Annotated in this window: 52 protein-coding genes (2 of these 52 running past the window's edge); 30 read left to right on the top strand and 22 right to left on the bottom strand. The window is 55.0% G+C overall.

Features of this window, described 5'->3' with window-relative positions:
* Both Pla52nx_RS18335 and Pla52nx_RS18340 read right to left on the bottom strand, forming a co-directional pair.
* Positions 1–841 carry the 5' portion of a glycoside hydrolase family 18 protein gene (locus Pla52nx_RS18335; protein WP_146520241.1) on the bottom strand. It extends 83 nt beyond the left edge of the window, so only the first 841 of its 924 coding nucleotides appear in the window; its start codon is at positions 839–841; the stop codon falls past the left edge of the window.
* A gap of 514 nt (positions 842–1,355) precedes the next feature.
* Positions 1,356–2,237 carry a GIY-YIG nuclease family protein gene (locus Pla52nx_RS18340; protein ID WP_146520242.1) on the bottom strand — a complete coding sequence of 294 codons (882 nt, stop codon included), beginning with the start codon at positions 2,235–2,237 and terminating at the stop codon, positions 1,356–1,358.
* Positions 2,238–2,343: 106 nt separating this feature from the next.
* On the opposite strand from Pla52nx_RS18340, the gene Pla52nx_RS18345 reads away from it, so the two are divergent.
* From Pla52nx_RS18345 to Pla52nx_RS18385, 9 genes are read left to right on the top strand one after another with little or no spacing between them, the layout of a single operon-like run.
* Positions 2,344–2,565, top strand: a complete 222-nt coding sequence (locus Pla52nx_RS18345; protein ID WP_146520243.1) for a helix-turn-helix domain-containing protein — start codon at positions 2,344–2,346, stop codon at positions 2,563–2,565.
* Positions 2,566–2,583: 18 nt separating this feature from the next.
* The gene (gene hsdR, locus Pla52nx_RS18350; protein WP_146520244.1) at positions 2,584–5,016 is read left to right on the top strand and encodes an EcoAI/FtnUII family type I restriction enzme subunit R; all 2,433 of its coding nucleotides are present in this window, start codon (positions 2,584–2,586) and stop codon (positions 5,014–5,016) included.
* Between the two features lie 3 nt (positions 5,017–5,019).
* Complete coding sequence (locus Pla52nx_RS18355) at positions 5,020–6,495, top strand: type I restriction-modification system subunit M (protein ID WP_146520245.1); 1,476 nt, start codon at positions 5,020–5,022, stop codon at positions 6,493–6,495.
* A 3-nt stretch (positions 6,496–6,498) separates the two neighbouring features.
* Entirely contained in the window at positions 6,499–7,746 is a 1,248-nt protein-coding gene (locus Pla52nx_RS18360) for a PDDEXK nuclease domain-containing protein (RefSeq protein WP_146520246.1), read from the top strand.
* Complete coding sequence (locus Pla52nx_RS18365; RefSeq protein WP_146520247.1) at positions 7,743–8,162, top strand: endonuclease domain-containing protein; 420 nt, start codon at positions 7,743–7,745, stop codon at positions 8,160–8,162. Before Pla52nx_RS18360 ends, Pla52nx_RS18365 begins: the two co-directional genes overlap by 4 nt.
* A gap of 3 nt (positions 8,163–8,165) precedes the next feature.
* Positions 8,166–9,752, top strand: coding sequence for a restriction endonuclease subunit S (locus tag Pla52nx_RS18370; protein WP_146520248.1), 1,587 nt, complete (start codon positions 8,166–8,168; stop codon positions 9,750–9,752).
* Positions 9,753–9,777: 25 nt separating this feature from the next.
* The gene (locus Pla52nx_RS18375; protein WP_146520249.1) at positions 9,778–10,377 is read left to right on the top strand and encodes a GNAT family N-acetyltransferase; all 600 of its coding nucleotides are present in this window, start codon (positions 9,778–9,780) and stop codon (positions 10,375–10,377) included.
* Entirely contained in the window at positions 10,364–10,630 is a 267-nt protein-coding gene (locus Pla52nx_RS18380) for a hypothetical protein (RefSeq protein ID WP_146520250.1), read from the top strand. Before Pla52nx_RS18375 ends, Pla52nx_RS18380 begins: the two co-directional genes overlap by 14 nt.
* Positions 10,627–11,574 (top strand): ImmA/IrrE family metallo-endopeptidase, encoded by a 948-nt coding sequence (locus tag Pla52nx_RS18385; RefSeq protein ID WP_146520251.1) that lies wholly within the window; start codon positions 10,627–10,629, stop codon positions 11,572–11,574. Before Pla52nx_RS18380 ends, Pla52nx_RS18385 begins: the two co-directional genes overlap by 4 nt.
* Positions 11,575–11,798: 224 nt before the next feature.
* Here the strand turns inward: Pla52nx_RS18385 and Pla52nx_RS18390 are convergent, their stop codons facing one another.
* Genes Pla52nx_RS18390 through Pla52nx_RS18405 form a run of 4 tightly spaced genes read right to left on the bottom strand, consistent with a single transcriptional unit; the run spans position 11,799 to position 13,283 of the window.
* The gene (locus tag Pla52nx_RS18390) at positions 11,799–12,365 is read right to left on the bottom strand and encodes a hypothetical protein (RefSeq protein WP_146520252.1); all 567 of its coding nucleotides are present in this window, start codon (positions 12,363–12,365) and stop codon (positions 11,799–11,801) included.
* A complete protein-coding gene (locus Pla52nx_RS18395; RefSeq protein ID WP_146520253.1) occupies positions 12,355–12,582 on the bottom strand; it encodes a hypothetical protein in 228 nt (75 codons plus the stop codon). The genes Pla52nx_RS18390 and Pla52nx_RS18395 overlap by 11 nt, the downstream gene beginning before the upstream one ends.
* Positions 12,575–13,081 (bottom strand): AAA family ATPase, encoded by a 507-nt coding sequence (locus tag Pla52nx_RS18400; protein ID WP_146520254.1) that lies wholly within the window; start codon positions 13,079–13,081, stop codon positions 12,575–12,577. The genes Pla52nx_RS18395 and Pla52nx_RS18400 overlap by 8 nt, the downstream gene beginning before the upstream one ends.
* Positions 13,068–13,283 carry a hypothetical protein gene (locus Pla52nx_RS18405; protein WP_146520255.1) on the bottom strand — a complete coding sequence of 72 codons (216 nt, stop codon included), beginning with the start codon at positions 13,281–13,283 and terminating at the stop codon, positions 13,068–13,070. The genes Pla52nx_RS18400 and Pla52nx_RS18405 overlap by 14 nt, the downstream gene beginning before the upstream one ends.
* A 434-nt stretch (positions 13,284–13,717) precedes the next feature.
* Here Pla52nx_RS18405 and Pla52nx_RS18410 point away from each other — a divergent pair, with 434 nt between their 5' ends.
* Complete coding sequence (locus tag Pla52nx_RS18410) at positions 13,718–14,803, top strand: YaaC family protein (RefSeq protein WP_197454613.1); 1,086 nt, start codon at positions 13,718–13,720, stop codon at positions 14,801–14,803.
* A gap of 67 nt (positions 14,804–14,870) precedes the next feature.
* Here Pla52nx_RS18410 and Pla52nx_RS18415 read toward each other — a convergent pair whose 3' ends face one another.
* Entirely contained in the window at positions 14,871–15,101 is a 231-nt protein-coding gene (locus tag Pla52nx_RS18415) for a hypothetical protein (RefSeq protein WP_146520257.1), read from the bottom strand.
* Positions 15,085–15,489, bottom strand: coding sequence for an arabinan endo-1,5-alpha-L-arabinosidase (locus tag Pla52nx_RS18420; RefSeq protein WP_146520258.1), 405 nt, complete (start codon positions 15,487–15,489; stop codon positions 15,085–15,087). Before Pla52nx_RS18420 ends, Pla52nx_RS18415 begins: the two co-directional genes overlap by 17 nt.
* 174 nt (positions 15,490–15,663) lie before the next feature.
* Here Pla52nx_RS18420 and Pla52nx_RS18425 point away from each other — a divergent pair, with 174 nt between their 5' ends.
* The 6 genes from Pla52nx_RS18425 to Pla52nx_RS18450 all read left to right on the top strand — a co-directional run bounded on the left by Pla52nx_RS18425 (position 15,664) and on the right by Pla52nx_RS18450 (position 23,053).
* Positions 15,664–15,891, top strand: a complete 228-nt coding sequence (locus tag Pla52nx_RS18425; protein WP_146520259.1) for a hypothetical protein — start codon at positions 15,664–15,666, stop codon at positions 15,889–15,891.
* A gap of 11 nt (positions 15,892–15,902) precedes the next feature.
* Positions 15,903–17,666 carry an alpha/beta hydrolase fold domain-containing protein gene (locus Pla52nx_RS18430; protein ID WP_231742004.1) on the top strand — a complete coding sequence of 588 codons (1,764 nt, stop codon included), beginning with the start codon at positions 15,903–15,905 and terminating at the stop codon, positions 17,664–17,666.
* A gap of 35 nt (positions 17,667–17,701) precedes the next feature.
* On the top strand, positions 17,702–20,248 hold the full coding sequence (locus tag Pla52nx_RS18435) for a DUF1592 domain-containing protein (RefSeq protein ID WP_197454614.1): 2,547 nt from the start codon (positions 17,702–17,704) through the stop codon (positions 20,246–20,248).
* 86 nt (positions 20,249–20,334) lie between these two features.
* Positions 20,335–21,744: a DUF1552 domain-containing protein gene (locus Pla52nx_RS18440; RefSeq protein WP_146520261.1), complete on the top strand. Its 1,410-nt coding sequence runs from the start codon at positions 20,335–20,337 to the stop codon at positions 21,742–21,744.
* A gap of 57 nt (positions 21,745–21,801) precedes the next feature.
* Complete coding sequence (locus Pla52nx_RS18445) at positions 21,802–22,194, top strand: hypothetical protein (protein ID WP_146520262.1); 393 nt, start codon at positions 21,802–21,804, stop codon at positions 22,192–22,194.
* Positions 22,195–22,606: 412 nt separating this feature from the next.
* On the top strand, positions 22,607–23,053 hold the full coding sequence (locus tag Pla52nx_RS18450; protein WP_146520263.1) for a CBS domain-containing protein: 447 nt from the start codon (positions 22,607–22,609) through the stop codon (positions 23,051–23,053).
* A 101-nt stretch (positions 23,054–23,154) separates the two neighbouring features.
* Here the strand turns inward: Pla52nx_RS18450 and Pla52nx_RS18455 are convergent, their stop codons facing one another.
* Positions 23,155–23,361 (bottom strand): dodecin, encoded by a 207-nt coding sequence (locus tag Pla52nx_RS18455; protein ID WP_146520264.1) that lies wholly within the window; start codon positions 23,359–23,361, stop codon positions 23,155–23,157.
* 164 nt (positions 23,362–23,525) lie between these two features.
* On the opposite strand from Pla52nx_RS18455, the gene Pla52nx_RS18460 reads away from it, so the two are divergent.
* From Pla52nx_RS18460 to Pla52nx_RS18495, 8 genes are all read left to right on the top strand, one after another.
* On the top strand, positions 23,526–24,143 hold the full coding sequence (locus Pla52nx_RS18460) for a DedA family protein (RefSeq protein ID WP_146520265.1): 618 nt from the start codon (positions 23,526–23,528) through the stop codon (positions 24,141–24,143).
* Complete coding sequence (gene coxB / locus Pla52nx_RS18465) at positions 24,140–25,063, top strand: cytochrome c oxidase subunit II (protein ID WP_146520266.1); 924 nt, start codon at positions 24,140–24,142, stop codon at positions 25,061–25,063. The genes Pla52nx_RS18460 and coxB overlap by 4 nt, the downstream gene beginning before the upstream one ends.
* A gap of 114 nt (positions 25,064–25,177) precedes the next feature.
* Positions 25,178–27,739: a cytochrome c oxidase subunit I gene (ctaD, locus tag Pla52nx_RS18470; RefSeq protein ID WP_146520267.1), complete on the top strand. Its 2,562-nt coding sequence runs from the start codon at positions 25,178–25,180 to the stop codon at positions 27,737–27,739.
* Positions 27,739–28,143, top strand: coding sequence for a transmembrane prediction (locus Pla52nx_RS18475; protein WP_197454649.1), 405 nt, complete (start codon positions 27,739–27,741; stop codon positions 28,141–28,143). Before ctaD ends, Pla52nx_RS18475 begins: the two co-directional genes overlap by 1 nt.
* The gene (locus tag Pla52nx_RS18480) at positions 28,143–28,829 is read left to right on the top strand and encodes a cytochrome c oxidase assembly protein (RefSeq protein WP_146520268.1); all 687 of its coding nucleotides are present in this window, start codon (positions 28,143–28,145) and stop codon (positions 28,827–28,829) included. The genes Pla52nx_RS18475 and Pla52nx_RS18480 overlap by 1 nt, the downstream gene beginning before the upstream one ends.
* Positions 28,826–29,944, top strand: coding sequence for a c-type cytochrome (locus tag Pla52nx_RS18485; RefSeq protein WP_146520269.1), 1,119 nt, complete (start codon positions 28,826–28,828; stop codon positions 29,942–29,944). Before Pla52nx_RS18480 ends, Pla52nx_RS18485 begins: the two co-directional genes overlap by 4 nt.
* Complete coding sequence (locus Pla52nx_RS18490) at positions 29,941–31,101, top strand: efflux RND transporter periplasmic adaptor subunit (protein ID WP_146520270.1); 1,161 nt, start codon at positions 29,941–29,943, stop codon at positions 31,099–31,101. Before Pla52nx_RS18485 ends, Pla52nx_RS18490 begins: the two co-directional genes overlap by 4 nt.
* Positions 31,098–34,220, top strand: coding sequence for an efflux RND transporter permease subunit (locus Pla52nx_RS18495; RefSeq protein WP_146520271.1), 3,123 nt, complete (start codon positions 31,098–31,100; stop codon positions 34,218–34,220). Before Pla52nx_RS18490 ends, Pla52nx_RS18495 begins: the two co-directional genes overlap by 4 nt.
* Before the next feature lie 39 nt (positions 34,221–34,259).
* On the opposite strand, the gene Pla52nx_RS18500 is transcribed toward Pla52nx_RS18495, so the two are convergent.
* Positions 34,260–34,409, bottom strand: a complete 150-nt coding sequence (locus tag Pla52nx_RS18500) for a hypothetical protein (protein WP_231742005.1) — start codon at positions 34,407–34,409, stop codon at positions 34,260–34,262.
* Between the two features lie 151 nt (positions 34,410–34,560).
* Here Pla52nx_RS18500 and Pla52nx_RS18505 point away from each other — a divergent pair, with 151 nt between their 5' ends.
* The 4 genes from Pla52nx_RS18505 to Pla52nx_RS18520 all read left to right on the top strand — a co-directional run bounded on the left by Pla52nx_RS18505 (position 34,561) and on the right by Pla52nx_RS18520 (position 39,433).
* Positions 34,561–34,752 (top strand): hypothetical protein, encoded by a 192-nt coding sequence (locus tag Pla52nx_RS18505; protein ID WP_146520272.1) that lies wholly within the window; start codon positions 34,561–34,563, stop codon positions 34,750–34,752.
* A 700-nt stretch (positions 34,753–35,452) separates the two neighbouring features.
* On the top strand, positions 35,453–36,418 hold the full coding sequence (locus Pla52nx_RS18510; protein ID WP_146520273.1) for a PepSY domain-containing protein: 966 nt from the start codon (positions 35,453–35,455) through the stop codon (positions 36,416–36,418).
* A gap of 301 nt (positions 36,419–36,719) precedes the next feature.
* Positions 36,720–38,162: an arylsulfatase gene (locus tag Pla52nx_RS18515; protein ID WP_146520274.1), complete on the top strand. Its 1,443-nt coding sequence runs from the start codon at positions 36,720–36,722 to the stop codon at positions 38,160–38,162.
* 20 nt (positions 38,163–38,182) lie between these two features.
* Positions 38,183–39,433, top strand: coding sequence for a hypothetical protein (locus Pla52nx_RS18520; RefSeq protein WP_146520275.1), 1,251 nt, complete (start codon positions 38,183–38,185; stop codon positions 39,431–39,433).
* A gap of 1 nt (position 39,434) precedes the next feature.
* On the opposite strand, the gene Pla52nx_RS18525 is transcribed toward Pla52nx_RS18520, so the two are convergent.
* On the bottom strand, positions 39,435–40,925 hold the full coding sequence (locus tag Pla52nx_RS18525; protein WP_342190427.1) for a sulfatase family protein: 1,491 nt from the start codon (positions 40,923–40,925) through the stop codon (positions 39,435–39,437).
* Between the two features lie 31 nt (positions 40,926–40,956).
* A complete protein-coding gene (gene der, locus Pla52nx_RS18530) occupies positions 40,957–42,303 on the bottom strand; it encodes a ribosome biogenesis GTPase Der (RefSeq protein ID WP_146520277.1) in 1,347 nt (448 codons plus the stop codon).
* A gap of 256 nt (positions 42,304–42,559) precedes the next feature.
* Between der and Pla52nx_RS18535 the strand changes: the two genes are divergently transcribed.
* A complete protein-coding gene (locus Pla52nx_RS18535; RefSeq protein ID WP_146520278.1) occupies positions 42,560–43,477 on the top strand; it encodes a uracil-DNA glycosylase in 918 nt (305 codons plus the stop codon).
* 851 nt (positions 43,478–44,328) lie between these two features.
* On the opposite strand, the gene Pla52nx_RS18540 is transcribed toward Pla52nx_RS18535, so the two are convergent.
* Positions 44,329–44,748: a GNAT family N-acetyltransferase gene (locus tag Pla52nx_RS18540; RefSeq protein WP_146520279.1), complete on the bottom strand. Its 420-nt coding sequence runs from the start codon at positions 44,746–44,748 to the stop codon at positions 44,329–44,331.
* 428 nt (positions 44,749–45,176) lie between these two features.
* Here Pla52nx_RS18540 and Pla52nx_RS18545 point away from each other — a divergent pair, with 428 nt between their 5' ends.
* Positions 45,177–46,781 (top strand): Mur ligase family protein, encoded by a 1,605-nt coding sequence (locus Pla52nx_RS18545; RefSeq protein ID WP_197454616.1) that lies wholly within the window; start codon positions 45,177–45,179, stop codon positions 46,779–46,781.
* A gap of 466 nt (positions 46,782–47,247) precedes the next feature.
* Here Pla52nx_RS18545 and Pla52nx_RS18550 read toward each other — a convergent pair whose 3' ends face one another.
* The 9 genes from Pla52nx_RS18550 to nrfD form a co-directional block, all read right to left on the bottom strand.
* Positions 47,248–47,634 carry a cytochrome C oxidase subunit IV family protein gene (locus Pla52nx_RS18550; RefSeq protein WP_146520281.1) on the bottom strand — a complete coding sequence of 129 codons (387 nt, stop codon included), beginning with the start codon at positions 47,632–47,634 and terminating at the stop codon, positions 47,248–47,250.
* Between the two features lie 52 nt (positions 47,635–47,686).
* Positions 47,687–48,880: a cytochrome c oxidase subunit 3 gene (locus tag Pla52nx_RS18555; RefSeq protein WP_146520282.1), complete on the bottom strand. Its 1,194-nt coding sequence runs from the start codon at positions 48,878–48,880 to the stop codon at positions 47,687–47,689.
* A gap of 137 nt (positions 48,881–49,017) precedes the next feature.
* A complete protein-coding gene (locus tag Pla52nx_RS18560; RefSeq protein ID WP_146520283.1) occupies positions 49,018–50,775 on the bottom strand; it encodes a cytochrome c oxidase subunit I in 1,758 nt (585 codons plus the stop codon).
* Between the two features lie 153 nt (positions 50,776–50,928).
* Positions 50,929–52,074 carry a cytochrome c oxidase subunit II gene (locus Pla52nx_RS18565; RefSeq protein WP_197454617.1) on the bottom strand — a complete coding sequence of 382 codons (1,146 nt, stop codon included), beginning with the start codon at positions 52,072–52,074 and terminating at the stop codon, positions 50,929–50,931.
* Between the two features lie 80 nt (positions 52,075–52,154).
* Positions 52,155–53,105 carry an SCO family protein gene (locus tag Pla52nx_RS18570; protein WP_146520284.1) on the bottom strand — a complete coding sequence of 317 codons (951 nt, stop codon included), beginning with the start codon at positions 53,103–53,105 and terminating at the stop codon, positions 52,155–52,157.
* Complete coding sequence (locus Pla52nx_RS18575; protein ID WP_146520285.1) at positions 53,080–53,418, bottom strand: hypothetical protein; 339 nt, start codon at positions 53,416–53,418, stop codon at positions 53,080–53,082. Before Pla52nx_RS18575 ends, Pla52nx_RS18570 begins: the two co-directional genes overlap by 26 nt.
* A gap of 89 nt (positions 53,419–53,507) precedes the next feature.
* Positions 53,508–54,800, bottom strand: coding sequence for a hypothetical protein (locus tag Pla52nx_RS18580; protein ID WP_146520286.1), 1,293 nt, complete (start codon positions 54,798–54,800; stop codon positions 53,508–53,510).
* A gap of 125 nt (positions 54,801–54,925) precedes the next feature.
* Complete coding sequence (locus Pla52nx_RS18585) at positions 54,926–56,899, bottom strand: quinol:electron acceptor oxidoreductase subunit ActD (protein ID WP_146520287.1); 1,974 nt, start codon at positions 56,897–56,899, stop codon at positions 54,926–54,928.
* Positions 56,900–56,934: 35 nt separating this feature from the next.
* On the bottom strand, positions 56,935–57,671 hold the 3' portion of the coding sequence (nrfD, locus tag Pla52nx_RS18590) for an NrfD/PsrC family molybdoenzyme membrane anchor subunit (protein WP_146520288.1). It continues 673 nt past the right edge of the window; only the last 737 of its 1,410 coding nucleotides appear in the window; its start codon lies beyond the right edge, outside the window; it ends in the stop codon at positions 56,935–56,937.

Here is a 57,671-nt window from a genome sequence, read left to right on the forward strand (position 1 = left end):
TCACACCGGCAAGCTGTTTGTCCGCGGCCCATTTGACCTTGTTTGTCACGGTCGATTCGCTATTGAAAGCGAATCCGTTCACGGTGTCCGAACCACTCTTCGCCGATGGGAGAATGACGAGTTCCTGGTATGTTTTTGCAGCGCCCTCTCGGTTGCGTCCATAGAATGGCAAACCCATTGCAATCTTTTCTGCCGGACAGCCCCACTGGATCAAGCGTTCGACATCCTCTGTTGCTTTCGCGAGGGTCGCTTGCGGAAAATCGTGGTCGTACGACATCAAGTGAACACGATCGAGCGCTGCATAGGTCGCTTTGCCGAGGTCTTGCCACCCGGCTTGAGCGACAGTGACCGAGTATCCTGGCTGACGAAAGGCCTCCTTCGTATCGGCGATCAATTGTGAGTAGGCGGCACGCTCCCCATCGTCGCGCGGATGCTCCCAGTCATAGTCCACGCCATCGAAATCATTCCGCTGGCAAAACAGACGTAGCTCTGCCACAAATCGTCTGCGTGCCTCATCTGATTTCGCCATCTCCGCAAACCCATCGCTGCGTTCCCAGCCACCGACGCAAATCAAGAGTCTGCACTTGGCAATCCGTTTGATTTCATGAAGTGTCTTGAGCGTAGCGGGTGGTATGTTTTGACCATCAAGTCCACCGTCCGCTGTCGGCCGGAGGCTGAAATACACCAAATCGGTCAACGGTTTGAGACGCTCGGGATCAATGCTCGCTACCCGATAATCCGGCAGATAGCCGACAATGACAAAGTCAGTGTCGTCGCCGCGTGCTGCTGACGACAAGAACCATCCCACGGCCAGCGAAAGGAAAGTGAGAAGAGGACGCATTTTGCTACCCGAGTATCCAGTGAATCTTTCCAAGCGAACTGAGTGTAACGTGCAGTGTACTTACGTTGTGGTGAGAATCCTCGTGAGCTGTTCGGTGCAATCTTATTGCAAAGTTTCTTCTCGTAGAACTAGCCAGTAGGCGCAAACTGCTACCGAGGCGGATTGTGCCGCGTTGGAAACGCCATTTGCGTGGGCCACCGTCGGTCCAATAGAGCGTGATCTGGTAGATCATCCGGTCTTCTTGGTAGCCATGTTTGTGTTCCCGTTGTTGGGCGTTTCGTTGTTCCGCGTTGGCTACCGTGGCCAACGGGACCGCACAGTTACCTAAGGTTCGGAAACACATCCAGCGCTGTCTCGCCACAATTCCAGAAACTTTTTCACGCGCGAAAACGCCGCAAAAAACGCTGGCCAACCGTCGATAGAGATTGCCGCGAAACGCCCGTACTTCGGCGACGTCGCGGGCACATTGGCTGGTTGGATAGATGGCTCGTTTCTTTAAACGACTCCAGCGTCGCTACGCCTCGTCGGCCAGTTCTTCGCCGTCGTCCGTATCGCGATGAACCTCGCTTAGCGTCGCGCCCGCCTTGTCTTTCCATTCAACCCAGCCATTCGCGGTTCGGCCGAGAACAACGGCCGCAGCGGTGCTAGGCGAAGTGAAGAGGTAGTCTTGCGTGAAAACGAATTCGCCATTTCGTTCTTCGATCACGCCAGCAGCAAGCAACTTCTCGCGTTGGGGTGTCACGGAATTTATGGCTGACGTCACGACCTCCATGCGTGCTTTGCTTCCTTCGTGAACAACGAAACCATCTTCGACGAGCTCGCCTTTGCCTTCGCTACCTCCACCACGGCAGTAGAAGCTGATCGTACTCGCGCTCGATTTCGCTAACGGTTCAAACACCGGATACCCAAGCGTTGAAACCAACGTGCTCACGGTTTCAAAGACATCCAGTAACTCGGCTTCCATTGGCTCGGGAACGTAGGTCGAATTCTCAGGCACTTGACCGTTGTCGAGCGTATAGCGGGCCACCTCCTTCGCTCGCTGCATGCAGTACCACTCCAAGTATCGAATGTGGGCCTGCGTGAAGTTCTGCGTCTTCGAAACACAGAAGATGGCGGTCTTCCAAAACGTCTTCGTCTTGTTGTGGCTATCGAGTCGCTTGCGAGCATCTTCGGTCTGGCCGATGTAAACGATCGGCTTCGCACCGTCCTCATCTTCGCCGAACAGAAAATAGATGCCTGGCAGGTCGAGTTCTTTGCGAAGCTTGCCTTGGGGTAAATCGCTCCGAGGAATCAGAACTGCTTTGACGATCCGCGTCGTGATCTCGGCGATACGAATGCCGCGTGGTTCGCCGTTCGGCAGGAAGATCTGAATCGTCTTGGCTGTTGGTGCAGTCACTGCGTACCCTCTGGCTTGTTGCGAACCACGGGAGCATATCGCAGGCGTGCAGAGTTTGATAGGATAGAGAGGGTACTATCGAACACGGGGCGGAGGCATTCGACCGATGACCAAACTTACCGATTACGTGAAAACAGCAGAGGCTGCAGAAATCCTTGGCGTGGCTCAGAACACGCTCCGCAAATGGGCAGCGAGAGGCGAGATCCGAATGCATCGCAATCCAGCCAACGGCTATCGTTTGTTTCGGCGATGTGATCTGGAAGCGTTCTTGAATCAAACAGCCAAGCCAGTGAACGACAAGACGACGACCCGCAGGAAAGCAAAGTGACATCCTAAGACGCAGCGCGTGGACAAAAAGAAGCTTACCGAAACGGACATACGGACCAAATTCATCACGCCCGCGATCGTCGGAGCGAACGGTGAAAAATGGGACGTGATGACTCAGATTCGCGAAGAATACCACTTCACTCGCGGTCGGGTCATCGTGCGCGGAAAGACCGTCCAGCGCGGAGAGTCCAAAAAAGCGGATTACCTACTTTTCTACAAACCCAACATACCGATCGCGGTTGTCGAAGCCAAAGACAACAATCACGGCGTCGGCGATGGGATGCAGCAAGCGTTGGAATACGCCGAGATGCTGGACGTTCCATTCGCTTACAGTTCAAACGGCGATGCGTTCTTGGAGCACGACCGAACGGCGACCAGCGGAGTGGTAACTCGTGAGATCCCGCTCGATCAGTTTCCATCTCCGGAGGAGTTATGGCAGCGTTATTGCGCTGCAAAGGGCTATTCCTCTGAACAGGAATCGATTGCCACTGAACCGTACTACGATGACGGCAGCGACAAGGCACCGCGTTATTACCAACTCAACGCAATCAACCGAACCGTCGAAGCGATCGCGCGTGGCGACGATCGCATCCTGCTCGTCATGGCCACGGGTACTGGAAAGACCTACACGGCGTTTCAAATCATCTGGCGACTCTGGAAGTCCGGAACCAAGAAACGGATTCTCTTCCTCGTCGATCGCAATATCCTGGCTAACCAGACAATGATCGGCGACTTCAAGCCGTTTAAGTCTGCAATGTGCAAATTAAGTGCTCGAAATAACACGATCGAAGCCAACGATGGCAAGAAGATCATCTTGCCCAGCGGCGTGTCACATGACCGCAAAATCGACAAGTCTTACGAGATTTACCTTTCGTTATATCAAGCAGTGACAGGTGTTGAAGAAGAATCTCATTTATACAAGCAGTTCTCTCCCGACTTTTTCGATCTGGTCATCATCGACGAATGCCACCGAGGAAGTGCGGCAGACGATTCGGCGTGGCGACAAATTCTGGAATACTTTTCAGCGGCGACGCAAATCGGCCTCACCGCGACGCCCAAGGAAACGAAAGACGTTTCCAACATCGAATACTTCGGTGACCCGATTTACACCTACTCGCTGCGTCAAGGCATCTCGGACGGTTTCCTCGCGCCGTACAAAGTCGTGCGAATCGGGCTCGATAAGGATCTTGATGGCTGGCGTCCAACAGTGGGCCAAGCAGACAAGTACGGGAACCTCATCGAGGACCGCGAATACAACGAACGTGACTACGACCGCAACCTGATTCTGGAAAAGCGAACGGAGCAGGTCGCAGCAAAAATTACCGAGTTTCTGCAAGCCAACGATCGCTACGCAAAGACCATCGTATTCTGCGAAAACATCGATCACGCAGAACGCATGCGGCAAGCCCTCGTCAACGCAAATCCGGATCTGGCCGCGGCGAACAATAAGTACGTGATGCGGATCACTGGAGACAACGACGAGGGTAAAGCTCAACTCGACAATTTTATCGATCCCGAATCGACCTATCCGGTGATTGCGACCACTTCTCGACTGATGACAACGGGTGTCGACGCACAGACCTGCCAGCTGATCGTCCTCGATCGTCGCATCAATTCGATGACGGAATTCAAACAGATCATCGGACGCGGAACGCGTATCAACGAGGACTTTGGAAAACTGTATTTCACGATCATGGATTTCAAGCGGGCCACGGCCCTGTTCGCAGACCCCGACTTCGATGGCGATCCCGTTCAGATCTACGAACCCGATGAGGGCGACAGCGTCGTGCCACCTGACGATGCAGACGATAGCGACGAAGTCAATGAAGACGGCGGCGACTACATCATCGACGGTGATGGCAACGGAAGCGGCAGTAGCCAGCCTGCGGTCAAGTACTACGTCGACAACGTGGAGGTTCTGGTCGCCACCGAGCGAGTTCAATACCTCGATTCCAGCGGTCGCTTGATCACCGAGTCCCTCAAAGACTACTCACGAAAGACGGTTCTATCCGAGTACCAGTCTCTCGATGGATTCCTTTCTGCATGGACCACTGCCGACCGTAAACAAGTCGTTCTCGAAGAACTCGCATCCAAAGGTGTTTTCCTCGATGAGCTGGCCGATCAGGTGGGTCGCGACTATGACGCATTCGATCTGATCTGCCATATCGCCTTCGACAAGCCGCCGCTTACCAGAAAAGAGCGGGCGGACAACGTCAAGAAACGCGACGTGTTCACCAAGTACGGAGACAAGGCCAAGTCGGTCCTGGAAGCGCTGCTTGAAAAGTATTCCGACGGCGGACTTCGAAGCGTTGAATCGATGGACATCCTCAAGGTCGAACCGATCAGCGGGCTCGGAACGCCGGTCGAGATCATCAAACTATTCGGTGGCAAAGATGCCTACCTCGCGGCAATCCGCGAATTGGAAAACGCGTTGTATTCGGAAGCTGCATAACCCATGTCAAACATCTCAGGAATCGTCAAATCCATCCAAGACATCATGCGCAAGGACGCGGGCACCTACGGTGACGCGCAGCGACTGGAGCAACTCGGCTGGATGTTCTTTCTGAAAATCTTCGATGACCGCGAGCAGGAAATGGAACTCCTGCAAGACAATTACCGCTCGCCGCTCGCCAAACATCTTCGCTGGTCCAACTGGGCCAAAGACGACGAAGGCATCACCGGCGACGCGTTGCTTGACTTCATCAACAACACCCTGCTCTCCAAACTTAAATCGCTATCGGGCAGCGCCGACAAGATCTCCGGTCTGATCCGCATGGTCTTCGAGGACGCCAACAACTACATGAAGAACGGCACGTTGATGCGGCAAGTCATCAACAAAATCAACACCATCGACTTCAATGCCTCCGACGATCGCCACATGTTCGGCGACATCTACGAACAACTGCTCCGCGATCTGCAATCAGCCGGCAACGCAGGCGAGTTCTACACGCCCCGAGCCGTCACGCAGTTCATCGTCGATCAAGTCAATCCGCAACTCGGCGAAACCGTCATGGACCCCGCCTGCGGCACTGGCGGCTTTCTCACTTGTGCCATCGAACACCTTCGCAAGCAAGCCAAGAATGAACAGGACGAAAAAACCATCCAGGAATGCTTTTCGGGCATCGAGAAGAAACACCTGCCGCACATCCTGTGCATGACCAACCTGCTGCTGCACGGCATCGACGTTCCCAGCAACGTTCGTCACGACAACACGCTCGCCCGCCCCTTGCGAGACTGGGGACCCAAGGAACGCGTCGATTGCATCGTGACCAACCCGCCATTCGGTGGCATGGAAGAGGACGGCATCGAAGCCAACTTTCCCGCCGAGTTCCGGACGCGGGAAACGGCCGATCTCTTTCTGGTCCTGCTGATGAAAGTGCTCAAGCCCGGTGGTCGAGCCGGTTTGGTTCTCCCCGATGGCACGTTGTTCGGCGAAGGCGTGAAGACGCGGATCAAAGAGTCACTGCTGGCCGACTGCAATCTGCACACGATTCTTCGTCTGCCCAATGGCGTGTTCGCTCCCTACACCAGCATTCGGACCAATCTGCTGTTCTTCACCAAGGGCCAACTGACGACCGAAGTTTGGTATTACGAGCATCCGTATCCCGAGGGCGCCAAGAGCTACAACAAGACCAAGCCGATTCGCATCGAAGAGTTTGCACCCGAAAAGAAATGGTGGGGCAAGCCCGACAAGAAGGGCCGCTACAGCAAGCGAAAGGAAAACGAGTTCGCGTGGCGAGTCTCAATCGACGACATCAAGGCGGGCAACTTCAATCTCGACTTGAAAAACCCGCACAACAGCGACGAAGGCCCCGGCGACGTCGACACGTTGTTGCCCGAGTACGAAAGCCTGCTCCAGCAGATCGCCGACACTCGCGGCCAGCTGAAAGCACAACTTGAAGCTGCGCTATTGGGAAAGGATGAAGGTTGAATGATGAATGATAAAACGAAGAAAAGAGCGGTGGTGAAGAAAGACACCAACTCCAAGTCTTCACCATTCAACATTCATCATTCAACTTTCTCCTACCCCGAGCTGCTCGGTGAGATCAAAGCCAGAGTCCGGTCGGGCCAGCAGCGAGCCGCGATGGCGGCTCACGCGGAAATGCTCACTACCTATTGGGACATCGGTCGGATGATCGCTGCCCGACAGGAGGCTGCGGGGTGGGGAGCGGGCGTGTTGCAAAAACTCGCTACGGACCTAAAAAACGAATTGCCCGAGGAAAAGGGGTTTTCCGCCCGAAATCTCAAACTGATGGTTCAGTTCTTCCATACGTATCCCCTTCTGGTCCTATTTGGGCAACGGTCCGTTGCCCCAGCGCAGAGCATGCCGGAGCAGACTTCAATTGGGCAACGGGCCGTTGCCCAATTGACCAACGAGCCGAAAACGCCCTCTGTCGCACTATCCCAGGCCGACGTGGTCGTGTTGAGTGCCGTGACGAAACTAAGTTGGGCGCACAACGTCATCTTGATGCAAAAAATCAAGCATCTTCCCACGCGGGTCTGGTACGCACGTCAAACGCTGCAGCAGGGCTGGAGCCGCGACACGCTGATACAGCAGATCAGGCAGGAAGCTCACCTGCGGCAGGGGACCGCGATCACGAATTTCGCCAATACTTTACCGGAAGCCCACGCGAGTCTGGCGCAGGGACTGCTAAAGGATCCGTATCTGTTCGATTTCCTGACGATCGAAGAGCCGTTCCACGAGCGAGAGTTGGAAACCGGACTACTGGATCACGTCCAAAAGTTTCTGCTGGAACTCGGCCGAGGCTTTGCGTTTGTCGGTCGTCAATACGAACTGACGCTCAGCGATCAGGACTACTACTTGGATCTGCTGTTTTATCATCTGCACCTACGATGCTTTGTGGTGGTCGATTTGAAGGTCGGCAACTTCAAGCCGGAGTACGCGGGCAAGATGAATTTCTATTGTTCTGTCGTCGACGACGTACTGCGTCACCCGCACGACGCACCCACCATCGGTTTGATTCTGTGCCAGACCAAGAATGAAGTGATCGCCGAGTATTCGTTGCGAGACATCCAAAAGCCGATCGGCGTCGCCGATTACGAGCTCACCCGCGCGCTCCCACAAAATCTCGCATCAAGTCTCCCCAGCATCGACGAGATCGAAACCGAGATGAATCAACTGTTGAAGGATGAAGAAGGAGTAGGGGGAATTGAGCCATGAATAAAAAACTCAACCCAATCGATTTCGCTCGCGAGCAACGCAAATCGGGCAACACGTACGAGCACGATCTCTGGCAACTCCTCCGCAACCGCCAGCGTCTTGGATTCAAATTTCGACGCCAGCAACCGCTCGGAATCTATACAGCAGATTTCTTTTGCCCCGACGCGCGACTGGTGATCGAGATTGATGGTAAGGACCATTTCACGAACGAAGGCAAACTATACGATGCGGCCCGGGATCGTTGGATGCAATCGCAAGGCATTCACGTATTGCGATTCACGGGCAAACAAGTTGACTTGGACATGCGTGGGGTGCTTGATGCGATCGACGCGTATTTGCGAGCGCTCACCCCCTCACCCCCAGCCCCTCTCCCGCAAGGGGAGAGGGGAGCCAGAAACGATGGAGGCGAGAGCTAGTCGATGAGCACTCCATCCGTGAAGGAATCACGCCGCGGTAAACGCGCGGACGCTGCCGAAGAACTTGTTGCCTCTGAGTCGGAATCGTCGTTTGATGCAGCGACGTTCTTTGAGAAGTTTGAGGTTCTGGCTGATACGCCGAATTCAATCGAATCTCTCCGAGGGGTAATTCGCAATCTTGCTGTTGACGGGCGGCTTGAGCCATCATCGTCGGATGCCAAAGCAATCAAGCTCGAACAATTGGCCATCAAGATCAACAGTGGTGCAACACCCAAAGGCGGACGCAACGCATACGTTGAATCAGGGATACCTCTAATTCGCTCGATGAACGTGCATTTCCACGGGTTCGTTAAGGATGGCCTGGTTTTTCTGACCGACCAGCAAGCCGATTCGTTGTCCAACGCAGTAGTTGAAACGGATGACGTGCTGCTAAATATCACTGGGGCGTCAATCGGACGGGTATCAGTTGCGCCCACTGAGATGAACGGCGCTCGCGTAAATCAACACGTAACAATCATTCGCCCGAAGAAGGTTCTTTTCCCGGCATACCTAGCGTTATTCCTTGCTTCACCGAAGACACAGCAGTTCATCGACAGCATCCAAGTCGGCGCGACTCGACAGGCATTGACGAAAGGAATGATTCAAAACTTCAAGATTCCTGTTCCCCCCTTAGCCGAGCAGAAGCGGATTGTGGGGAAGGTGGATGAGTTGATGGGGTTGTGTGATCGGCTGGAGGCGTTGGAAGCGGAGCGGAAGGAGCGTCACGCGTCCCTCTCCCGCGCCGCCCTCGCCCGCTTCGCCGACTCCCCCACACCCACCAACCTCCAACTCCTCTTCCACAACTCGTTCGATGTCGAACCAAGCGAGTTGCGACAAACAATTCTCTCGGCAGCAGTTCGTGGAATGGTTGTCTCACAGACTGGCATAGACGATCCACTATACGCCACGTCGGATGAGGGGACTTTAGGCTTTTCAATTCCTCAAAATTGGCGATGGAAGACCATAAGTTCAATTGTTGTAGATGGACCAACAAACGGTTTTTCTCCCAAGGCCGTTGATTACGAGACACCGTTCAAGACACTGACCCTCGCGGCTACGACTTCAGGGCAATTTCGCGGCGAACATTTCAAATATATATCAAACGAGATTGATCACGAGTCGAATCTCTGGTTGCGTGATGGTGACATGCTTGTGCAGCGTGGTAATTCTATCGAGTATGTTGGCGTTCCCGCCGTCTACCGCGGTGGCTCTCATGTATTCATTTATCCAGACTTGATGATGCGGATGCGATTCGGACCGGAACTAGATGTTGACTTTCTACACATCGCAATGAGTGAACGAACTGCAAGAGATTACTTGCGAAATCGGGCATCCGGAACTTCTGGAAGCATGCCCAAAATCAATCAAACCAGTCTCAAGAGTTTGCCGCTACCGATTCCACCCCTTGTCGAACAAAAACGGATTGTGGCGAAAGTGGACGAACTGATGGCGTTGGTGGACCAGCTCGAACAGCAACTCGCCAACTCCCGCACGCTCGGCCAGCAACTCCTCGAAGCCGTCGTCGCCAACCTCACGGCTAATCACGGATGAAACAGGACGAGGCAAACAGAACGCAATGCTAGTGCTACCGGAAGCCGTCTCGATTTTGAACGTGGAGCGAGACAGTCGCGTTCGCGCGCAGTTGGTGCGACTTGATCGGAAATTGGCCGCTCAACAAATCGATGGAACCTGGTGGGAGATCGCCGTGTCAAAGCGCCAACGAAGCGAGGAGGGCGACCACCATTGGACTTGGCGAAAGCTGGTCGGCGAACTTCGGCTCGATCTCGCTTGGGATGCCCTCGCCATCAAGTCGGCTAGCGGAAATGTCGAGGGAGCCATGACCTACCGAATCGACGCGAAAAGTCAGCTAGAAACGGGCGAGGGCGTCGTCTACGTCGACCGACTGGCCACTGCTCCTCGAAACCGTCCGTGGCTTGTCCAGCCCCCAAAATACAAGGGAATTGGAACGGTTTTGCTGCTCGCCGCAGTCAGGGAAAGCTACGCATTGGGTCTGGGCGGCCGCGTCTGGCTCACTTCGTTGCCATCGGAGCGGACGCGTCAGTTCTATCGCAAGCGGGGTTTCCGGCAGATTTTCGAAGACGAAGATGGTATGAGTTGCCGACAAAGAGAGCTGAACAATGGCTCCAAGAGGCAGGATACCTATGAGCAATTTTGACGACGACGACTTCGCACCGGTGACCGGCGGAAACGATCTGCATCGCAGTTACGTTCGCGGTGACACCTGCGCGTTACAAGACCTGACAGTCAAGTCAGATGTCGACCGCCACCTCGTGCGTTTACTTACTTTGCATCCGGATGTGCAAGTTGCTTTTCGCTGCCAAGATCTTGCAACACTTGACGACAGCACGAAGCAAGATCTTTTGCAGGACATCAATCACCTATTGGGTATCAAGCCGTTTCGGAAATGATCACGCCTGAGGAAGCAAGGAATTTCGCTCTCGAACATTTTCCGAAGGCACCCGAGGATCTGATTTCAGAACTCGGCATCACGCTCCGTGAATCTGAGATGTCTGGTTGCGATGGTTGGTGCCTACGTCGTGGCGATGAAGCAATCATCCGTATCAACAGAAATCTCGGGGCTGGGCGGAAACGGTTTACGTTAGCTCACGAATTGGGACATCTAATTCTTGGGATACCCGGGATCGTTGGTGAGTCGTACGAGGAGATGTTGTCTTCCGATCTCGCCGAAGAACGGGAAGTGAACCAGCTTGCGTCGGAGTTGCTTATGCCGAAGGAAATTGTCACGCAGGTGCTTCCTGACCTGCCAGTGGTCTGTGATGGTTTAAGACGGCTTGCAAGGAAATCGAAAGTTTCCGAGTTAGCCGCAGCAATTCGCGTTTGCAATCTTGCCGAGGAAATCGGTTTGAATAACGCGCTGGTTGTTCTCTTTGACGACGATGATTCGGTCCGATGGCAATGGTCGCAAACACTGACCATGCCGGAAGATCTTGCATGCAAGTTGCTTAAGCGGGCACGAAAAGCCAGCCCAGAAGTATTTCGAGTTGAACGGGAAGACGGGGACGTAATTGTCGCGTCGATTATTGAGAACCATAGCTTTGGGTCTGCCACGATGTTCGTACAACTCTTGCCCAACGATATTGGACATAATGTCTCGCACCACGAACGCCGCAAACAACTTGAACGCGACCTCTTCGAGGGTGAAGTCAAGCTTCAGCAAAGCATGTCTGGTTACTTCGGAGCATTGAAGAGCAGAGTCAAGCAGAAGGGATGGTCGAAAGCCCAGGCCCAAGCGGACTTCTGGCGAAGATACGAGGAGACCCTGGCCGGCACCACAGTCGATTCAGACGAAGGACGTGCTTACGTCGACCTTCGAATTGATGAGTGGTTCTGAAGTTGCCTCTACGGAACCAACAACCGCGATTCAACGTCGGCCAGAGTAGCGTGAAGTTCGGCAGCGCGCTCGGAGAGCGTTTCAAGTTGTTCTTAAAAGCAGGCGATATTGGCTGCATATTCGTCGGCGTGGTGGTCAACCAGTCTACGGTTCAAGCTAGCGTTCCTCGATTTAGGACAGTCGCTCCTGTAACGCGTTAACAGCATTTTCTGCTGGCTCAAACTTCACCTGAAGGTCAGCCAGGATGCGTTCGTGTTCCTCGACTTGAGACGTGTAGCGGCTCGCTTCCTGGCGGAACGGTGTCGCTTTGGCTTTCTCTCGGTCCTGGCTTGCCCAGCTTTTGCGTTTGGTGATCTCCTCGTCCACGGTGGCGTCGTCCCGTCGCCCTCCTCGTCGCGAGAAACGGCCTCGGCAATTCGGATCGCTTCGACGCGGATCAGATGGTGGTGGTACGGGCGCGGTTGAAACAGCGAGGGGCGTTCAAGGATGTGGGCCAGTTCATGCAGTGTGGTCCCGAGCATCTTGTTGTACGTTCGCACGGGGAAGTCCCGCTCGATGTTCAAATTGCCCAGCACGATCACTGGCCCACGGATACCCTGCCAATCGGCGAAGGTGTGATGCAAATGCATGTCGAGGCTGGGCGACGTGTAGCCGTAGCAAACCGTGTTGCCTCCAAGCATCGGTGGCAGATTGGATTGCGGCACGACCCAAAGCGGCGAACCGGATAGTTCTGCAGGCGCGACGGCGTAGCACAGGTCTTTGGCGTCGGCGATCAGGTTTTCAATGTCCATGGGGTTCTTCCTTGGGGATGACGGGTTCGCCGGCGCGAACTTTGGCTTCAACTTGTTTGAGCCATTGCCATTCCCAAAGCGGGACCATGACGACGGATTGGTCGCGATATCGCTGAATCACGAGCGGCCGGTCGGTTTCGGCGACGTGCTGGTAAAAGAATCCCAGCGAATCGCGAAGATGCGTGATCGGGATCGGCGGGCTCTCGCCTTCATCCATGAGTTGCCCCAGAATTCGGACTTGTACAACTGAGCAACTGTGCTGATATCCCCCGCTGTTCCCCCTTGAGATCGGTCACCAACCAGCTTTTGCCGACCTCCGGGCTAGCGATAACGTTCATCGTTTCGCCCGCCCTCAATAGCCCATGAATCACTGGCCGACGAAGTTCGGGATGATTGGCCACTAAATCCGCGATCGGTAACAACGCCAGCGGTTGGGCTGGCAACCGGCCGCCGCGCTGGACCTTCGCCTCAGCGTCTCGCAATCGCCGACGCACGGAATCGTCGTCGAGCATCAAACCGAACGAACGGCGATGGTTGTACTTGCCCAGGCACCGCAGAGATTTGGTTTCGTCCAGGTCCCATTCGACGCAACGACAACACGCCGCAAACAATCGTTGAGATTTGCTCTGGTGGCCTTCCAAGTCGAGTGCCATCAGATCCGCGAAGCAGTCTTCAAAGGCTGGCGATTCGCTGTCTGCGTCTTTATTGTTGGTCACTCAATCCCTCCTTGATGGCTTCTTGGGCTTCGGACAATTGTGCTTGCTTGTGTTTTTCGTAAATGTCAATCAGCACGCCCGCCCAAGCTTCGGCAGCCTGATCAGCTAATTCCACCGGCCCACCATCGGCAGCTCTCACCTCAGCATCGCCCGCCGGCTCGATATCGATGTTGTCCGTCAACGCATCCGTCGCGTTCGTCATGTCGTTTGATTCCATTCGCGAAAAACGATCGCCCTCCCTTAATTACCTATGCCGTTTGGAGAGCCGACGGCGCGCACAAATAGCAGTTCTGGAGAACTTTTCTCGAGACACGTCGATGAAACGAATGTCCCTCCCCGGTTACCTATGCCGCGTTTCGAGAACTGTGCCCAAAAACTTTGGCGACGGAAGTCAGCTCCCTGCCTGTAGACCTACCGGAAAAAGAGGTCGGATCACGAAAGCCGCGACGAAATTCTTGAAAAAAACATCTCGGATCTCGTGCTTGCCACCCTCGCGCCCACGTTGATCGTTAACTTCCTAGCCAACATCAATCTGCAAAAAACGCTAAATTGGGACCCTTCTGCTCGGAGATGCCGATCCAGTCCTCAAACTTAGTCGTGACTTACCTTTCCGGCTTCAACACGAGAAACCCACTAATGAGCCGATCGCCCCAGCCTGGGAAACAAGCCACATACAACCATGCGAAAGTGGTGTATTCACCATTTGAAGCCGCTCCGGGTGCGCAATTTCTTCTTACTGCTGATCCATGGTCATTCCTCACGGCGTGGATAAATCAGAAGCTTGCTGCGGGACCAAGAGGTCCCAATCGAACCCGACTGGAACGAGCGTTATACTACGCGAACCTCGCAGAGTCTTTCTACGCCGCAAGCCGTCGCAGCTCGCTTCCTGCACAAGGTACGCTCGCGTATTACGGCATTCTGAATCTCGTGAAATGCTTTTTATCGATTCGCGGTGTCGACCTAGAAACCAAGATGGAACACCATGGGTTGTCCCTGCCATTAGGGTCGAAACAGCAGGTGCAAATCGCTGCACCAGGTGGCAACGCGTTAAATATTTTTCACGAGTTCTCGCGATTGCTCGGAAAGCCGGTGTCAGGTAGGGAAACCGTAACGATCAAAGAAATCGCAGGCCACTTGCCCGAGATACACGAAATGGCTTTTACGCTTGGGCACGTTACCGGAAACAAACGAGGTTTCCTCCCAATCGATATTCAGTTTCTGTTAACCGAATCGGACTCACACCTTTTTACGGAAGTGGTTTACGAGAAGAAGCAGATTTCTCGCGTTGACATCAACAGGTTCCACAGGGGAGAACGCAAGTCCTACTTCAGCGAAGGAGTTGATCGTGATGGATGTGTCGTGCACCGTTCGGCAAAACGAAAGAAATGCAATTGGGACAGTTTTCCTCGGATATATCGAAACGCATGTGCAGAGTATGCGAAATTTGACGTGTGTTCACTTCTCACTCCCAAAGGATACGTTTACTACTGTGACTTGCGTTCGCCGAAGCTGCATCATCTGTCGTATTCCCTTCTAATGATGTTTTATATTGGAACGGCGGCAAGATATCGTCCTTCTGAGATGCGTGAATTACTGGAAACGGATGTGCGTCCGCTAATTTCAGAAGCCCTTGCTGTGATTCCAGGGCAAATGCTTTATCACTTGGTCAGCTACTGCACATCAAGCAACTGCGTGGTTCCACATGCGACAATCGCCCGCTAAGACAACGCTGCCCAACCTCGCCATTCGCTGAAACGAAGATCCTTTGAACCTAGTCCACCGTTGAAGTTTACGGTAAGAGCCAACCTCGACGCGGCACCTGAACCAGCAGCCCAAGCTTGCCTGCTCGATGCAAGTTCGTTTTCACCGTCCCATAGTTACGCCCCAAACGCTCCGCTACATCCATCGTTCGAACCTGCTTCTTGCCGTCAAACATGGCCCGCACCGTTTCGGCCATCTTCTCCGGTTCGGTCAACGGACGGTCCAGATCCGCTTCGGTGAACTCAAGCAGATACGGCATAGTTGTGCTCGGAGTAGTAGAGCAAATAGCGATCGCCGAGTTGGATCACGTCGGGCGCCCAAAAGTGGCCGCGTTGATCTGGAACCACCTCCGTTACCCAGTCTGGAATATCCGCAAAGACGCGAGGGCCACGCTGGCTCAGTAGCTTGGGCGCCTCGGCATCGGAGAGTCGTGGTTCTGGTTTCGCGATCGGACGGTCGAGCACTTCGGATGCCCCATTTGGCAAGTCAAGTTTTGCTGAGCCGATGTCGGTCAGGTCAACCGTGGTCTGCCGCCAAACGTCTCGGATTTGAGCGTCATCGAGGAGCTTACCCTCGACCCGCACCACATACCTGGTCAGCGAGCCATCCTCCATTGAGAAGCGAACAGTACCCTTTGCATCACGCACGGCGCCGGTCGCTTCTTTCTCATCCCAGGACTCTCTTGTGAAGTGCGGTTGGACCTCAAGCCGCCCTTAGCTTACCATAATGCGTATACGCACTACTTTGTCCAGGAGACATGTTTTGGGTTCGCAGGAAGAAATCCCCATGGCGCTCCGCGCCGCCTGGAAGAGCGTGGTTTGGTGCGTCGCGATCCCCATCCGACCGACGGCAGAGCTCGGTCGGCGGCGTTGACTGCGGCTGGGCGACGAAAGTTTCGCCAGCTCTGGGAGGCCGGCGAATCGATCCGAACTCAGGCGGTCAGTGAAATGAGTTCTGATGACGCCCGTACCCTGGTCAGACTGTTGAACCAATTTGCAGAATCACTTGATCCGAACGCGATTGTCGTTAAGTCCGTCACCGAAGGCTAAGATAACAAATCATGAGAAAGCATCCCATTGTCGCGTTCCATCTTTCGCTGATTGTCGGGGTCGCGTTGTTCGGCGTAGGCCGCTCATCGCAGGCTCAATCAGACAGCGAGTTGCCACAGGCAGTCTATCTCTATGAAGGAGACGCGCCGGGCTCGGAGGGCATGTCGGATATTCCAAAACAGGTTCGTCCGGGCAGCGATCGTGTTGTCACATCGGTGCATCGTCCGTTGCTCTATCCCTATTTGCCCGCTGAGGGAACAGAATCAGGGATGGCGGTGATCGTCGCTCCCGGCGGCGGACACAATTCGCTGTGGTCGACTCACGAAGGACATACGCCTGCCAAGTACTTTGCCGAACATGGCATCGCAGCGTTTGTTTTGGAGTATCGACTCGCAGAAGAGAAAGACTCGAAGTACACGGTCGACGAACATGCCCTGGGTGACTTGCATCGCGCGATCCGTTTGATTCGAGCCCGCGCGAAGGACTGGCAGATTGACCCGCGTCGTATCGGCGTGATGGGATTCTCGGCGGGCGGCGAGATCGCGGCGCTTTCAGGCATGCGGTTTGACGCGGGCGATGAGAATGCAAAGGATTCGATTGCCAAGCAGTCATCTCGTCCAGACTTCGTTGCCTTGATCTACCCGGGCCGCTCACACCGTTTTGAACCTAAAAAAGATTCACCGCCGACATTCATCGCGGCCGGTTTCGGAGATCGCCGAGACATTGCCGAAGGCATGGCGGAGGTTTATCTGAAATACAAACGTGCGGGCGTGCCGACCGAACTGCACATCTATTCCAACGCCGGGCACGGATTCGGGTTGCGAGAGGGGAAGTCAGGATCGGTGATGAAGTGGGTTGATCGTTTCATCGACTGGGCGGGCGACCGAAAACTCTTGCCGGCTGAACCGATGGCGGGCGTCGGAAACCGCGTCAGGAACAAGGAAGTCATCATCGAAGAGGGTGGCACCGGACCCTACTCGGCCATCGCGACCGAAGATGCGTCACTGCCCGGCATGACGATCTTTCGTCCGCGGGACTTGTCGCCGTTTGGTGACAACCAGATTCAAAAACTTCCGATCCTGTTGTGGGGCAATGGTGCGTGCGCGAATACCACGCAAGAACACAAGAACTTTCTAAACGAAATTGCGTCGCATGGCTACGTCGTGCTGGGGATCGGACTGCTCGATCAGATCGAGAAACGTGATGAGACTTCACGTCAAAAGACTCAGACCAGCCAACTGCTCTCGGCACTCGATTGGATCATCGTCGAGAGCGGACGCGCCGAAAGCCTTTTCTCAGGCAAGGTCGACACGACAAAGGTGGCCGCGATGGGAATGTCCTGCGGCGGATTGCAGGCGATCGAGATATCGCCCGATCCCCGGATCTCCACGACCGTGGTGTGCAACAGTGGCGTGCTGCCCAATCCATCACCTTTGCCCGGCATGCCTGCCCTCAAGAAGGAAATTCTGGAAAAGCTGCACGCCCCAGTGCTCTATATCATGGGTGGACCGTCAGACATCGCCTACAACAATGCGATGGATGATTTTTCTCGCGTTAGCCACGTGCCGATCGTGATGACAAATTTGGATGTGGGGCACGGCGGCACGTACGGCCGACCTCACGGCGGTAAATTCACTCCAGTCGCACTCGCATGGCTTGATTGGCAACTCAAAGGCGAAAGCGAGAATTCCAAAATGTTTCTCGGTAGCAACAGCATGCTTGCGAAGGATCCTGACTGGTCCGTCGAGGCGAAGAATTTCAAGTCGCAGGAATAGGAAGGCTTCGGATGACACGTAGGTTTCACGCTTCCATGATTCGATTTCTGATTCTCTGCTCTGGCGCGTTTTTGCTGCATTCGTCGACCTTCTCGGCCGACGACGTGACGTTTGAAAATGACGTCAAGTTGTTTCTCCGCACGTATTGCTTTGACTGTCATGCCGAGGGCGCCAACGAAGGCAACGTGGACATCGGCGCGTTTCTGCAGCGTAACGATTTTCAACAGGACACTCTGTTCTGGGACAAACTACTGCGAAACATACGCGCCGATGTGATGCCGCCGGCCGACGCCGACAAACCAACTCGGCACGAAGTGACTCGGATGGCGGAGTGGGTGAAGTCGGATGTGTTTCGAATCGACCACGCGAACCCCGATCCCGGGCCGGCGTTGGTTCGCAGAATCAATCGGAATGAATATCGCAACACGATCCATGATCTGTTGGACTACGATTACCAAACCGATCTGCTGTTCCCCGCAGATGACACCGGTTACGGATTTGACAACAATGCCGCGGCGCTAAACATCTCACAAATCCTGGTTGAAAAGTACCTGAAAGCAGCCGAAGAAATCGTGGCGGCCAATGTGCCAATGGTTTCTCGTGAGGTCAAGAGAATCAAGGTTGCAGGCAACGAGCTGTCGCATCTGCCCTTGGAACCGGAAACGGTCGACAACGATGCGGAGAAATCAGAGTCAATACGCTCGGCTGATCGAGGCAGGACAGAGCGACTGGAGTTCAAGAATCCCGCCCGTGTTGGCACGACGTTCCAAGTCGCCAAAGCGGGGAAGTTCAAGCTCGATCTTTCGCTTTGGGTTCGCGGCCACTTCACTTATGATCCCGGCCGGACTGAGATGGTGATCCGATTCAACGGCAAAGAGATTCATCGCCAGCAGTTTGTCTGGGAAGAGCGAGTCTGGTATCCGATGGAGTTTGACTACGAGCTGGAACCAGGCGACCATGACTTTGAAATCCAACTGACGCCTCTGCCGGACGCGGGCGATGCGCCCGCGCGACGAGATAGTACCGAACTGTACATTCAAATTGACCACGCGATGCTGGTCGGTCCCGAAGCAGTCTCAGACTGGGTGGAGCCGAACAACTACGAGCGTTTTTTTCATCGCGACTTGCCGCCATCCGATCCGCAAGAGCAGCGAGTCTACGCCGGCGAGATCCTGGAACGCTTCGCCAGCAAAGCGTTTCGTCGGCCGACCGATCAGCGGACGATTGACGGCCTGGTCGCGATCGCGGAGGACAGTTATTCCAAACCGGGAAACACATTCGAAGAAGGAATCAGTCGCGCGATCGTGGCCGTGCTCGCTTCCCCTCGCTTTCTGTACCTGACCGAGGACGTTCAGATTCCCAATGCGACAAGCGATGAATCTAATTTGGAAAAGTCGGGTGCCCCGCCCGTCTCGGCTTTGGTAGACGAGTATTCTTTGGCATCTCGGCTGTCGTATTTCCTCTGGTCGACGATGCCCGACGACGAATTGATGACGCTCGCGTCGGCCGGTCAGTTGCGGGCAAACTTGGACGCCCAAGTCAAACGGATGCTCCGCGACGAACGTTCGAGAAACTTTCTGCCCAGCTTTGTCGGACAGTGGTTGCGGTCACGCGAAATCGCAAACTTGATGCTCGATCCGAATGCGATCGCCGACGGTGACAAGTCGGCTGAGGAGTTGGCCGAGGAACAGCGACAGCGTGAAGAACGAGCGGGTCGATTCCGCGGCTTCCGAGGATTCCGACGCCCTCAACTCCGCTTTGACGCGGAGATCCAGAGAGCGATGCAACAGGAAACCGAGATGTGTTTCGGCTACATCATGGAAAATGATCGCAGCGTCCTGGAATTGATCGATGCCGACTATACGTTCCTCAACGAAGACTTGGCCGAGCACTATGGAATCGAAGGTGTCGATGGCGATCAAATGCGAAAGGTCGATCTGCCCGAGGACAGTCCGCGGGGTGGCGTGTTGACTCAAGGAACCTTGCTGACGGTCACCTCCAATCCCAATCGCACTTCGCCGGTGAAACGTGGGCTATACGTCCTGGAAAACATCCTCGGCACTCCGCCGTCGGCTCCACCGCCGGACGTGCCGGAACTGGACGAGTCAAAGGACCGTTTTGACGGACGGACGCCGACACTGCGGGAGGTCTTGGCAGCTCACCGCGAGAACGCGATTTGCATGTCGTGCCACGGACGAATGGATCCGCTCGGCTTCGCCCTGGAAAACTTCAATGCCCTAGGCATGTGGCGGCAGCGCGATGCCGGTCAGCCGATCGATGCCTCCGGCGAATTGCTCTCAGGCGAGACGTTCAACGACATCCGCGATTTGAAGCGAATACTTCGCGAAACGAAGCAAGCCGACTTTTATCGTTGCTTGACCGAGAAATTACTGATCTATTCGCTGGGGCGTGGGGTTGATGTAAAGGACACGGCGACGATCGATCATTTGGTAGATGAGCTGTTGGCCTCGGAGGGGCGATTCTCCGTTCTGCTAAGCGGCATCATCCATTCGCCCCAATTTCAGCGACGGCGATTGACGCCCGCTCAGTCAGAATTGCTGTCCGGAGTGCAAAGACGTTGACGGACAAGTTTTATTGTTGCTGAAATCTGCACGTAGGTTCTCGGCATCGTAATCAACCACAATCACGGCAATCTTGGAAAACGGCAATGCACCCCAAATACAATCAGTCAAAGCAAGCCGAACGTAACGCCTCATTGCAGCGTCGGCGGTTCCTCCGCGGATTGGGTGCGGCCATCGCGGTCCCGATGCTTCCGTCCATCGCACACGCGGCGGGAGATGCTGCCGGAATCAATTCGACCTCAGGTGCAACAAGCCGGGGAGGCGATGGTTCGGCACCGCTGCGGATGGCCTACTTCATTCATCCCAATGGCGTCGTGCAGGACTACTGGTTCCCCAAAGTCAACGGCAACGACTTTGAATTCAATCGCACGATGAAACCGCTGGAGGAGGTGAAGGAGCACGTGCAAGTCATCACGGGGCTCGACCAACTCAACGCCACCCCCGGCAACGATGGCGGGGGCGACCATGCCCGCGCCGGTGCAACGTACTTGACCGGTATGCGTGCGAAGAAGACCGGTGGAAAAGACATTCGCTGCGGAATCTCGATCGATCAAGTTGCCGCCCAGCAACTCGGCCACTTGACCCGTTTTGCGTCGTTGGAACTGACCTGTGACGCGATCCGAAACACGGGTAGCTGCGATACCGGTTACGCCTGCGCCTACCAGTACAACATGTCCTGGAGTTCGCCAACCACACCGGTCACCCCCGAACCGAATCCGCGTCTGGTGTTTGAACGACTGTTCGGGACCGGTGACCACGGCGAGCGAAAACGATCCTTTGAAATTCGCCGTGAACGTCAAAAGTCGATTCTCGATTTTGTCATGGAGGACACCCGCTCGCTGACGCGCGACATGGGATACGAGGATCAGGTTAAATTGGACGAGTACCTGTCCAACGTACGAGAGCTGGAACGTCGCATCTCCGACACGGAGCAGATCGCAAAAATTCCCGATCCAAACATGCCGACGCCGGCCGGAATTCCTGGCAACATCGGCGACCACATGGACTTGATGTACGACTTGCTCATCTTAGCATTCCAGACCGACCAAACTCGAATCGCCACGTTACTGCTGGCATACGATGGCAGCAATCTGCCGTATCCAGAGCTCGGGATTTCAGAGGGCCACCACTGGTTGACGCACAATCTGCGCGTGCCGGAGTACAAAGAGAAGGTTGGCCAAATCGAAGTCTATTGGATGCAGCGTTTTGCAAAATTCATCCGCAAGATGCGTGACACTCCAGACATCGACGGCAGCCGACTGATCGACAACGTGATGATGCTATACGGTAGCGCCATCTCGGATGGCAACATGCACAAGCACGACAATTGTCCGGCGATTTTGGTCGGCGGCGGCGGAGGCACGCTGCAACCCGGACGCGTGACCGATGCCGCTGGGATACCGATGTCCAACATGTACGTCAGCATGCTGGAAAAATTCGGAGTCCAGGGCGTAACGCAATTCGGCGACTCCAACGGTCGTTATGACGACATCTGAAATTCGCTAGCCACATCCCAGTCACCGCTGCTCAACGACTCGACTAAAAACGCATGGATGTACGGAGCCGCGATCGACCTGGGGCAGCTTGCCGATCACGAGATTGCGATGCCGGCGCTGTCGCAGCACGAGCGAATCACGTGGTCGTTCGGTCAAAGTGATGGGCAAATCTACGAGCAAGCCGATCTTGTCGCCCAAAGCGAAGACATGGCAAAGAAAACGCACCGAATCCTCGATGGCATCATCGCCTACGAAGAACTTTGGTCCGAAGGTAGCGAACCGATGAAACAGATCATGCGAGGCGTCGAGTTGACTCACGACGGCAACACGACCGGCTTTCATTGGCAAGGCGACGAATCAACGGTTCTGACGGGACTCGATGACGCGCTTCAGCGGCTGGATACTTGGAAACCGATATGGAAGAAACAGCACAGAGCAGCTCATCAGTGATTCTTGCACGGACGCATTGACGACAGAATGCTGCGCGAAGTTCGCATCAAATCTCAGCAATCTTGATTTGCCGGATCGCCATCCTCGTCCTCCGAGTGCGATCCGATCGCGATGGCAGGCTTTCGACCATCGGATGGTCGGAAAAGCACCGAATGCGTGCTGGTGAGCGATCTTGATCGTATCGGCTCTCCAGCTTTTGCACGGTGGAAATTTCCCGTGAAAGAACTCCCTTTCTCGTCAATTAAGGAATGCGAATTGCCGCAGAGCTGGAGCAAAGAGTCGACAAAGATAACGTCGACTTTGATTTCGGTGTTCTGTGCTACCGAGGCTCAGGGAGCAAGCCTCTCTGTTCCGTGGCGATCAGATTCACTGCCGTTGAGTTTCCGAGTCATTGAAACGGAGGAGATCGAAGATGAAATTGAAAGATGTGATGACCACGCACGTCCGCGGGATTTCGGCAGACGAGAGTGTCCGCAACGCAGCGGAGGCAATGAGCCAAATGCAAGTCGGATCGCTACCGGTGTTTCGCGATGGAAAACCAATTGGAATCATCACTGATCGCGATATCGTCGTTCGCTGCGTTGCTGCCGGCTTGGATTGTTCTCAAACGCCGTGCAGACAAGCAATGACGGGAGAGCTGATCACGTTGCCCGAGACGACGGACATCGAGGCTGCGGCGAGCGCCATGGAGGAACGTCAAATTCGTCGGTTGTTGGTGACGGGCGAAAACTACGACATCGTGGGAATTGTCTCGGTCGGCGATATCGCCGCCAATTCGGGATCACAAAAAGTGTGCGCGGAATTGATCGAGAGAATGTCGGTCCCCGCCGAACCGGTGCGTTTCGAAGCGGTGCAATAGCGGTTGCACCGCTGTTCATCGAAACAAAGAAATTTCAACACGGGTGATGTCGGGAAGATCATCACCCGTCGGACGAGTCGCCGTCCAGGAACCTCATCATTTTATTTGTCGAGCGTGAAGCCGATCTTCACGGTGACTTGCCAGTGGTCAACCTTGCCATCGGTGATGTCACCTCGGGATTCAGTCACTTCAAACCATCGCATCCCTCGGACGGTTTTTGAAGCATGAGTGATCGCGTTCTCGACGGCGTCTTCGATCGACGTCTTTGACGATCCGGTAATCTCGATTACTTCTAAAACGAGCACCATTCGCGGTACCAACGCGTCCAACTGCTCCGCTCGCCGGCGGCGAAGCTCACCAAGAATTCCCTAGGTGAGCGCGACAACACCGAAAGTCGTGGCGTCATTGCTACTTGGCATGGTGATTGCATCGCTACGTAATAAGCAAACAATCAATTGGAGGATTTCAACCGATGGAAGCATGGGTTCGCAATTTTTTAGAAGAGTTTGGAGCACTCGGCGTCGGACTATTGATGCTGGTCGAAAACATCTTTCCACCGATTCCATCGGAGATTGTGATGCCTTGGTCTGGCTACTCCGTCAGCCAGGGTGACAACTCGTTCATCGCAGTGGTTGCTGCCGGCAGTATCGGCTCATTTGCTGGTGCCATGTTTTGGTACTACCTTGCTCGCTGGATCGGCAAGGATCGGTTGTCGCGTTGGATTCGCGGTCACGGCGCCTGGCTGACGATAACGCCGAATGATCTCGATCGCGTGGAATCTTGGTTTGAACGCTGGGGATCGGTTGCCGTATTGGTGTGTCGTCTGGTTCCTGGTGTACGAACACTGATCAGCGTCCCCGCAGGATTCTCGACGATGTCAACACTCCGTTTCTCGCTGATGACCGCGATCGGGGTGGTGATTTGGACAACGTTACTGGCGGTGATCGGCTGGTGGTTGGGCGACAACTATGCCGACCTAGCCGGGCCGCTAAGTTGGGTCAGCACCTTGGTAATTGTGGGCTTGGTCGGCTGGTGGTTGTGGCGACTGTTGCAACAGCGAAAGATTCGCTTGCAAGAGGCCAATTCATGAACGTTGCTCTCTCCCAATCAACTCTTGATCCCGCCGGTCGAGGCGCGGAAGTGATCGCGGATCTGTTCTGGGTGATGGCTATCGGTGGTGTCTGTATCTGGTTGTTGGTGATCGGTCTAGCAGTTTACGCAATCTTGCGTCCCGGTAAACATCAGGCAAAGACGACGCGAGTGTTGGTGATCGGTGGTGGTGCGGTATTCCCGACACTCGTCTTAACAGGCTTGCTGACATACGGCTTGTCAATCTTGCCGGACTTACAAAGCCCCGCTCCGCAAGGCAGCCAAGTTGTCGAAGTGGTTGGTGTGCGTTGGTGGTGGCGAGTCCGATATCGCTTGCCTAGTGGAAAAACGGTCGAAACGGCCAACGAGATACATTTGCCTGTTGGCGAAGCGGTCGAGTTCAAGCTCACCAGCGAGGATGTCATCCATTCGTTTTGGATTCCCGCGTTGGGCGGCAAGATGGACATGATTCCGGGACGTGAGAATCGCTTGAAGTTGTTTCCGACCAAGACGGGTGTTTTCCGTGGTGTGTGCGCGGAGTTCTGCGGTGCCGCTCATGCTCAGATGTCGTTTGACGTCGTGGTCCAGTCCAGGGACGAATTTGATCGATGGCTGGTTGAACTGCAGCAGTCGGCTGGTGAATCAGACCACGCCGGCCAAGCCGTCTTTCGATCACGCGGCTGTGGTGCGTGTCACACGATTCGCGGAACAGAGTTTGACGGCGTGGTCGGCCCTGATCTGACTCATTTTGGCTCACGGCGAAGTATCGGAGCATCGGTCTTGGCAAACACACCAGAGAATCTGACTCGCTGGATCAGTCATACGCATCAGGTCAAACCCGGCGTCGAGATGCCCGCGTTTGATTCGATCGACGCGGAGAAGTTGGCGGAGTTGGTCGACTATTTGATGGAACTCCGATGATCGAGTCAAACCATAGCAGAAGTCGCAAAGGCATTTGGCGATACCGGACGACGCAGATACTCTTGCTAAGTTTCTCGACAGACAAACGAGTTGAGATCCGGCAGGAGGCGCACGATGGATGAACGCGCAGAACGGCTGCTAAAAGCATGGGAGACGCCGAAGGGTTGGCGGTACTGGTCGGCGGTCAACAACTCAGAGGTGGGACTTTGGTACACACTGGCCGCGTTCGCATTCTTTTTGTTCGGCGGCGTGCTGGCGTTGATCATGAGGATTCAGCTTGCCATTCCCGACAACGACTGGTTAACCCCTGAACAATACAATCAGGTCTTCACGATGCACGGCAGCGTGATGATGTTTCTGTTTGCCGTGCCGATTTTGGAAGCGATTTCGATCATGTTGTTGCCCGAAATGCTGGGCGCGCGTGACCTTCCATTTCCACGTCTGTCGGCATACGGTTTTTGGTGCTTTTTGATCGGCGGCGTCTTCGTCTGCGGATCACTTTTCTTCGGCGTCGGGCCACGTGGCGGATGGTTCATGTATCCGCCGATGACGACGCAGTACCAAACCGATGTGGGACCTGACATATGGCTGTTGGGGCTGTCGTTCATCGAGATCGCTTCCATCGCGGCGGCTGTGGAGTTGATTGTCGGGACATTGAAATGTCGACCGCCGGGGATGCGATTGAATCTGATTCCACTGTATGCGTGGTACATCTTGGTCGTCGCGGTGATGATCCTGTTCGCATTTCCACCATTGATCGCCGGTGACCTGTTGATGGAACTGGAACGCGCACTTGACTGGCCATTCTTTGATGCCGAGCGTGGCGGTGACCCGATGCTTTGGCAACACCTGTTTTGGATTTTCGGGCACCCGGAGGTCTACATCGTGTTCTTGCCGTCGATCGCGTTGGTCGCGATGATCGTGCCGACCTTCGCGCGGACGCCGATCGCCGGCTACGGCTGGATCGTGTTGGCAGCGGTGGGAACCGGTTTTCTGAGTTTTGGGCTTTGGGTTCACCACATGTTCACGACAGGATTGCCCGGAATCTCAATCGGAATCTTTTCGGCAGCGTCGGAGGCGGTCGCTATTCCGACCGGCGTGCAAATCTTTTGCTTCATCGCAACACTGTTGATCGGTCGGGTCAGACGCAACGTCGCGTTGATGTTTGTGCTGGCCGGGCTGGCCACGTTCATCATCGGCGGACTGACCGGAGTGATGATCGCGATTGCACCGTTTGACTATCAAGTTCATGACACCTACTTCATCGTCGGCCATTTGCACTACGTGTTGGTCGGCGGAACGATCTTCCCAATTGTGGCAGGGTTTTACTATTACTACCCGTTCGTGACAGGCAAGCAACTCAGTGAACGACTGGGAACGATTGCATTCTGGGTCATGCTGATTGGATTCAACGTCGCTTTCTTTCCGATGCATATCAGCGGTTTGATCGGGATGCCTCGCCGCGTCTACACGTACCCTGGCGGTATGGGGTTTGAGTTGCCCAACCTGATCTCATCCATCGGTGCTTTCACGCTAGGTATCGGATTCTTGATCCTGTTGTACGACGTGTTTCGCCCCAAAGGTAAACAGCCACTGGTCAAACGCAACCTGTGGAATGCGGGAACACTGGAATGGAGCGGCCAAGTTCCCGATCAACCGTGGGGCATCCGCAGCATTCCAATCGTGACGACACGTTACCCGCTTTGGGAGCAAGAGAACTTTCTAAAGGACGTCGACGAGGGCAACTTCTACCTCCCGGATGCAGAAGAGGGATTAAGAGAAACGATGGTCACGAGCACGGTCGATGCCGAACCGATGCAGTGTTTGCGTGTCCCGGGGCCGACATTTCTGACTCTGTTTGCGGCAATGTTCACCGGGGCAGTGTTCATTTTCTCAACCTTTCACTGGTATTGGGCGGCAGGTGTTAGCTGTGTACTGTCGTTTGCGACCATCCTCATCTGGCTGTGGACCGGGACGGCGATCATTCCTGAAAAAGACACAAAGGACGTCGGGCTGGATTTGACGTTGCCGACGTATGTTTCGGGTCCCGCAGCGGTCGGATGGTGGGCGATGTTCATCACCATGTTGGGCGACATGACCGCATTTGTATCGCTTGTATTCGGATACTTTTTTTACTGGACCGTACATGAAGACTTTCCTCCGACGCAGTTTGACGGGCGAATCGTTATGGGGCCGGGCATGGTCTGGCCTCTTTGCTCGGTCGCGCTGGCGATCTTGGCTTGGTTGTCTGTTTTGTTGTCGCGCCGCTGGAATCGTACTGGAACGAACGTAGCGACAGTCAACGCGACGATCGATCAGAAATCTAAACGCCGAGACACATGGCGAGCTTCGATTCGGTTCTATTTCGGCATCGCCATCGCAATACTGCTTGGGCTTGCTTCCGCATGGGCACTTTTTTGGGGACCGTATTCAAACGGCGTTGATCCGACGCAGCATGTCTATTGCGCCAGCGTCTCCGTCTTGGTGTTGTGGACGATATTACACTTGCTCGTGGGGGTGGTGATGTTGGTTTACACCGCTGCACGACGCGTATGCGGGCTTATGGATGCCGTCCACGATGCAGACATTGTCAACGTCACTCTGTACTGGCACTTTTTGGCGTTGACCGCCACGATCACCGGAACTGTCATCGCTCTGTTTCCGGAGGTAGCATGATGCCCGGCGTCGAATCACCAACCAAACACGCCGAATCGAAACCGAAAACAATTCGGGATCACCTTTGGTGGATTGTGATCTCGCCCTGCACGTGGGCGATTCATTTCTTGGCGTGCTACATCACTGTCGCGATCTGGTATGAGAAACTCGCGGAAACACACGATTTGAAGACGCTCTGGACTCTGATATCGCTCTATTCAGTGCCGGCGATTCTCGTCATTGTCTTGGTTGCTGGGATGAGTTATCAGAATTTTCGGCGGGGCGATCCGCCCATTCCCTACGACTTTGATGACCCCGACGAACGCACTCACTTTCTGGGGTTCACCGCATTCCTGCTGTCACTGCTCAGCCTCATCGCGACGCTGTACACCGTGTTGGTTTTTGTCATGGTGGGAGGACACTGATGAAGTTGACTGCTTGGAACGTCGGCTGGTTGGTGCTGCTGATTGCTTGGATGGGGCCACTGCCCCATCTCGCCCAATCCTCCTTCGCCGCGCACATGACGCTACACATGGCAGTTGTCGCGGTGGCAGCACCATTGTTGTCGATTGGGATGTCGGGGCTGCATTACGATCCCGTCCGCCGTGTGCCATCGTTGTTCTCGCCCATCCCCGCATCGATAGGCGAGCTGGTGATTGTCTGGGCTTGGCATGCGCCGGGACTGCATCATTTTGCGAGACACTCGTCGATCGGATTTCTTATCGAACAGACGATGTTCTTGTGCGCCGGCGTCTGGGTTTGGTTGTCGGCCTTTGGAGGCGAGATTCCTCGATCGCCGCGGCGCAGCGGCGCTGGAGTGATTGGTTTGTTGTTGACGTCGATGCACATGACGTTGCTCGGTGCGTTGTTGGTGATGTCGCCACGGTTGTTGTATTCGCATCATCACGGTGGCGGCGGACTGTCACCAATCACGGACCAACACCTGGGAGGCGCGGTGATGTTGATCGTCGGCGGCGCAGCATTCCTGGCGGGCGGTTTGTGGTTGACGAAGGATTTAATCACGCTCGCTCACAGCGAGAATCGACGAGATCCTCGGACTTCTGAGACAGCTCTACCTCCGTATGCTCCACCCGCGGGAGCGAAGACATGAAGATTACCTTTCGACGAACACTCATCACTGTCACGTTGCTCGCTGTCGCCGGCGTCGTCGTTCTGGTCAGCGGTGTCATTCCGGTGACAGCCAGCAGCGGTCATTGGCCAATCACGGCATGGTTGCTGGACTACGCCAGCGATCGTTCGGTGGACTTTCACAGCAACGGAATCGAGGTTCCGCCGCTGGACGAAACCGGCATGGTCAAATTGGGAGCTGGGACCTATCAGACCAATTGCATTTTCTGTCACGGGCAACCCGGCAAAGAGCAACCGCCTGTCGCACAAGGCATGACGCCGCAGCCACCGCTGCTGCGAGTCTCGATGGCGGGGATGAGTTCAGAGGAGAAGTTCTACATTCTCAAGCACGGTGTCAAGTTCGCCGGGATGCCGGCCTGGCCGACACAGAATCGAGACGATGAAATCTGGCCGGTCGTCGCTTTTCTCAATCAGCTTCCTGAAATGAGTCACCAACAGTATCTAAAGGACACGCGAGTCGACCCCGCTGAGACAGACAATCCGATCAAACGCTTTGTCGCCGAGCATTGCGCATCATGTCATGGCTTGGATGGCAACAAGAACGTCAATCGGCGTGTGCCGGTTTTGGCTGGACAAAACAGAGCCTACCTAAAAGCGTCGATTCAATCCTTTCACGACATGACACGGCACAGTGGTGTCATGATGCCGGTGGCATACCATTTGACGCAATCGCAAATCAACGAATTGGCAGGCTACTTTGCAAATCAATCACGCAATGATTCTGCAAATCATCGCCGGGAGCTCAAGGAGCTGGACATGAATGATTTGATTGATTTTGGCAGGCAGTTAGCTCACGAAGGTGATGCATCGGCAAAGATCCCCTCGTGCGTCGATTGTCATGGACCAGGCGATTGGCTTCGTAGCGATACTCATCCGCGATTGACGGGGCAACCGGCTTGGTACATCACCAGGCAGTTGGAACTATTTGGCCAGCGAAAACGTGGTGGCAGTGAGGCGGAGATCATGCACAAGATTGCCGACAAACTGGATGACCGATCGCGGAGAGCTCTGGCTATCTATTATGAATCGGCAGCAATGCATGAAGGCGATGCGACCGCGAAAGAAGGCGGATCATGAGTGATTCGAGCAGCAGCGAAAGTAATGCCAAGCGGCGGCGTCCGTGGGCGAGTTACCTAGTTGGGTCGATCGCGTTGTTGCTGGTAGGCGGTGCAAGCTATGCGGGATACAAACTCTACTCGCAAAGCGACACTTCGCAGCAAGCTCACTCGCGGCCGCCAACCTCTGTTACCGTCGCATCGGCACAGCGTCAGACGTGGACCACGGAACTCACCGGCGTGGGCACACTCACCGCAGTTCAGGGAACGGAGTTGACCAGTGAACTGGCCGGAAAAGTCGTTGCGATCGATTTTGAATCAGGGGCACGGGTGGAACAAGGCGAACTACTGGTCCAACTGGATACGACCAGCGAGGTTGCACAGCTTGAGTCGTTGGAGCCGCAGTTGCGAAAAGCCAAATCGGATCAGGAGCGCGCGACGCAGTTGATCGAGGGCAATGCCATCTCCAGAGAAGCTTACGACGAAGCGATCGCCGAAGTCGATCGTTTGCAAGCAGCGATCGACAAACAGCGTGCCATCATCGACCGCAAAAAGATTGTCGCTCCATTTGCGGGCACGCTCGGCATTCGGAAGACCAATCTGGGCCAGTATGTTTCGCCCGGCGACGCGGTCGTGAACCTTCAGCAGATTGAACCGATATTCGTCGACTTCGATCTTCCCGAACGCAATTCGGGTGTCGTCGATCTCGGGATTGCGGTGCGAGTTTCCACGTCTGCCTACCCCGATGCAAGATTCATTGGGAACGTTTCTGCAATCACACCGTTGATCCAAGAAACCACACGCAGCTTCACCGTCCGGGCCGAACTGCCCAATCAAGAACGCAAATTGAAACCAGGAATGTTCGCCGACGTCGTCGTGGAGCTTCCGCAGCAACGTGATGTCGTGACGATCCCGCAGACGGCCATCGCAGTCAACGCCTATGGCAGCAGCGTGTTCGTGCTGCAGGAAGCCGAACAAGGATCCGAGCAAACGCTTGCCAAACGAACTTTTGTACGAACGGGCGAGCGACGTGGCCTGGACATCGAGATCATCGAAGGCGTCGAAGCGGGACAGCGCGTGGTTACTTCGGGCCAATTGAAACTGAGTAATGAGTCGCCGGTCACGATCAGCCAGAGAGATGTCAGTGAAGGCGTCGTAGCGGAGCCGACAAAGCCGTGAGCATCTTCACCCGATTCATTGATCGCCCCGTCCTGGCAACGGTGATCAGCCTTGTCATCGCCCTGCTGGGTGCCCAAGCAATCACTCGATTGACCGTCCGCCAATACCCCCAAACGACGTCGACGACCATCACGATTGTCACGCCGTACATCGGTGCCGATGCAGACCTCGTGCAAGGCTTCATCACCACGCCACTGGAGCAAGCGATCGCCACCGCCGAAGGCATTGACTATTTGGAAAGCAGCAGCACGCTGGGCACCAGCACGATCACGGCGAGACTGGTGTTGGGCTACGAACCCAACGAAGCCGTGGCGGAGATCTTGACCAAAATTCAACAGGTCCGCAATCGTCTGCCACCGGGCAGCGAGGACTCGATTGTCACGGTCAGTACCGGCGGTGATCAAGCCGCCATGTACCTTGCCTTCACCAGCGATGTCTTAGAGGCAAGTGAGATCACTGACTACTTGACCCGCGCCGTCCGCCCCCGTCTGGAGACCGTCGCCGGAGTTCAACAAGCACAAACGATCGGCTCGCAAACGATCGCGATGCGGATCTGGCTTGACCCGTCCAAGATGGCTGCGCTTGGCGTCACGCCATCCCAGGTTCGCACCGCAATCACGCAAAGCAACTTCCTGGCTGCCGTGGGCGAGACCAAAGGGCCAAAGCTCGCCATTCCTTTGAAGGCGGAGACGAATTTAGACAGCGTCGATGCCTTTGAGAAACTGGTCATCCGCGAGCAAGGCGATGCGATCATTCGACTGCGAGATGTGGCCGACGTCAAACTGGGAGCAGAAACCTACGACAGCAGCGTGATCTTCGAAGGCAAGACAGTGGTCTTCATCGGCGTCCAGATCGCGCCCGAAGCGAACCTGTTGGAAACGGTCACCGGCGTTCGCGCGCTCATTCCGGCGATCAAAAAGCAACTTCCAACCGGTCTGGAGGGAACGATCGTTTACGACGCTACCGAAACCGTCGAAGACTCAATCGACGAAGTCGTCCAATCTCTAATAGAAGCCCTGGTGATTGTCAGCGTCGTCATCTTCTTATTCCTTGGCTCGTTACGTTCGGCGTTGGTTCCCGCTATCGCCATGCCACTTGCCATCGTCGGCGCATTCTTCATCATGCAGATGCTTGGCTACTCAATCAACCTGCTGACGCTGTTGGCTTTGATTTTGGCAATCGGTACGGTGGTGGACGATGGTATCGTGATCGTGGAAAACGCAACGCGGCACATCGAAGGCGGAGCAACACCAGATCAGGCAGCGAAACGAACGGTCAAGGAACTCGGCACGAGCATCGTCGCGATGAACATTGTCGTGTTGGCCGTATTCGCCCCGATCGGCTTGATGGGCGGATTGACGGGAAGCCTGTTTACCGAGTTCGCCTACACGGTTGCCGGCGCGACGTTGATTTCCGGCGTGATTGCGCTGACGTTATCCCCGATGATGTGCGCAAAAATACTGCGATCAAAAGATAAATCTGGCAGGACGCTCGAACAATCCAGCAGCGAGTCCAACGGCGATCAAGAACAAGATCATACTGCGAACAATAATCGAGACTGGTTCCTCGCCCGTTGGGTCAACGCGGGATTCCGCTGGCTTGCCAGCGGCTATAGCCGCGTGCTCACTGGTGCCCTCGACGCACGCTGGTTGGTGCTTTCCGTTGGCGTCGCAATTCTGGGTAGCCTCTACTTTCTATTCAGCGCCGCCAAGTTTGAACTGGCACCGCCGGAGGATGAAGGCTTTCTGGTGATCACCGCTCAAGCCGATCCCAATGTTTCCATTGACCAACTAGAACGCTGGACATCCGTACTGGCGGAGAAGATTGGCGAGTACGAGGGAGTTGAATTTGTCTTCACGGTCAACGGTGGCGGCAGCGGCAGCGGTGGCAGCAACGGGGCTTTTGGAGGCGTGAGCTTATTGGATTGGGAGCAACGCGAAATGACCCAAATGGAACTTCAACCGCAGCTGCAGTCGTCCGTTGATGAAATCGCAGGTCTGCAATCCGTCGTGATCGCACCACCGGTCTTGCCCGGTGCGGGCGGAGGCCCACCGATCCAGTTTGTCATCAGTTCCATCGACCAGCCACGCTCCGTTCTGGAGTCCGCTCAATCACTTCTCGAAGCGGCCCGGCAGAGCGGAAAATTCACTTTCATTCAGTCCGATTTGAAGTTCGACAAAATCCAGCATCGTTTGTTGATCGACCGTGACAAAGCAGCCGCATTGGGAGTCAACGTCGACACGATTGGACTGGACCTTTCGACGATGCTCTCGGGCGGCTACGTCAACTTCTTTAGCTATGATGGACGCAGCTATCGCGTCGTCCCACAAGTCCAGCGTCGTTATCGACTGGTCGCAGATCAGATCCTCGACTATCGCGTTGCTACTCGAAGTGGTGAACTGGTCCCAATGTCGTCTTTCATCTCGATCAAAGAAGACGTTCAACCCCGACAATTGAAGCGTTTCAATCAGCTCAGTTCGGCCACTCTGTCCGGCGTGCCAGCACCCGGCGTTTCTCTCGGAGAAGCGATTGATTTCTTGAAACAGCAGAGCAACGGCACCCTGCCTAACAATTACGTGACCGATTGGAAGGGGGTGTCACGACAATTCGTTTCTGAAAGCTCATCGCTGTTGCTGGCCTTCGGTTTGGCCGTCCTGTTGATGTATCTGACGTTGGCGGCTCAATACGAGAGTTTCCGTGATCCGGCCGTGATGTTGATCAGCGTCCCGATGTCCATCGCCGGGGCACTCGTGTTCTTCGCCGCCGGCGTCATCACCGTCAACATTTATACTCAGATCGGCTTACTGGCATTGATCGGTTCGATCATTCGTCACGGTATCTTATTGGTTGAGTTCGCGGGTGAACTGCAAACCAGTGAGCGACTTGACCGACGAGCTGCGATTGAAAAAGCAGCGTCGCTGCGGCTTCGTTCCATCTTGATGACGACGACCGCAACCGTCGTCGGTTTGATCCCTCTGCTCGTCGCCAGTGGAGGTCCTGGTGCAGCCAGCCGTTTTGCGATCAGCTTCACTCTCGGCATTGGGATGGCGATCGACACCCTGTTCACGCTGTTTGTCGTCCCAGCGTTCTACACGGTCCTCGCCAGCGAGCGTCATTAATCAACTCGCGAAATTCACCGACGGAGAAATTGCAAAAGGTCAGCCGATCACAAACCGACGGCTCTTGAACCCAGGTTTTCGTGAGGCGGGTGCGACGGTGACGATCGTGGGCAACGTCGGGGGACGACATTGATATCTCAGTCCAAACTCGGATGTCCAAAGTGTTTTCGGCATGAAGATTGCAGCCATTGATCAACCGCATCGTGGGTAGAAAGAGACTCTAGCGAAGGCCCCAAAGACTTTCGCGGTAATGCCAAACCAGACGAAATTCAACGCGAGTCTTCGGAACCCTTGGCGACTTTCGCTACTCATCCAAATCGTATCTCTTGGGAGTCAAGTCATGTCCGACACGACAATCAAAAAAGTAAGCGCCGACACATCGCCTCGCGGAAGCATGGGTCAAAAATATCTGGTCTCGGGAACTTCCATGGCAATGCGATTGTGGGAAGAACAACCGGGTACGGATTACATGCAGCCTGCCCGCCGCGACTACGAAACAATCGGCTTCGTGATCATGTTTTGCCTCAGTTGATTCTGGAGTCGTGTGGTGATCGAGTTATTCTACAGTCCAAAGGAGGACCTACTGATGACACGATCTCGACGAACCTTTACCGCCCGGGAAAAAGCTGCTGTCGTAAAACGCTACCTGGTCGACAAATTCCCATTTCTGACCTGTGCGATGAGCTAGGCCTGCAACCCACTCAGGCTTACTCCTGGCAAAAACAGCTCTTTGAGAATGCAGAGGCAGCCTTCGCCACACCTGGGCGAAAGCCGAGGCAAGATGATGCGATCGTAACAGTTCTTTCAGCGGACTTTGCTGAGATCTTGTTCAGTAGCTATTTTGGAGGCGCAAGTTACGACTACGGTCGAGCGAGTTTCTTCGACGGCCACGGCAACCTCTATCTCACTGGATCAACAAAGGCCCGGGTTGGCCGGTCCAGAACGCTTTTCAATCTCAATTCGCTGGCGGCGGCGGGAAAGAGCTTTGCTATGAAGGAGCCTGCTTCGCAGGCGACGTGGTACTCGCTAAATTCATCAAGATCCCCAACTGAGAACCGTCGTGAGTGGAATGCAGTTCATTGGGGCAGCGCGCCCGGCATCATTCCTGTCGTTTGTTACCTTTTACGCTGTAGAAAACGGACGCGTTCTTGTTCCCAAGTGAACTTTCCACTAGCGATTGTTTGCGGCAGGATGATGCCCGCTGACTAATTTGCAGCACCGCTGAAAAACCAATGCCAACCCCTGACACAACGCATCAAAACGAATCCGCGTCTTCACCAAAGACCAACTTCACACGCCGTCGACGGCCACTTTCTCGATTCATGATGGTCGCCCGTCGGGTACACCTCTACGCAGGATTGTTTTTGCTGCCCTGGGTGTTTCTATATGGAATCACCGGTGCGATGTTCAACCATCAAGGATTGTTTCCCGAAGGGCAAACCATTTCGATTCCGCAAGCCGTCGTTGCTGGTTCCGCCATGTCGGACTTTCCATCGCCGGACGTATTGGCGCAGCAAGTCGCCGACGCGATTGAGCGCACTGGCGAGAACGTGTCGGTCACGATCCACGACAAGTCGGAAGCCAAGTTCACAAACAACATTATGTTCGAAGTGACCGCCATGGGCCAACGTCACGTGTTGCATGTCAGCCCTCACAATCACGAATCTTACTTGGTTCAGTTTCCGGAACCGACTTCGAAACCGACCAACCTTGTTGCTGATCTCAAGAGAGTCCGGCTCGCGGAAGATCCTCAAGACATTGCGTTTCGCGCGGCAATACACATGCTGCAAGAGACGGGGATCGAATCCGACGACATGCTCAAGCCACATGGTTGGACAAAACTTAATTTCCTGGCATCCGTGAATGGCAAGCCTGCGCGGGTAACGTATGTCCTCAAAGATGGACACGTTGATGTCACCTCGTACAATGGCAGTACTGGAATGTCTCGGCGAGGTTTTTTCATGCGATTGCACACGTCCCATGGTCAATCACCGAGCTGGACGGCCCGCTTGGTCTGGTCATTGTTCGTGGATACGATGGCTTTTGCCATGGTTGCCTGGGGTCTAACCGGACTACTCATGTGGTGGCAAATCAAACGCGTGCGTGTGATTGGCGGCTTCGTCATCGCAGCGAGTCTTCTCGTCGCATGTGTCATGTATATCGCGATGCAACACTTCTACGCAACGAATATGCTCTGACCGATGTTTTCGTTGCCGATTCCAGAGTGTCTTTCGCCAACGACCGCGCCCCGGACCGACCATAGAGTCTACCGTGCCGCCTGCTGATCGAGTTGAACCGAGGGGTTCAGCCCGGCAGGGTGAACGCGTGTTCGAGCCGGCATTGTGAACGCGTATTCGGGCCACCGCCAAACTCCTTCGATCCGTTTGAGCATCGCCGGATCGTCTATACTCTGGGTATCCGATTGGAGCGTTGCCCTGTTTGCTCCCAATGGCAACTTCCTGACTGCCCCTCCCTATGTTTTGTCTTTGATTTCCCATCATGATCTCACGAACACTCTTTCTGTTTATCGCATTGGCTGCGATACAATTTCCCGCTTTCGCTGCCGACGCGACCAAGCCAAATATCGTGTTCATCTTGGCCGACGACATGGGATATGGTGACCTTGGCTGTTACGGTCAACGATTGATCCAGACACCCAGGCTGGATCAAATGGCTGCCGAAGGAATTCGATTTACGAATTTCTACGCGGGCAACACGGTTTGTGCCCCATCGCGTTGCGTGTTGATGACGGGGCGACACATGGGCCACGCATATGTCAGAGGAAACGCCGGTGGTCCCGACATGTCGAGTCAGACGCTGCGAGATGAGGACGTGACGGTTGCAGAGTTGCTCAAGTCCGCTGGCTATTCAACCGGCTTGTGCGGCAAATGGGGGTTGGGCGATCATGCGGAAGGCGGCAGGGTTGGGTTGCCGAGCCGACAAGGGTTTGATTTTTCCTATGGCTACTTGAATCAAGTTCACGCACACAACTATTTCCCCGAGTTCCTTTGGCGAAATGATGCCAAGGAATCACTCAACAATGTGGTCCATCGACTGGACCGATCCTATGGCGGGTTCACCGGCGGTTGGGCAACCAGGAAAATCGACTACAGTCACGATCTGGTTGCCAAGGAAGCAAACGAGTTCATCACGCGTCATGCCGAAGCATCCAAGGATGGCAAGCCGTTCTTTCTGTACCTCGCATTCACCATCCCACACGCAAACAACGAAGCGACGAAGGGAACCGGCGACGGAATGGAGGTGCCCGACTATGGACAGTACGCGGACCAGGACTGGAGCAACCCAGACAAAGGACAAGCTGCGATGATCTCGCGTTTGGATGCTGACGTCGGACGACTGCTCGACCTGTTGGACACACTCGGTATCGCGAATAACACCGTGGTGATGTTCTCTAGTGACAACGGACCTCATAATGAAGGTGGCCATCATCCGGAGCTATTTGATCCGGCCGGACCGCTTCAAGGGATGAAGCGTGATCTCTACGAAGGAGGCATTCGGGTTCCCTTCATTGTTCGTTGGCCAGGGACGGCTCCCGCCAATACGACCTCGGATCACATGGGATACTTTGGCGACCTGATGGCTACAGCCGCCGATTTGGCCGGCGTGGCTCCGCCCGCAGGGCTGGATTCGATTAGCTTTGTACCCACCATCCGCGGTGATCTGGGTCGGCAAAAACAGCATGATTACCTTTACTGGGAGTTCTATGAGCAAGGCGGCAAGCAGGCGGTGCGTTCAGGGAACTGGAAAGCGATCCGGATGCCTTGGATGACTGGCCCGACCAAACTATTCGACTTGGACGCCGATATCGGCGAAGCAAACGATGTGGCGAAGGAGCATCCCGACATCGTTGAGAAGTTAGAATCGATCATGGCAGAAGCCCATGTTCCACATCCCAATTGGGAAGTGCGTGGATCCAGGTGAGGAAAGTGACCGATCCCATCATGTCCTATCATCGAAGGTATCGAGCCGATTTCGGGAAGACATTCTGTTGGTCCTTCATTGCCGCCGCGTTGCTGTTGGCCGCAGCTAGCTCCTCGCCCGCCAACGCGCAGTGGAAACGACATACGATTGACGACCGAGGCAGAGGCGCCGATGGCGTGCGTCTGCTGGATATCGATCGCGATGGCGAGTTGGACATCGTGACCGGATGGGAAGAATCCGGGCATGTCTGCGTCTACTTTGCACCGGATATCGAACAGCGAAGTCAACCTTGGCCGCGCGTCGTTGTCGGAAAACAAAAGTCGGTGGAGGATGCGGTTGCGATCTCATTGCCGGGTGAGTTCGCCGCTTTGGTCGTCAGTTGCCACGAAGGAAACCAAAAGCAGGTTATGGTGCATCGATTGGATGCCAAGGACGACAAGGTGCTGACACGAGATCTCATGTTGCAAGAGGGACGGTGGAAATCAACGCCGATCAAGAGCTGTGATCAAGTTTCTCGCTGGATGTTTGCCACGATGGTCAACATTAGCGGTGCGGTTTCTGGGCTAGTCGTCGGATCCAAATCTCCAGACGGCCAAGTCGCATTGCTGTATCCGGCGTCTGGAAAGATAACGGCGGAATCCGAGCGCATAGAGGATTGGAATCGCGTCGTCTTGCAAAAGGCCGGATGGATCATGTCGCTGATCGCGGTCGACATGGATGCCGATGGCGACGAAGATGTCTTGGTCAGCGATCGCAAAGGGGATCGTCGGGGCGTGTATTGGTTGGAACAACCTGAGTCTGCAAAACGATCTGATCCGACGGCATGGACGAGGCACGAAATCGGTGCAGGAAATCACGAGGTGATGTTCATCGACGGCGACGCTGGCGAGGTCCTCGCAACGACTCGCGACGGATTGACCTTGCGATTTCAACGCACAGCCCCTGACTCGTGGACGACTGAAAGTCTCACCAATCCGCTGCAGATTCAAAGCGGCAAAGCGGTTCGGCGAATCCCCGGATCAGACCCACTACAGTTTGTCTTCGCTGCGAACACGGGTGTTCATAAAATGGACAAAGGGAAGCCCGGCGTGGTGCTCGCGTCAGTGGAGGCGCTCAACGACGCCACGAACGTCAGCGGACCTGACGGCGTCAAGTTTGACCGTATCGAGTTGCTGGATGTCGATGAAGACGGAGACCTGGACGTCATCACCTGCGAAGAGCGAGACAACTTGGGCGTGTTCTGGTACGAAAATCCAGGTCAGGCCTACTGAGTCAAGGCTTTTGATACCAACGCGGTGTTCCAAACCAATCATGCATTTCTTTTTCGAATGGCGCGACGATCTCTCTGGGTTCAGGAAATTCGCCGCGGTCGCCTGTTTCAACAATCCATGTGTCCAGGGCGGCTCGCATCTCCAGCAAGGCGGCTTGGTGAACAGGATCGGTTGAATCCACAAGATTTTTGATTTCATGCGGATCGGACAATGTGTCGTAAAGCTGTTCCGGCGGCAGGTCACGCATCAGCTCGGCCGGCGGCCCATTGAGCGAACCGTCCGCGAGCATGTTTCGCATCAACGGTTTCACCAAAAAACACTTTTCCTTGTACCGATTCAGCGATGCGAAACCTTGCTCGGGCATGTAGTTTCGCAAGTAGTGGTAGCGTTCCCCGCGAACGCTGCGGATGCGGTTCTCCGTTTCGTCGATGCGATCGCGTGCGCTGAAGGCGTACCGACGCGCGGGATCCGTGATCTGGCCCATGAACCGGCGACTTTGCATCGTTGACGGTCGTTCGATTCCGGCCCAACCAAGCGTGGTGGCAGTGATGTCGAGCAAACTGATGACTTGGTCATTCGTCGCACCACGTTGAAACTGTGGTGGAGCAGGGTGGCTGTTGGGCCAGCGGACGATCATGGGGACGTGGATGCCCGTGTCCCAGCACCAATGAATCCCGCGTGCTTCCAGGCGTCCGTTGTCGCCGAAAAACAAGATGATGGTGTTGTCAAACAAGCCGTCCTGCTTCAGACGCTCCAGGATCCACCCCACTCGAACATCCATTCCTGAGACCGAATTCAGATAGCGAGCCCATTCCTGGCGGGCAATCGGATGATCGGGATAGTAAGGCGGCAGGGTAACGTTTTCAGGAGTGGCGATCTTGGGGTGCCATTCTTCTCCGACAAACACCGCGCGTTCTTTTTCAAAGGTGCGTCGATCGTAGATGTCGTACTCGATCTCCGGTGTGTTGATCTGCGCAAAGAAGGGCTGATGAGATTTCAGTTGCTCCCAATCGTCCGTTGCATACACGGGGCCTTCGTTGACAAAGTTCAAATCGAGTTTTCCGGTCCCGACGGTGCGATCACCTATTTTGGAGATGTTCGCCGTCAGGTATCCGGCCTCGGCCAGCCGGTGCGTCATGGGCCGAACGCCAACGGGCAACCGGAAGTCATCATCACGGTGCGACCGCATGTGGTGCATGTCAGTGGTCGTCTGGTACATCCCCGTCATGAACGCGGAGCGACTGGGAGCACAAACGGGTGAAGTCGAAAACACGCGAGTGAACTTCACGCCGTCACCGGCCAATCCATCCAGGTTTGGCGTCGACACATTCGGACCGCCGTAACACCCCAAGTCCAGTTTTAGGTTTTCGCCGACGATCCAGAGAATGTTCGGCGGCCGCGTGTTCGACGGTGCGTCGGCCAGGGTTGAACTTGCCAAACCGACGCCAAACATCAGCACCGTTAGGAAACGCATGACTTGGGTGCAGCACATCACAAGGGGAACTCTTCAGCAAAGGGCTTCGTTATGCTGATCCTCGGTCGATCAAATCTTGTTCGTCACCACGAGCGCGACGTTGCAGATAGAGTCTGATCGGGACCTCGCCGAATTTGAGGTGATCCCTCAAAACACTGAGCAGGTAGCGGCGATAATCATTTGCGAACGCTTTGGGTTCGTTGCACATCAACACGATTGTGGGCGGCTCGGTCGCCACCTGAGTAGCGTAGTAGAGTTTCGGCCTTCGATTTTGGTACAGCGGTGGTTTGTGCGTTTCGATGGCGCTACGCAGCAAGCGGTTCAGCACGCCGGTGGAAACTCGTTCTCGGGCTTGCTTGTAGAGCATCGTTGAGTGATTCAACAACGCTTTGACATTCTTGCCTTCTTTGCCCGTGATGAACGCGATCGGAGCGTAGGCGAGTGTGGGGAAATTGCTTCGCAGGTAACGCACCCATCGCTCGGTGGCGACTTGGCCCAACAACAAGTCCCACTTGTTGATGACAAAAATGCACGGCTTGTTGTTTTCCATGATGTAGCCGACAAGTTGTTTGTCGACTTTGCTGATGGTCTCCGAGGCATCAAAGAACATCAGCACGACATCGGCGCGTCGAATGCTTCGTTGAGCACGGTGCATGCCGTAGAACTCAAGGTCCGTCCGTTGGCTTTTACGTTTCCGCAATCCCGGTGTATCGATTGCGATGAAGGTCTGCCCGTCGACTTCGAAGTGAACGTCGACACTATCACGCGTCGTTCCGGGAACTTCGCTGACGATCATCCGCTCGGTTTCGGCCAGCGTATTGACGAAAGTGCTCTTGCCGACGTTACGACGTCCGACGATTGTCAATTTCATCGTCGCGTCAGCAGCGACTTCATCCGATGGCGGCAAGCGATCGCGGATCAGCTCGAGTAACTCGTCGCGGTTGCGATTTTGGGTGGTGCTGACCGAGATCAGGCGGCCGCGTCCTAGTGCATGAAACTCTTCCGCGTGGATCTCCTGATGCGGCTGGTCGGCTTTGTTCGCCACCAAGATCACGGGCTTTTCGACGCCCCGCAGCCGTTCGGCAACCATCTCGTCCAGCGGCATCAAACCCGTTTGCACGTCAACGACCAACAAGATCACATCGGCGGAGTTGATCGCCAATTCGATCTGGCGACGCACATCGGCGGTCAAATCGTCCGCGTCTTCGACGCCCATGCCTCCGGTGTCGGTGAGTTCAAAGTAGCAGTCTTCGGACTCGATCAGGGTGGTCATCCGATCTCGCGTCACGCCTTCAAAGTTATCAACGATCGCTAGCCGTCGTCGGGCAAGCCAATTAAAGAGACTGCTTTTGCCCACGTTGGGTCGTCCTACGATGGCGACTTGGGGGACTGGCATGGGGAATCGACTCACTGTGCGAAATCTGACGGGACCGAACAATCTGGCAATGGTAAACGCCAGCGTTATTTTGAAACAGCGGACGCAGCGAAAGATTGTCTTTTTCCTCGGAAAACCAATGGTTTGAGCACTGGCCACCGCTGCGGGCGTTCTCGCACTCGGGCTCCCTCGCTATGATGATGGGCCGATCACAGCTACCGAGAGTAGACGCCTGCTGAGAAAGGTGTCAGACACCTTTTTAACCCATCTTTGCACCATGAATGACTCTCAGTCCCCGCTCGATGCCCTCCGCGTGCTTCAACAAGCCTCCGCACTGGCTGCTCACCTGCAGTCTCAGGGAGTGGACTGGTTGCCGGCTGCGGACGCGGACGAAGTGCAGCGATTGAAGGATTCGTTCTCCGCCTGGGCAAAGAGGAATACGGAATCGGTGCAAACCGATAAGCCGTCTCTACCTCCATCAACAGGTCAGCCAGGCGGCCGGGAAACGCAACAAACCGCACCTGCCGAGCCACCAAAACCGTCTGCAAGTCCAGCCGCCAACCCGCCTCGCCAACCCGCCGCACCGCTGGTCGTGACCGCCTCAAATTATCCAACGCCAAGCCTGCCTATTCAGCAACGTGCCGACACGCTGAACGTTTTGTCGGACCAAGTCGCAGCATGTGTTCGCTGCGATGCGTTGGCGCGATGCCGCACCCATACCGTGTTCGGTGAAGGAGACGTCAAGCCGCGTGTGGTGTTTTTCGGCGAAGCTCCCGGACGCGACGAAGATTTGCAAGGCAGGCCGTTCGTCGGCAGGGCCGGCCAGTTGTTGACCAAGATGATCGAAGCGTGCTCGTTGTCGAGACAGGAAGTCTACATCTTGAACACAGTCAAGTGTCGACCTCCGAACAATCGAAACCCTGAACCGATCGAGATCGAAAACTGCCGGGAGTATTTCGAGCAACAGATACAGATCTTGCAGCCTGAGTACATCGTTTGCCTGGGAGCTATTAGCACCCAAGCGCTGCTGAACAATCGCTTGCCCTTGGGCCAGTTGCGAGGCACGTTCCATCAGTACTTTTCTAGTAAAGTTGTGGTGACATATCATCCCGCCTACTTGTTGCGAACTCCGGCGGCAAAAAAGGCAGCTTGGACAGATCTGCAAATGATGATGCGTGACGCGGGTCTGAAGTGAGCGGCAACGGTTACGCAGCACGGCACAAAGCGTGTTGTCTGTGTTTCGGCGGATGGTAGTGTTTGTTCTCGACTCGGAGAACGTGAAATGGTTTGCTGCTGCATCTGACCGTGAAGCGGTCTCAGACGGTAGCCGGCGATAGAGCGCAGCGATCATCGCCGGTTCATTCGGTCTGACGAGAACCGACCCCGGAGGCGGTCGCAGCCACGATTCCGAGACGTCTGCGACACCCTTCGGGGTCGATTCAACATGGTTGTCGCATACCACGGGTGCGCCTTCGGCGACCCGTGGCTACCTTCTGCGATCCCTCGCGGGATCCAATTCCACTTTCCCGACTCAGTTCCCATACAGATGGGTAATCAAAGACGTCAGCAATAAACTTCACGTCCCCAGAGTCGAACGGCAATCATCGCTCGACGTTCCAAGTCGATAGCGTGCCCCGGTAAACGTATTGCCGTTCCCAATCATCGACCCACGCTGAAAGTCTCCCTCTCCTCGCATTCGCCTTTTGAAGTTGCACTTTTGCCCTAGTGCATCGTCCAGTCTTAGAACGTGGGTTCGGTAGATGAGCCGTTTTGGCGTTAGCCACGGTTTTCGTGACACAACCGTGGCTAACGCCAAAACGGCTAACCCCAAAATCAAGACCGGATGATGCACTAGGCAGTGTTACTGAACGCTCTAGTGCATCGTCCAGTCTTAGAACGTGGGTTCGGTAGATGAGCCGTTTTGGCGTTAGCCACGGTTTTCGTGACACAACCGTGGCTAACGCCAAAACGGCTAACCCCAAAATCAAGACCGGATGATGCCCTAGTGGTTTGTCACGATTCAATTTTAGGAACAGCCGTCGAGCGTTAGCTCACGGTTCCGTCGGGAAAACCGGACGCTATCGCGTTCCGGCTGATTGAGACTACTCCAGTTCTTAGCTGTGACAAAGCAGAACCGACACCCATGTTTCGGCAATCCGGGTGAACTTCAATCTGCATGAGATGCAACAATCGATGCGACAAAGTGAAGAAACTTTGGGGGAGTTCACGTATCTCGCAAATCACGCTCCCGACCAACATCTGGGATGTTTCCGCGATTCTGAGAAAGTAGTCGGTGGTGTTCAATAGATCGGAAACGTGATCCACCGCCTCTTCAACAATGATGGGCCGATAAATGTGCGGATAGGCCTCCACGTGTGCCGCTTGCAGCCGACAAATGGAGGCTGCCAAGAAGCTGATGTCCTTGGCAGTTGCCTCTCTGATTCGGATTCTTTGTTTCTCGTTCATCACGACCTCATTCAATGCCACACAGTGGTTGCATTGTAGCATTCACAATCGTTGCGGATCGTACGAGAAGGTTTCTCGCCGATGATGGTCGGACTTGAAAGTGAGATTCTCTGATGTGTTTGGCTGAGAACGTCGTCATCTGAGATCTCATAGGCCAATACCAGCACGAAGCGCAAGCAAGTGAATGGAGCGCCGCGAATCACTCGCTTGCGCCTCGTGCTGGTATCAAAGCTCAACTTGTGACATTGGCAATAGCGACATCAAGGAATTGCTAGCCTGAAACATTCATTGATCACTCATTGAACTTTTCCTATTGACCGAATTGCTCTGGTGAGAACAATTCACCCCGGTGACGAAACACATTCGCCACTCGAAAGCGACGGAAATGCTTTCAAATCATCTGACCGCACATGCAAGGAAGCCCTCTGATGCGTCAATCAAACAACGCTCGCGACTGCCACAGCATCTCGATCTCTACTGTTTCAGGCCAAGTTTCGGAATCTCTACAAGCCGAAGACGGTGTCCAACACGATGCAACGGATTGCCAGACCTTGTCCCTTGCAAGCATTCTGCCGGATCAACGATTCTTTGGCGGTGACGACATCGCGTTCACCGAAATCGCTTCGTCTCCACAAACTTGCCAACCCGGGCAACTGGTGATCTACCAAATCGGTGTACATGACCCATCTGAAATCGCCGCTCAAGCGATGGCCAGGGGCGCCGCAGGTATCTTGACCGAACAGTTGATCCCTTGCCCGTTGCCGCAGTGCATTGTCGGCAGCGTTCCCTCGGCCTTGGGCGTGATCCAGCGGGAGATCTTGGGGCGGCCAGATACCAAACTGTTGACGATTGGAGTCCTGGGCTCCACGGGCAAGACCTCGACATCTCTGTTGGTCGCCTCACTGTTGCGAAACCAAAAGATTCGAGTCGCCTATCAAACCGACCTGGGATGCTGCGACGGAGTCCTGTCGGAGACGCCCGATAGCGAATTACAAACGGAGACCCAATGGTTGACTTGGTTGGCCGACTCTGTGGACAGTGGCAGCCAAGCGGCGGTGATGGAATTGCGAGACGACGCTCTTCGTCAAGGACGCTTTGAACAAATCGAATTCGATGTCCTGATCGTCACGGGGGCGGCCGAACTGGCCAGCGATTTCGGGCCTTGTGGTTTGCAATGTGCACTGGAAAGTCTCGCGCCATCGGGTGTTATCATCGCGCCTGCGGATGACCCCAAGACCATGCGCCCAATTCTGGACAGTGGTTGTCGAGTCGTAACGTACTCCGCCACCGGCCCCGCTGATTTTAGCGTCACGTTGATCGAGCAATCATGTGGAATGACCACTCTGCTGCTGACGTCAACGGAGTTGAGCACGATGCTGGAAACACCACTGTGCGGATCCGCGATGGCAGCGAACATTGCAGCGACTGCGACGCTGGGTGTCTTGTTGGACCAACCGCTTTATGAAGTCGCCGAGTCGATCTCAAAATTTCGCGAGTTGCCTGGCAGAGGTCAGCGATTGTCCGATTACGGCTTTGCGACCGTGCTGATCGATGCTGGCGGATCGCCGGAACGAGTTGCTTCGACGATCCGCAATGCCTATCACACACGTGCCGGTGGGAAACTGTGGTGCGTCATGGCGATGGCGGACCAGGACTCCGATTCAGAGCTTGCGATCTATGGGCAAACCATGGAACGTTTTGTTGATCATTGCATCGTGAGTTGTGATGGCGCCAACAAGACAGGGTTCCTGCGTCAATCGCATGCGATACTCGATGGAGTTCAGAAATGTGCCGCGATGCGTTTGGTCGCCGATTGGCAGCGTGCGGTCCGCTGGGCGGTTGCGGAAGCGAAGCCAAGGGACACGATTCTGGTAATCGGTGGTCTGTCCGGAAAGTCACCTCGGACACAACGCACGACGATCGAGACGATCACTGAGTGGGTCGAATCCGAGCGAGCGGCAATGGAGGAGCCCGCAGAACCAGTTTCCCGCACCACGGCAGAACCGATCAAGCTGTCCATTTTCCGAGGATAGCGCAACGTCGAGGGGAGAGATTTCCCATGGGTCGCAAAGAAACCGCAATCAAGCATACGGCTGAACTGCTCAAAGTTTGGTGTTGTGTCTTTTTGGATTTGCGCAAGTTTATGTCCCTACTGCCGGCGCAACTGATAACCCCAGTGAGCCTCAGGCGCTAGCCGTGGGCCTGAGGCGGATTATGGTGCCGGCCCACGGCTAGCGGGCTGTTGATTTAGTGAGCCGCGACGCGTAAGCGGCCGGGCCTACCGTATTGCCCGGTGCCTCACGGCCCACGGCTCACCCTTGCGTTCCCAATTTCGATTAAATCAACAGGCCACTAACCGTGGGCCTGAGGCGGATTATGGTGCCGGCCCACGGCTAGCGCCTGAGGCTCACTTTAACTGCGATGTATGGCACGAAAACATGGACTGAAAAAACAATGTCAACGCCAAATTTTGAACAGCCCAGGCAGATGCACTACTAACTACTCTGCCACAGGTTCGGCGGCCGCAGGTTCGACGACCGCAGGGATGGCTGCGTCCACCGCGGGAATGGAATCCTTGGACGTCATCTGGCTATCGCTGATGGTGAAGATCACGAACAGCCCGACAAATACGAACGAGCTGACGAACACCGCGATATTGAAGGGTTTGTCAAAAGCCAAGTGCATGAAGATCGCGCCCACCAACAGCGCCTTGATCGTCGCAATCACCATGACGATGGCAACGTCCCAGCTACCAAAATCAAAACTGGCTTGGCCCACCGTGATGATCGTCAGGACCACCAAAATGCCAAACACTGCGAAGAGCAGAGGCAATGGCAATGGGTGTGCAAAATCGTAACCGTCGTCGGAATGTTCGTGAGATGACATCGAATCTATCGCGCCTTTCGCGGAATGCGAACAAAAGTGAAGACTTGTGCGTCTAGCGGATCAAGTAAAGAAGCGGGAACAGGTAAATCCAGATCAAGTCGACCAAGTGCCAGTAGAGACCGACATAGTCAACCGGTCCAAAGTACTGACGATTGAAGTCGTGTCGAACGGATCGAACCAACAGCCACACCAAAACCCCGATGCCGGCCAGAATGTGGATCGCGTGAACGCCGGTCATGCAGTAATAGATGCTGAAGAACAAGCCGGCCTTGCTGGGCGTCAACACATCCTCTGGCACCTCATCGATCGTCGCGGTCGCTTTCGTATTGTGGTACAGAACGGAGCCATCGGCCAATTGCGACTGTGTATCCAAGGCATCGATTTCTGACGCCAACCCCGTGTTCGTCGCATCCTTTGCCAACCGTTCTTGAACGCTCAGCTCTTCATTCACGCTGCCGGCTACGTCCGTCGCTGCAGTCTCAGCTTTATGATCTTCATCAGCGTGCTCACCGCCAGCGTGCTCGTGATCGGCATGTTCACCACCATCGTGCGCTGCCGACGCGTGAGTTTCATCGTGACCGCCACTTTCCAGAATTGTCCCCAGGTAAACACCGCCAAAGAAACTGAGGCAAACGACCAACAATGGCTTTGCCACGGCGACGTGGAACTCATTCTTGCGGAAAAACGAAATCACCAACCAGATCAGCACACCAATGGTCGCCACTGCAAATGGAGCACAAATGTAGGCAAGGTAGTTAGGTGCGTCGGGAGATTCCGGTTGACCATAAGTGAACAATCCTGCTGGCAACAAACCAAGGTGCCACTTGTGAGAATATTCAATGGCCTTTACGCCCAAGAAAACCATCGCACAGGACAACGTCGTCGCCAGCAGCGCGGTCAGCTTCTTGTGCTCCTCCAGTTGCGCACATCGGACGGCCCAAGCCATCGTCAGTGAGCTGAACAGCAGCACGCCGGTGTTGATCGCACCGAGTTTGGTGTTCAAGAACTGGCTACAGCCCTCGAAAACGTCTGGGCGTAACGACCGAAAGATCGCGTATGCACAGAACATCCCGCTGAAGAACAGGATTTCGGTAACGAGGAAAAGCCACATGCCGAGCTTTCCACTATCGAACTGCTGTTCCGGCGTGTCAAAGTGGTGGGCCAGAAACGAAGGGTGATCATGATCGTGGCCATGGTCATCTCCGTGAGCATGGTCGGTAATCTGATCCGCTGGTGTGGTAGCCATGTGGTCGGAATTTAGAGGAAATTGTGGTGAGTCAAATCAACCGAGCTGAATCGTTTTCGCTCGGTTGAGGAATCTAGCTGGCGATCATCCCAAGGACCGCCCAATTAGTGGCCGTCCCGGGAAATCTTGTTCATTATCTACGATGTCGTCACGGTCGGCTTCTCAGTCGGCGTGACCTCTCGCTTGGGTTCGATCCTGACATAACGCTCGTTCTCAGCATCCCATTCGATGTTGCCGAACTCGTACGGGTCGCCGACCACTGGTGGACGCTCAAAGTTGTAAAACGGTGGTGGGCTGGTGCAATTCCACTCCAGCGTTGCTCCGCCCCAAGGGTTGGCGGGTGCACGCTTGCCTTTGTAGAGCGACACCAACAGCACGATCAATGCGACGAGCAATCCAAAGCCAAGCAGCATTGCACCATAGGTACTCATCTGATGCAGACCCGCAAACTCGGGATCGTACGTTGCATAACGTCGCGGCATCCCTCGTGATCCGAGGATGAACTGAGGCAAGAACGTCAAGTTGAAACCGAGGAAGATCAGGAGGGCGGAAACCTGACCACCCAATTCGTTGTACATCCGTCCGAACATCTTGGGCCACCAGTGGAACACGCCGCCCAAGAAGGCGACCAGTGTCCCGCCGACCATCACGTAGTGGAAGTGAGCGACGACGAAATACGTGTCGTGCAAGTGTTGGTCGGTCGCCAGGGTTCCCAAGTGCAGACCGGTCAGTCCCCCGATGGTGAACAGAAAGATGAAAGCAATAGCAAAGCACATCGGCGTGGTCAGGCTAATCGAACCCTTCCACATCGTCGCCAACCAGTTGAAAACCTTGATCGCCGACGGCACCGAGACGGTGAAGGTCAACGCGCTGAAGATGATCGTCGTCACCGGGCTCATTCCGGCGGTGAACATGTGGTGTCCCCAGACCAAGAATCCCAGCAACGCGATCGCGATGGACGAGTAGGCGATGAAGCGATATCCGAAGATTCGTTTGTGACTGTGCACGCTGATCAGATCGCTGATGATCCCGAATGCGGGCAAAATCATGATGTAAACAGCGGGGTGGCTGTAGAACCAGAAAAAGTGCTGGAACGTCACCGGGTCGCCGTTGTATTCCGGATCAAAGATCCCGATGTGCATCGTTCGCTCCGCAATCAACAGCAGGAGCGTGATACCCAGAACAGGCGTCGCCAACACTTGGATGATACTGGTCGCGTAGGTCGCCCACAAAAACAACGGCATGCGGAACCAGCTCATTCCCGGCGGACGCATGGTGTTGATGGTCACGATGAAGTTCAATCCGGTAAAGATCGAGCTGAACCCGAGGATGAACGCACCGGTGGTGGCCAAGATCACCGAACTGTCAGTGGTTGTGCTGTAGGGAGTGTAGAACGTCCAACCCGTGTCCAATCCACTGGCCAACAAAGCACTGATGAAGAACAACGCGCCGAAGACCCACAGGTAAAAACTGCTGAGGTTCAGTCGCGGAAATGCGACGTCTTTTGCTCCCAGCATCACCGGCACCAGGAAGTTCCCCAATGCGGCCGGAATACTCGGGATGATGAACAGGAACACCATGATCGCGCCGTGAAGCGTGAACACTTGGTTGTAGACATCATTGGTGGCTTCACGTCCGGTGATCCATTTAAAGATCCCCATCTGCAAGAACCAACCGTCCGGGTTCATCAGGTGAAAGCGAATGAACAAGGCCAACACGCCAGCGATCGCAAACGCAGCGGTCACACCGATCAGGTACATCACGCCGATGCGTTTATGGTCGAGCGTGAACATCCAACTGAGAACTCCCTTGGAGTTCGTCAGATAGTTCTCTCGTTCCGTCGGGAAGCCTGGGTCACTGACTTCGTGACCCTTTGGAATCGATCCTGCAGACATCGCTATTGCCTCGTTGATTGAACCCGACGTTTGGGCGTCGGACACATTCGAAATTCTTTTATGTGTGATCAGCCGACCGTCGTCCGCTGAATGTTTTGTTTATCTTCTTCGTTTGACCCGACACCGAAATCATCCGGCATCGGACTGTCCAAGTCACTCTGCTGTGTCTTCTTTGACGGCGTCTTCTTTGACGGTGTCCTTTTGGCCAGCAGCGGCAGCATCGGGGCTCTGAGCCTTGATGAATTCTACCAAGCTGGCGATATCGTCATCGCTCAACTGTCCTTTGTAGCTGGGCATGACCGGCTGATACCCGGCCGCAACCTTGGCTTTGGGGTACAAGATCGATTCGCGGAGGTAATTCTCGTCGACCGTTACCGCGTCTCCGGAAGCCAACGACCGCTGGGTGCCGAAGCTTCCCTGGTAACTCGGTCCGACTTGTTTGCTGCCGTCCAATGAGTGGCATCCCTTGCAGTTGCGTCGTGCGTACAGCTTTTCGCCGTACGAAACGAGCGACTCATCATCACCACGAGCACTGTATTTCTTGATCCAAGCATCGAGGTCTTCCTGCGTCTCGTGGACGACAACGACCGTTTGCATTTGCGAGTGGTCTTTGCCGCAGTACTCCGTGCAGTAAAGGTCATAGAACTTGTAGCCATCGGGGGTGAACTGCGCGTCGTCATAGTTCCAACCAGCACCCGCTTTCTTAAATTCTTCCGCCTTCTTTTCCACCTCAGCCGGGTCCACCTTTTCACTGGCGATGGTCGGGTTGAACCACATGTAGCTGTAACGCCCCGGCACGACATCTTTCTTCACTCGGAACGACGGGATGTACAAACTGTGGATGACGTCACTGCTACGCATCGTCAGCTTTGTCGGCTGGTTGACCAGCACATGCAACTCGGGGTGGTAGACACCCGACCCGTAGTCCATCGTCCAGCCCCATTTGAAGGCCTGAACGCCGATGTTGTACGCGCCCTCTGGGACGGTCCGCTGGTCAAGAAAGCCCTTGGCGCCGACGTAGAACATTGCAATCAGCAGGAAACAGGGACCAACCGACCAAACCAACTCGATGGCTGTGTTGTGGTCGATCTGGCTTTCCGCCTTTCCGCCCTTGGGCTTACGGTACTTCACCGAGAACCAAGCGAGCGCCGCTACAATTCCGACGAAGAAGAAAACGCAAGTCCAAGTGATGAACCAAAAGATTCCATCACTCTGCTCGGAAAATGTCGAAGCAGACTCGGGGAACCAGTCGAATTTGCTTTGGACCTGATCGCTGAAGAGCATCATTGATTTGGTCATGTTCTATAGGGCGTGAAAGTTGAGTTGGTTTGTGAATGGTCGCAAGCCAGTTGCTTGCGGTGTGTTTGATTCAATAGGTTCTATACAGGATCAGGTGTCGGCACTGTTTCGGTTTCGTCCGCGGCGGTTCGCTTGCGTCCGACCCAGTAGGGGACCAAGCAAATCAGCATGATGACCAGGAATCCTGCACCGCAGATTCGCATGATTTTCCATGCGGCCGGCGTGTAGGAATTCGACTGGGGATCGTAGCTGTAGCACCACAGGATGAACTGATCGACGGGCGAACCCACCGTCCCCTCTCCGGCTTCCACCAACGCGAGTTTGATCTGGTCGGCGGGGAAATCGATGTCCAACGAGTAGCGAGTGATGACTCCGGTGGGAGACACAAACGCCAGCATCGCCGGATGGTTGTATTGTTTGTTGACTCGGTCGTACTTGTATCGAAAACCGAGCGTGTCGGCGATTTGGGTGATGATCGGCTGTTTAGCCGTACAAAACACCCAGCCCGATTCGGCCTCAGGCTGGTTGTTCAGATCATCCAAGTAACGTGCTTTGGTTTCCGCGATTCGTTGTGTCGTCTCGGTCGGATCGATGCTCAAAGTCAGGATGCGGAAATCCGTCCCGAGTTTCAGATCCAATTTGCCAAGCGCTGACGTCAACTTGTTGAGCTGAATGCTGCACAGCATCGGACAGTTGCTGTAGTTGAGCGTAACGATCGTCGGCAGCTTTCCGTCAAACACGTAGCCGGTCTTGATCGCCCGCCCATTGGAGTCCGTGATCGGTAAGTCCAAGCGAATCGTTTTGCCCAAGTTCTGGTCCACCGTCACGCCTTGAGCCTCCGGCGGCAGCCCATTGTTCAACGCGATGTCGGCACCCATACGGGCTTGATCCTGAGCCATCAAGTTGCCTGAAACGCTCAGGGCGCAAACACAGCCGCAGATCGCTGCCATGGCAACGAATCGATGAAACCGCTGACTCATTCCGGTGGAATGACTCGCGCGGCGATCAGGCTGCGTCTGGTTGACTCTCATTCTCTTTCTTTGATTCATCCGCTGAATTTGCTGACTGACTCTCCTGAACCGCCAACTCCATGGCCTCTTCGATCGGAATCACTACGTTGCCTGTCTCGGCATCCACGCCGTAACCCGAGATCGACTCCATCTGCGTGGCGAGGATCGAGTTTTGTGTCTCGTAGCTGCTTTGTTCCGATTTGAGTTTTGCGGTCGATTCCACCATGTGGTAATACACGACTTGAACCGCTAAAGCGGTCACCGCCGTCACAACCACGGAGGCGATTCCGACCCCGAAGATTCGTTTGACGTCCAGATCGTCGTACTTTGCCATTTTCTATGCCTGATGTTTATCTATGTTCGTGAATCTTTGTCACTCGCTGCGGCTTGTTGCCGCAGCGTTTATTGCGTGACGTGAATCCTCTAAATGTTCTCAAATCCAATCGATTCTGCCAAACGCGGGTCACGGGCAGCGATCACGCGGGTGGAACTCGCTAATTTTAGGATCAGTCCGATGATCAGGCCGACCATCCCGACAACGCACATCAGGCTGCCGATGACTCCCACAGCTCCCCCGAATGTCGGCACGGTGTGGACCACTTCGCCGTCAATGAATAACGCACGTGCTTCCGGCATCACGATCCAGTAGATGTCGATGAAGTGTACGATCAGGATGTATGCGGCCCAAAAGGCGACCAAGTTTGGATTTCGTCGAACGTGACGGCTCATCGTTCCCAGGAACGGGATGATCCAATGGAACACGATCAGTGCGATGGACAGGTATCCGAACCCACCGTGCTGGCGGGAGTAGAACCATTCGGTTTCCTCTGGGATGTTGCCGTACCAAATCAGCAGGTATTGGCTGAACGAGATGTAAGTCCAGAAGAAAACAAATCCGAAGATGTACTTTCCAAGGTCGTGGTAGTGCTCCACGGTGACCTCGTCCTTGATCGCCCCGGATCGCTGCAGCACGTAGGCACCCAACGCGATGGCACAGTGAGCGGACAGGATGCCGCCGGCAAAGATGTAGACGCCGAACATGGTGGAGAACCACATCGGTGCGAGGCTCATCCCCCAATCAAAGGCTGCGAAGGAAAGCGACAATGCGAAAGCCATCGTCGCCGGTCCGCTCCAGTATTGCATGCGGTCGGTTGCGGCACGCTCGCCGGTCTCATCTTGGCCGACGCTGCCTTTCCAGAAGTAAAGTGCCAGACCAATCCAGATGGTGAAGTAAACGACGGCTCGCAAAGTAAACCAGCCGGCATTCAGGTAACTCGACTTTGCTTTCCAGACTGATTCTGCAACACCAGCGTCTTGCCCAAATGTTTCACTCGTCCAAGCGTACAAGCCGCCCCAGTAAACACCAACCAAGATCGGCACGAAAAGAAACGCCAGCGGGATGACCATGAACATCAGGAATTCCGCGATGCGGCGAACCACGACGCTCCAGCCTGCTCTTGCCAGGTGTTGGATCAAGACGAAGAACATGCCGCCCATCGCGATGGTCAAGCAGTACAGGAACGCCGTCAAGTAAGCCGAGTATCCAAACCGAGGCATCGTGTCATCGGTCTGTGCCATCATTGCGACTGCCATCCCAATCACGAGCAAAACGAGCCCGCCGATACAAAGGGGAATGGCGAGACCGGCCAAACGTTCTGGAAGTTTGAACGCAGGATCGTCTGCTGGTTTCACGGTTACTGCAGCGTGTTCACTCATGGTTATGGCCGCCGGATACTCCGGCTCAGTTGTGTTCGGTTACCGGGCAGTTGCTCGGAGGCGAACCAGTTGCAATGGGTGGTGAATATAGGAAAGGAAACAAATCGTTCGGGTCAAACTGCGGGCTAGTTGCCATCCGCAGATTCAGGGGCTTCGTCGTCACCGGATTCTGCCGGAGCATCTTCTTCGGCTGGCTTCTCGCCGTCGGCTGGCTCTTCGGTCGATTCAGGTTTTTCGTCAGCAGGCTTTTCTTCAGCCGCTTTCTTTTCAGCTTCGGCCTTTTCAGCGGCAGCTTTCTCCTCAGCAGCCTTCTTCTCTGCTGCAGCTTTTTCAGCGGCAGCTTTTTCCTCAGCAGCCTTTTCGGCGGCCATCTTTTCTTCGGCAGCCTTCTTTTCAGCAGCCGCTTTCTCGGCAGCCATCTTCTCAGCCTCGGCCTTCTCAGCGGCTGCTTTTTCTTCAGCGGCTTTCTTTTCCGCAGCTGCTTTCTCGGCAGCCATCTTCTCAGCAGCCGCTTTCTCAGCAGCAGCCTTTTCTTCGGCGGCTTTCTTCTCAGCAGCAGCCTTCTCTGCCGCCATCTTTTCAGCAGCGGCCTTTTCGTCAGCAGCTTTCTTCTCTGCGGCAGCCTTTTCAGCAGCCATCTTCTCAGCAGCAGCTTTCTCTTCTGCTGCCTTTGCCGCGAGTGCTTCCGGTGTCGACGCGGCTGCCTTCTCGGCTTCCGCTTTTTCTGCCGCAGCCTTCTCCGCAGCAGCTTTCAATGCAGCATCGACGGTTGCTTTCTTTTTCTCGATTTCGGCCTTCATATTTGGAGGCACCAAGTCCATCGATCCGTTCTGACTCTTCTGCAGAGCGCGGACGTAAGCGACGATCGCCCAACGGTCACGCAACTTGATTTGTGACGCGTAACCCGGCATTTTGCGGATGCCGTTGCTGATGGTGCTGAACAGCTTTCCATCGGGATACTTGTCGCTAAACAGCGTGTCCTGGTGCATCGACGCGGGTGGAACCCAAGTGTCGGCCATGATCTGTTGAGCACGGCGATTGACCAACCCATTTCCCTTTCCGTCGGCTCCGTGGCAGACGGCACAGTAAATGTTGAATTGCTGCTGCCCACGCTCCATCAGTTCCGCATCGACCGTGACGGGATTCTCGGTCAACCACGGTGTCGTTTCCATGACCGACGGAGCTTCCGCAGCCGGCGGCTGCTCGGCACCTTGCGTGTAAAACGCGACCAGACGTTCGGCACGCTCGGAATCGGACGCAAGCAATTTTTGCATGTCGATACCAAACTGCATATCGAGGTTCTCGTCAAACTGACCGCGAGCAACAGTGCCGGGCACATCGGGACGCATGGCACGGCTGTCTGCGAACAGTGACGTGGTCTGTTGGGCATCTCGCGAAGGCGAAAAGTCCATGTCATAGAAAATGTGGAACCGAGGCTGGCTGCTCGTCGTCACTCGCATTTTCAACACGATCAGCAACGGGATGACCGACGCGGCGACCGACAGTCCCCAAACCATGTAGATGAAACGCGGCACTTTCTTGGGCGAGTCATCCTCAACGACTTCGTTGATGTACTGACTGCCTGTCGCGTCAAACAGCTTCCTCACTCCAGCGGAGTTGTAACGCTCGTCTTTGGCGTCGATGTACAGAAAGAACCGGTCGTCGGTCGCACGATCGAATCGTGGATCGGTGAACACGGGATTGCTGAACTTGGGCAGTCCGTTGAGCGCCCACATCCCAAAGAATGTTCCAAAGGACGCGAGCAAAATCGTCAACTCGAACGCGACAGGCATGAATGCCGGCAGCGAAATGTAAGGTTTGCCCGAGATGATGTACGGGTAGTCGATCGAGTTCATCCAGATCTGCATCACCAAGGCGATGGCGGTCCCGGTCAAACCCGCGGCAAGTGCGATCCATGGCAAGATCGTCGGCTTGATCCCCAACGCTTTGTCGATTCCGTGAACGGGAAACGGCGTGAACGCGTCGGTCTTGGTGTATCCGGCTTCGCGGACACGGTTACAGGCGTCCAACAAAGAATCCACCGTGGTGAATTCGGCCATCATGCCGTGGACAGTCGTTTCGGTTTTTTTCTCAGACATCGTATTGTCAGTGTGGTTTGAAAATCAAACGACCCTTAGTGATCTCCGTGCTTGTGCGACATGTGAATTTGCTTGGCCAAGGTGGCTTTGGTCTCCGCCATGTTGATGACGGGCATCAAGCGACAGAACAGCAAAAACAGTGTGAAGAACAATCCGAATGATCCGATCAACATCGACCAGTCGACCCACGTCGGAGTGAAGTAGGCCCAGGCACTGGGCAAGTAATCTCGCGAAAGGCTGGTCACGACGATCACAAATCGTTCGAACCACATTCCGATGTTGACGAAGATACAAATCAAGACAATCAGCCATGGCGTTGTCCTGCATTTCTTGAACCAGAACAATTGGGGGCTGATCACGTTGCAGGTGACCATGGTCCAGTAAGCCCACCAGTACGGGCCAAACGCACGGTTGGTGAACGCGAACTGTTCTTCGCCGACTTGGCCGTACCACGCGATGAAGAACTCGGTCCCGTATGCCAAACCGACGATCGAACCCGTCGCCAGGATGATTTTGCACATGTTGTCCATGTGTCGAACCGTGATCAGTTTTTCCAGACCCAACATCGAGCGGGCGGGTACCATCAGCGTCAGCACCATGGCGAAACCGCTGAAGATCGCACCGGCGACGAAGTAAGGTGGGAAGATCGTCGTGTGCCACCCGGGAACCTGCGAAACCGCGAAGTCAAAGGACACGATCGTGTGCACCGAAAGCACCAGCGGGGCGGCGAATGCAGCCAACAACGCATACGCTTTTTCATAACGCATCCAGT

The organism is Stieleria varia (genome assembly GCF_038443385.1).
Lineage (GTDB): Bacteria > Planctomycetota > Planctomycetia > Pirellulales > Pirellulaceae > Stieleria > Stieleria varia.

Excerpts from the sequence above, each read along its gene's own strand:
- Pla52nx_RS18345 (WP_146520243.1), top strand. The coding sequence starts at position 2,344 with ATGACCAAACTTACCGATTACGTGAAAACAGCAGAGGCTGCAGAAATC.
- Pla52nx_RS18355 (WP_146520245.1), top strand. The coding sequence starts at position 5,020 with ATGTCAAACATCTCAGGAATCGTCAAATCCATCCAAGACATCATGCGC.
- Pla52nx_RS18360 (WP_146520246.1), top strand. The coding sequence starts at position 6,499 with ATGAATGATAAAACGAAGAAAAGAGCGGTGGTGAAGAAAGACACCAAC.
- Pla52nx_RS18365 (WP_146520247.1), top strand. The coding sequence starts at position 7,743 with ATGAATAAAAAACTCAACCCAATCGATTTCGCTCGCGAGCAACGCAAA.
- Pla52nx_RS18370 (WP_146520248.1), top strand. The coding sequence starts at position 8,166 with ATGAGCACTCCATCCGTGAAGGAATCACGCCGCGGTAAACGCGCGGAC.
- Pla52nx_RS18375 (WP_146520249.1), top strand. The coding sequence starts at position 9,778 with ATGCTAGTGCTACCGGAAGCCGTCTCGATTTTGAACGTGGAGCGAGAC.
- Pla52nx_RS18380 (WP_146520250.1), top strand. The coding sequence starts at position 10,364 with ATGAGCAATTTTGACGACGACGACTTCGCACCGGTGACCGGCGGAAAC.
- Pla52nx_RS18385 (WP_146520251.1), top strand. The coding sequence starts at position 10,627 with ATGATCACGCCTGAGGAAGCAAGGAATTTCGCTCTCGAACATTTTCCG.
- Pla52nx_RS18390 (WP_146520252.1), bottom strand. The coding sequence starts at position 12,365 with ATGGACATTGAAAACCTGATCGCCGACGCCAAAGACCTGTGCTACGCC.
- Pla52nx_RS18395 (WP_146520253.1), bottom strand. The coding sequence starts at position 12,582 with ATGGATGAAGGCGAGAGCCCGCCGATCCCGATCACGCATCTTCGCGAT.
- Pla52nx_RS18405 (WP_146520255.1), bottom strand. The coding sequence starts at position 13,283 with ATGACGAACGCGACGGATGCGTTGACGGACAACATCGATATCGAGCCG.
- Pla52nx_RS18410 (WP_197454613.1), top strand. The coding sequence starts at position 13,718 with ATGAGCCGATCGCCCCAGCCTGGGAAACAAGCCACATACAACCATGCG.
- Pla52nx_RS18415 (WP_146520257.1), bottom strand. The coding sequence starts at position 15,101 with ATGCCGTATCTGCTTGAGTTCACCGAAGCGGATCTGGACCGTCCGTTG.
- Pla52nx_RS18430 (WP_231742004.1), top strand. The coding sequence starts at position 15,903 with ATGAGAAAGCATCCCATTGTCGCGTTCCATCTTTCGCTGATTGTCGGG.
- Pla52nx_RS18435 (WP_197454614.1), top strand. The coding sequence starts at position 17,702 with ATGATTCGATTTCTGATTCTCTGCTCTGGCGCGTTTTTGCTGCATTCG.
- Pla52nx_RS18440 (WP_146520261.1), top strand. The coding sequence starts at position 20,335 with ATGCACCCCAAATACAATCAGTCAAAGCAAGCCGAACGTAACGCCTCA.
- Pla52nx_RS18445 (WP_146520262.1), top strand. The coding sequence starts at position 21,802 with ATGTACGGAGCCGCGATCGACCTGGGGCAGCTTGCCGATCACGAGATT.
- Pla52nx_RS18450 (WP_146520263.1), top strand. The coding sequence starts at position 22,607 with ATGAAATTGAAAGATGTGATGACCACGCACGTCCGCGGGATTTCGGCA.
- Pla52nx_RS18455 (WP_146520264.1), bottom strand. The coding sequence starts at position 23,361 with ATGGTGCTCGTTTTAGAAGTAATCGAGATTACCGGATCGTCAAAGACG.
- Pla52nx_RS18460 (WP_146520265.1), top strand. The coding sequence starts at position 23,526 with ATGGAAGCATGGGTTCGCAATTTTTTAGAAGAGTTTGGAGCACTCGGC.
- coxB (WP_146520266.1), top strand. The coding sequence starts at position 24,140 with ATGAACGTTGCTCTCTCCCAATCAACTCTTGATCCCGCCGGTCGAGGC.
- ctaD (WP_146520267.1), top strand. The coding sequence starts at position 25,178 with ATGGATGAACGCGCAGAACGGCTGCTAAAAGCATGGGAGACGCCGAAG.
- Pla52nx_RS18475 (WP_197454649.1), top strand. The coding sequence starts at position 27,739 with ATGCCCGGCGTCGAATCACCAACCAAACACGCCGAATCGAAACCGAAA.
- Pla52nx_RS18480 (WP_146520268.1), top strand. The coding sequence starts at position 28,143 with ATGAAGTTGACTGCTTGGAACGTCGGCTGGTTGGTGCTGCTGATTGCT.
- Pla52nx_RS18485 (WP_146520269.1), top strand. The coding sequence starts at position 28,826 with ATGAAGATTACCTTTCGACGAACACTCATCACTGTCACGTTGCTCGCT.
- Pla52nx_RS18490 (WP_146520270.1), top strand. The coding sequence starts at position 29,941 with ATGAGTGATTCGAGCAGCAGCGAAAGTAATGCCAAGCGGCGGCGTCCG.
- Pla52nx_RS18500 (WP_231742005.1), bottom strand. The coding sequence starts at position 34,409 with ATGGCTGCAATCTTCATGCCGAAAACACTTTGGACATCCGAGTTTGGA.
- Pla52nx_RS18505 (WP_146520272.1), top strand. The coding sequence starts at position 34,561 with ATGTCCGACACGACAATCAAAAAAGTAAGCGCCGACACATCGCCTCGC.
- Pla52nx_RS18510 (WP_146520273.1), top strand. The coding sequence starts at position 35,453 with ATGCCAACCCCTGACACAACGCATCAAAACGAATCCGCGTCTTCACCA.
- Pla52nx_RS18515 (WP_146520274.1), top strand. The coding sequence starts at position 36,720 with ATGATCTCACGAACACTCTTTCTGTTTATCGCATTGGCTGCGATACAA.
- Pla52nx_RS18520 (WP_146520275.1), top strand. The coding sequence starts at position 38,183 with ATGTCCTATCATCGAAGGTATCGAGCCGATTTCGGGAAGACATTCTGT.
- Pla52nx_RS18525 (WP_342190427.1), bottom strand. The coding sequence starts at position 40,925 with ATGTGCTGCACCCAAGTCATGCGTTTCCTAACGGTGCTGATGTTTGGC.
- der (WP_146520277.1), bottom strand. The coding sequence starts at position 42,303 with ATGCCAGTCCCCCAAGTCGCCATCGTAGGACGACCCAACGTGGGCAAA.
- Pla52nx_RS18535 (WP_146520278.1), top strand. The coding sequence starts at position 42,560 with ATGAATGACTCTCAGTCCCCGCTCGATGCCCTCCGCGTGCTTCAACAA.
- Pla52nx_RS18540 (WP_146520279.1), bottom strand. The coding sequence starts at position 44,748 with ATGAACGAGAAACAAAGAATCCGAATCAGAGAGGCAACTGCCAAGGAC.
- Pla52nx_RS18545 (WP_197454616.1), top strand. The coding sequence starts at position 45,177 with ATGCGTCAATCAAACAACGCTCGCGACTGCCACAGCATCTCGATCTCT.
- Pla52nx_RS18550 (WP_146520281.1), bottom strand. The coding sequence starts at position 47,634 with ATGTCATCTCACGAACATTCCGACGACGGTTACGATTTTGCACACCCA.
- Pla52nx_RS18555 (WP_146520282.1), bottom strand. The coding sequence starts at position 48,880 with ATGGCTACCACACCAGCGGATCAGATTACCGACCATGCTCACGGAGAT.
- Pla52nx_RS18560 (WP_146520283.1), bottom strand. The coding sequence starts at position 50,775 with ATGTCTGCAGGATCGATTCCAAAGGGTCACGAAGTCAGTGACCCAGGC.
- Pla52nx_RS18565 (WP_197454617.1), bottom strand. The coding sequence starts at position 52,074 with ATGACCAAATCAATGATGCTCTTCAGCGATCAGGTCCAAAGCAAATTC.
- Pla52nx_RS18570 (WP_146520284.1), bottom strand. The coding sequence starts at position 53,105 with ATGAGAGTCAACCAGACGCAGCCTGATCGCCGCGCGAGTCATTCCACC.
- Pla52nx_RS18575 (WP_146520285.1), bottom strand. The coding sequence starts at position 53,418 with ATGGCAAAGTACGACGATCTGGACGTCAAACGAATCTTCGGGGTCGGA.
- Pla52nx_RS18580 (WP_146520286.1), bottom strand. The coding sequence starts at position 54,800 with ATGAGTGAACACGCTGCAGTAACCGTGAAACCAGCAGACGATCCTGCG.
- Pla52nx_RS18585 (WP_146520287.1), bottom strand. The coding sequence starts at position 56,899 with ATGTCTGAGAAAAAAACCGAAACGACTGTCCACGGCATGATGGCCGAA.